The 57671-nt window shown below is 69.6% G+C and carries 46 protein-coding genes and 2 pseudogenes (1 of these 48 running past the window's edge); 24 read left to right on the top strand and 24 right to left on the bottom strand.

The features are described 5' to 3' along the window. The 4 genes from P2Q00_RS48500 to fxsT all read left to right on the top strand — a co-directional run. On the top strand, window positions 1–442 hold the 3' end of the coding sequence (locus tag P2Q00_RS48500) for a tetratricopeptide repeat protein (protein ID WP_275781392.1). Its footprint begins 2894 nt before the window's first position; only the last 442 of its 3336 coding nucleotides appear in the window; the start codon falls outside the window, past its left edge; the stop codon is at window positions 440–442. Then, the gene (locus P2Q00_RS48495; RefSeq protein WP_275781390.1) at window positions 439–591 is read left to right on the top strand and encodes a hypothetical protein; all 153 of its coding nucleotides are present in this window, start codon (window positions 439–441) and stop codon (window positions 589–591) included. Before P2Q00_RS48500 ends, P2Q00_RS48495 begins: the two co-directional genes overlap by 4 nt. Next, on the top strand, window positions 588–1805 hold the full coding sequence (locus P2Q00_RS48490) for an FxsB family cyclophane-forming radical SAM/SPASM peptide maturase (protein ID WP_275781388.1): 1218 nt from the start codon (window positions 588–590) through the stop codon (window positions 1803–1805). Before P2Q00_RS48495 ends, P2Q00_RS48490 begins: the two co-directional genes overlap by 4 nt. 106 nt (window positions 1806–1911) lie before the next feature. Further along, complete coding sequence (gene fxsT, locus P2Q00_RS48485) at window positions 1912–4875, top strand: FxSxx-COOH system tetratricopeptide repeat protein (RefSeq protein ID WP_275781387.1); 2964 nt, start codon at window positions 1912–1914, stop codon at window positions 4873–4875. A 163-nt stretch (window positions 4876–5038) separates the two neighbouring features. On the opposite strand, the gene P2Q00_RS48480 is transcribed toward fxsT, so the two are convergent. The 4 genes from P2Q00_RS48480 to P2Q00_RS48465 all read right to left on the bottom strand — a co-directional run bounded on the left by P2Q00_RS48480 (window position 5039) and on the right by P2Q00_RS48465 (window position 11765). Then, window positions 5039–8824, bottom strand: coding sequence for a multifunctional oxoglutarate decarboxylase/oxoglutarate dehydrogenase thiamine pyrophosphate-binding subunit/dihydrolipoyllysine-residue succinyltransferase subunit (locus P2Q00_RS48480; protein WP_275781386.1), 3786 nt, complete (start codon window positions 8822–8824; stop codon window positions 5039–5041). A gap of 291 nt (window positions 8825–9115) precedes the next feature. Then, window positions 9116–10222, bottom strand: coding sequence for a HAMP domain-containing sensor histidine kinase (locus tag P2Q00_RS48475; protein WP_275781385.1), 1107 nt, complete (start codon window positions 10220–10222; stop codon window positions 9116–9118). Continuing rightward, window positions 10219–10956, bottom strand: a complete 738-nt coding sequence (locus tag P2Q00_RS48470) for a response regulator transcription factor (protein WP_275781383.1) — start codon at window positions 10954–10956, stop codon at window positions 10219–10221. Before P2Q00_RS48470 ends, P2Q00_RS48475 begins: the two co-directional genes overlap by 4 nt. Before the next feature lie 131 nt (window positions 10957–11087). Next, complete coding sequence (locus tag P2Q00_RS48465; RefSeq protein ID WP_275781382.1) at window positions 11088–11765, bottom strand: spermine/spermidine synthase domain-containing protein; 678 nt, start codon at window positions 11763–11765, stop codon at window positions 11088–11090. A gap of 201 nt (window positions 11766–11966) precedes the next feature. Here P2Q00_RS48465 and P2Q00_RS48460 point away from each other — a divergent pair, with 201 nt between their 5' ends. From P2Q00_RS48460 to P2Q00_RS48445, 4 genes are all read left to right on the top strand, one after another. Further along, window positions 11967–15110 carry an ATP-binding protein gene (locus P2Q00_RS48460; RefSeq protein WP_275781381.1) on the top strand — a complete coding sequence of 1048 codons (3144 nt, stop codon included), beginning with the start codon at window positions 11967–11969 and terminating at the stop codon, window positions 15108–15110. Between the two features lie 101 nt (window positions 15111–15211). Next, window positions 15212–15586, top strand: coding sequence for a cupin domain-containing protein (locus tag P2Q00_RS48455; RefSeq protein ID WP_275781380.1), 375 nt, complete (start codon window positions 15212–15214; stop codon window positions 15584–15586). Beyond that, window positions 15583–16005: a hypothetical protein gene (locus P2Q00_RS48450; protein WP_275781379.1), complete on the top strand. Its 423-nt coding sequence runs from the start codon at window positions 15583–15585 to the stop codon at window positions 16003–16005. The genes P2Q00_RS48455 and P2Q00_RS48450 overlap by 4 nt, the downstream gene beginning before the upstream one ends. 146 nt (window positions 16006–16151) lie before the next feature. Beyond that, on the top strand, window positions 16152–16946 hold the full coding sequence (locus P2Q00_RS48445) for a rhomboid-like protein (RefSeq protein WP_275781378.1): 795 nt from the start codon (window positions 16152–16154) through the stop codon (window positions 16944–16946). On the opposite strand, the gene P2Q00_RS48440 is transcribed toward P2Q00_RS48445, so the two are convergent. Both P2Q00_RS48440 and P2Q00_RS48435 read right to left on the bottom strand, forming a co-directional pair. Then, a complete protein-coding gene (locus tag P2Q00_RS48440; RefSeq protein WP_275781400.1) occupies window positions 16943–17347 on the bottom strand; it encodes an alkaline phosphatase family protein in 405 nt (134 codons plus the stop codon). The genes P2Q00_RS48445 and P2Q00_RS48440 overlap by 4 nt on opposite strands. Window positions 17348–17432: 85 nt before the next feature. Then, a pseudogene (locus tag P2Q00_RS48435) lies at window positions 17433–17765 on the bottom strand (sulfatase-like hydrolase/transferase); the annotation flags it as partial. Window positions 17766–18051: 286 nt separating this feature from the next. Here P2Q00_RS48435 and lon point away from each other — a divergent pair. Continuing rightward, window positions 18052–20466 carry an endopeptidase La gene (gene lon, locus P2Q00_RS48430; protein ID WP_275781377.1) on the top strand — a complete coding sequence of 805 codons (2415 nt, stop codon included), beginning with the start codon at window positions 18052–18054 and terminating at the stop codon, window positions 20464–20466. A 188-nt stretch (window positions 20467–20654) separates the two neighbouring features. Here the strand turns inward: lon and P2Q00_RS48425 are convergent, their stop codons facing one another. Then, a complete protein-coding gene (locus tag P2Q00_RS48425; protein ID WP_275781376.1) occupies window positions 20655–21479 on the bottom strand; it encodes a lysozyme in 825 nt (274 codons plus the stop codon). Window positions 21480–21680: 201 nt separating this feature from the next. Here P2Q00_RS48425 and P2Q00_RS48420 point away from each other — a divergent pair, with 201 nt between their 5' ends. After that, entirely contained in the window at window positions 21681–22172 is a 492-nt protein-coding gene (locus tag P2Q00_RS48420; protein ID WP_275781375.1) for a MarR family winged helix-turn-helix transcriptional regulator, read from the top strand. A gap of 17 nt (window positions 22173–22189) precedes the next feature. Here the strand turns inward: P2Q00_RS48420 and P2Q00_RS48415 are convergent, their stop codons facing one another. Beyond that, a complete protein-coding gene (locus P2Q00_RS48415) occupies window positions 22190–22978 on the bottom strand; it encodes a protein phosphatase 2C domain-containing protein (protein WP_275781374.1) in 789 nt (262 codons plus the stop codon). 377 nt (window positions 22979–23355) lie between these two features. Between P2Q00_RS48415 and P2Q00_RS48410 the strand changes: the two genes are divergently transcribed. From P2Q00_RS48410 to P2Q00_RS48390, 5 genes are read left to right on the top strand one after another with little or no spacing between them, the layout of a single operon-like run. Further along, entirely contained in the window at window positions 23356–26127 is a 2772-nt protein-coding gene (locus tag P2Q00_RS48410; RefSeq protein ID WP_275781373.1) for a sensor histidine kinase, read from the top strand. Continuing rightward, window positions 26124–26639, top strand: coding sequence for a roadblock/LC7 domain-containing protein (locus P2Q00_RS48405; protein ID WP_275781372.1), 516 nt, complete (start codon window positions 26124–26126; stop codon window positions 26637–26639). The genes P2Q00_RS48410 and P2Q00_RS48405 overlap by 4 nt, the downstream gene beginning before the upstream one ends. Further along, on the top strand, window positions 26636–27046 hold the full coding sequence (locus P2Q00_RS48400) for a DUF742 domain-containing protein (protein WP_275781371.1): 411 nt from the start codon (window positions 26636–26638) through the stop codon (window positions 27044–27046). The genes P2Q00_RS48405 and P2Q00_RS48400 overlap by 4 nt, the downstream gene beginning before the upstream one ends. Beyond that, the gene (locus P2Q00_RS48395; RefSeq protein ID WP_275781370.1) at window positions 27027–27671 is read left to right on the top strand and encodes a GTP-binding protein; all 645 of its coding nucleotides are present in this window, start codon (window positions 27027–27029) and stop codon (window positions 27669–27671) included. Before P2Q00_RS48400 ends, P2Q00_RS48395 begins: the two co-directional genes overlap by 20 nt. A 25-nt stretch (window positions 27672–27696) precedes the next feature. Next, entirely contained in the window at window positions 27697–28956 is a 1260-nt protein-coding gene (locus P2Q00_RS48390) for a styrene monooxygenase/indole monooxygenase family protein (RefSeq protein ID WP_275781369.1), read from the top strand. Between the two features lie 10 nt (window positions 28957–28966). Here the strand turns inward: P2Q00_RS48390 and P2Q00_RS48385 are convergent, their stop codons facing one another. The 3 genes from P2Q00_RS48385 to P2Q00_RS48375 form a co-directional block, all read right to left on the bottom strand. Further along, window positions 28967–30019, bottom strand: coding sequence for a C40 family peptidase (locus P2Q00_RS48385; RefSeq protein WP_275781368.1), 1053 nt, complete (start codon window positions 30017–30019; stop codon window positions 28967–28969). A gap of 103 nt (window positions 30020–30122) precedes the next feature. Beyond that, complete coding sequence (locus P2Q00_RS48380; protein ID WP_500692242.1) at window positions 30123–30449, bottom strand: DUF8847 domain-containing protein; 327 nt, start codon at window positions 30447–30449, stop codon at window positions 30123–30125. A 10-nt stretch (window positions 30450–30459) separates the two neighbouring features. Further along, a complete protein-coding gene (locus P2Q00_RS48375) occupies window positions 30460–31110 on the bottom strand; it encodes a TetR/AcrR family transcriptional regulator (RefSeq protein WP_275781366.1) in 651 nt (216 codons plus the stop codon). A 391-nt stretch (window positions 31111–31501) separates the two neighbouring features. Between P2Q00_RS48375 and P2Q00_RS48370 the strand changes: the two genes are divergently transcribed. From P2Q00_RS48370 to P2Q00_RS48360, 3 genes are all read left to right on the top strand, one after another. Then, window positions 31502–35527, top strand: a complete 4026-nt coding sequence (locus P2Q00_RS48370; protein ID WP_275781365.1) for an SGNH/GDSL hydrolase family protein — start codon at window positions 31502–31504, stop codon at window positions 35525–35527. 75 nt (window positions 35528–35602) lie between these two features. After that, window positions 35603–36082: a hypothetical protein gene (locus tag P2Q00_RS48365; RefSeq protein WP_275781364.1), complete on the top strand. Its 480-nt coding sequence runs from the start codon at window positions 35603–35605 to the stop codon at window positions 36080–36082. 141 nt (window positions 36083–36223) lie between these two features. Further along, a complete protein-coding gene (locus tag P2Q00_RS48360) occupies window positions 36224–36916 on the top strand; it encodes a peptidase inhibitor family I36 protein (RefSeq protein ID WP_275781363.1) in 693 nt (230 codons plus the stop codon). A gap of 47 nt (window positions 36917–36963) precedes the next feature. Here P2Q00_RS48360 and P2Q00_RS48355 read toward each other — a convergent pair whose 3' ends face one another. Continuing rightward, complete coding sequence (locus P2Q00_RS48355) at window positions 36964–37902, bottom strand: AurF N-oxygenase family protein (RefSeq protein WP_275781362.1); 939 nt, start codon at window positions 37900–37902, stop codon at window positions 36964–36966. Between the two features lie 127 nt (window positions 37903–38029). Here P2Q00_RS48355 and P2Q00_RS48350 point away from each other — a divergent pair, with 127 nt between their 5' ends. Continuing rightward, entirely contained in the window at window positions 38030–39154 is a 1125-nt protein-coding gene (locus P2Q00_RS48350) for a ferritin-like domain-containing protein (RefSeq protein ID WP_275781361.1), read from the top strand. Here P2Q00_RS48350 and P2Q00_RS48345 read toward each other — a convergent pair. Continuing rightward, entirely contained in the window at window positions 39151–39660 is a 510-nt protein-coding gene (locus tag P2Q00_RS48345; RefSeq protein WP_275781360.1) for a DUF3291 domain-containing protein, read from the bottom strand. The two genes, P2Q00_RS48350 and P2Q00_RS48345, sit on opposite strands and share 4 nt — an antisense overlap. A gap of 167 nt (window positions 39661–39827) precedes the next feature. On the opposite strand from P2Q00_RS48345, the gene P2Q00_RS48340 reads away from it, so the two are divergent. Further along, a complete protein-coding gene (locus P2Q00_RS48340) occupies window positions 39828–41864 on the top strand; it encodes a sensor histidine kinase (protein WP_275781359.1) in 2037 nt (678 codons plus the stop codon). A gap of 132 nt (window positions 41865–41996) precedes the next feature. Here the strand turns inward: P2Q00_RS48340 and P2Q00_RS48335 are convergent, their stop codons facing one another. From P2Q00_RS48335 to P2Q00_RS48310, 6 genes are all read right to left on the bottom strand, one after another. Next, window positions 41997–43472, bottom strand: coding sequence for a penicillin-binding transpeptidase domain-containing protein (locus P2Q00_RS48335; RefSeq protein ID WP_275781358.1), 1476 nt, complete (start codon window positions 43470–43472; stop codon window positions 41997–41999). After that, entirely contained in the window at window positions 43472–44842 is a 1371-nt protein-coding gene (locus tag P2Q00_RS48330; protein ID WP_275781357.1) for an FtsW/RodA/SpoVE family cell cycle protein, read from the bottom strand. Before P2Q00_RS48330 ends, P2Q00_RS48335 begins: the two co-directional genes overlap by 1 nt. 43 nt (window positions 44843–44885) lie before the next feature. Beyond that, the gene (locus tag P2Q00_RS48325) at window positions 44886–45275 is read right to left on the bottom strand and encodes an SH3 domain-containing protein (RefSeq protein ID WP_275781356.1); all 390 of its coding nucleotides are present in this window, start codon (window positions 45273–45275) and stop codon (window positions 44886–44888) included. Between the two features lie 378 nt (window positions 45276–45653). Further along, window positions 45654–46901 carry an ATP-binding protein gene (locus P2Q00_RS48320; protein ID WP_275781355.1) on the bottom strand — a complete coding sequence of 416 codons (1248 nt, stop codon included), beginning with the start codon at window positions 46899–46901 and terminating at the stop codon, window positions 45654–45656. Next, complete coding sequence (locus P2Q00_RS48315; RefSeq protein ID WP_275781354.1) at window positions 46898–47647, bottom strand: hypothetical protein; 750 nt, start codon at window positions 47645–47647, stop codon at window positions 46898–46900. The genes P2Q00_RS48320 and P2Q00_RS48315 overlap by 4 nt, the downstream gene beginning before the upstream one ends. Before the next feature lie 112 nt (window positions 47648–47759). Beyond that, window positions 47760–48266, bottom strand: coding sequence for a protein-tyrosine phosphatase family protein (locus P2Q00_RS48310; protein ID WP_275781353.1), 507 nt, complete (start codon window positions 48264–48266; stop codon window positions 47760–47762). Window positions 48267–48366: 100 nt separating this feature from the next. On the opposite strand from P2Q00_RS48310, the gene P2Q00_RS48305 reads away from it, so the two are divergent. Further along, entirely contained in the window at window positions 48367–49170 is an 804-nt protein-coding gene (locus tag P2Q00_RS48305) for a nuclease-related domain-containing protein (RefSeq protein ID WP_275781352.1), read from the top strand. A gap of 239 nt (window positions 49171–49409) precedes the next feature. Here P2Q00_RS48305 and P2Q00_RS48300 read toward each other — a convergent pair whose 3' ends face one another. Both P2Q00_RS48300 and ligD read right to left on the bottom strand, forming a co-directional pair. After that, window positions 49410–50420, bottom strand: coding sequence for a vanadium-dependent haloperoxidase (locus P2Q00_RS48300; protein ID WP_275781351.1), 1011 nt, complete (start codon window positions 50418–50420; stop codon window positions 49410–49412). A 111-nt stretch (window positions 50421–50531) separates the two neighbouring features. Beyond that, window positions 50532–51437, bottom strand: a complete 906-nt coding sequence (ligD, locus tag P2Q00_RS48295) for a non-homologous end-joining DNA ligase (RefSeq protein ID WP_275781350.1) — start codon at window positions 51435–51437, stop codon at window positions 50532–50534. 71 nt (window positions 51438–51508) lie between these two features. Here ligD and ku point away from each other — a divergent pair, with 71 nt between their 5' ends. Together ku and P2Q00_RS48285 are read left to right on the top strand one after the other, a co-directional pair. After that, complete coding sequence (gene ku, locus P2Q00_RS48290; protein WP_486389044.1) at window positions 51509–52507, top strand: non-homologous end joining protein Ku; 999 nt, start codon at window positions 51509–51511, stop codon at window positions 52505–52507. Window positions 52508–53824: 1317 nt separating this feature from the next. Next, the gene (locus P2Q00_RS48285; RefSeq protein WP_275781348.1) at window positions 53825–54247 is read left to right on the top strand and encodes a hypothetical protein; all 423 of its coding nucleotides are present in this window, start codon (window positions 53825–53827) and stop codon (window positions 54245–54247) included. Window positions 54248–54374: 127 nt separating this feature from the next. Here the strand turns inward: P2Q00_RS48285 and P2Q00_RS48280 are convergent, their stop codons facing one another. Both P2Q00_RS48280 and P2Q00_RS48275 read right to left on the bottom strand, forming a co-directional pair. Next, window positions 54375–54887 carry a hypothetical protein gene (locus tag P2Q00_RS48280; protein ID WP_275781347.1) on the bottom strand — a complete coding sequence of 171 codons (513 nt, stop codon included), beginning with the start codon at window positions 54885–54887 and terminating at the stop codon, window positions 54375–54377. 265 nt (window positions 54888–55152) lie between these two features. After that, the gene (locus P2Q00_RS48275; protein ID WP_275781346.1) at window positions 55153–56067 is read right to left on the bottom strand and encodes a pentapeptide repeat-containing protein; all 915 of its coding nucleotides are present in this window, start codon (window positions 56065–56067) and stop codon (window positions 55153–55155) included. A 900-nt stretch (window positions 56068–56967) separates the two neighbouring features. Here P2Q00_RS48275 and P2Q00_RS48270 point away from each other — a divergent pair. Beyond that, window positions 56968–57249 carry a hypothetical protein gene (locus tag P2Q00_RS48270; protein WP_275781344.1) on the top strand — a complete coding sequence of 94 codons (282 nt, stop codon included), beginning with the start codon at window positions 56968–56970 and terminating at the stop codon, window positions 57247–57249. Between the two features lie 324 nt (window positions 57250–57573). Here P2Q00_RS48270 and P2Q00_RS48265 read toward each other — a convergent pair. After that, window positions 57574–57671 (bottom strand): annotated as a pseudogene (locus P2Q00_RS48265) (IS5/IS1182 family transposase); the annotation flags it as partial.

The following is a 57671-nucleotide window of genomic DNA, read 5'->3' as shown; positions in this document are numbered from 1 at the left end:
CGTGAGGCGGCACAACCTGGGGCTCGCCCACTGGGCGCGCTACGAGGACCAGCAGATCCTGTCCGATCTCTACGAGGCGGAATGGATACTCGGCGAGGCCATTCACGGCTCCGAGGAGGAGCCGACCCAGTTCCTCGTACGCTGCTGGCTGGACCGCGGGGGCGTCTGCCTTGACCTGCATGCTCGTACCCGCGAGGTCGCTCAGCTCTACAGCGCGATCAACTATTACGCGCGGGCACTGAACATCGCCCAAGCCCTGGGCTCGGCGGAGCTGATGGCGCAGGCACTGATGAACCGCGGCCGTGGCCTGGAGGCGCTCGGCTCCCTCGGGGAGGCCCGGCACCACTACCGCCAGGCCCTTGAGCTCACCCCGGACACCGACCGCTCCGAGTTCCTCAGGACCGCCCTCGCCCGCCTGGACTCCGGAACGGCCCCCGAGTGACCCATCCACCCGAGGACACCCACACCCCCCTGCCCGAGATCCCACGCCCGCTCCACACCGACCACCCGGTATTGGCGGCGGTGCTGGCCGAACTCCGCGTCAGGGAACGGCAGTCCACGGTCGTCGCCCACTACGAAGACGCGCCATGACGACACACCCGCACCGGCACCCGCACCCCAACTGGCCGCACCGGTCCCTCGACACGACGGCCCACCGCCCCACCCCCTTCCGCCAGTTCGTGCTGAAGATCCACAGCCGGTGCAACCTGGACTGCACCTACTGCTACCTGTACCAAGGCCCCGACCAGGGCTGGCGCGACCGCCCGGCCCGTACGGCCGAGTCGACCATGCGCCGTGCCGCGGCCCGTATCGCCGAGCACGTCCGCGCACACCGCCTCGACCACATCCGCATAGAACTGCACGGCGGCGAACCCCTCCTCGCCGGCCCGGGCCCGGTCCTCGACTACGCCCGGGCCGTACGGGAAGCCGTCCCCGCCGACTGCCGGGTCACCGCCACCGTGCAGACCAACGGCACCCGCCTCACCGCCGCTGTCCTGGAGCGGCTCGCGGCAGCCGGCGTCAGGGTGGGGCTCAGCCTCGACGGCGGCCTCGGTGCGCACAACGCGCGCCGCGTCGACCATGCCGGACGCCCCGCCTGGCCCGCCGCCCGGTCGGCCGCGCTGAGGCTCGCGGCGCACCCGGAGACGTATGCCGGAATCCTCTGCACGATCGACCTCGCCGCGGACCCCCGGGAGGTGTACCGGTCGCTGCTCGAACTGCGGCCGCCCGGTGTGGACTTCCTCCTTCCGCACGCCAACTGGGCCGACCCGCCGCCGGGTACGCGGCCGCTGCTCCCGGGTCGTCACCGTCCCCGCCCCACCCCCTACGGCGACTGGCTCGCCACCGTCTTCGACGCCTGGTGGGACGAGGGCAGGCTGCGCACCCGGGTACGGCTCTTCCAGGAGATCGCCGCGCTGCTGCTCGGCGCGCCGAGCGGGGCCGAGGCGGTGGGGCTGTCGCCGATGGCCGCCGCCGTCGTCGAGACCGACGGGGCCATCGAGCAGGTCGACTCGCTGCGGTCCGCGTACGAGGGTGCGTCGGAGACGGGGCTCGATGTCTTCCGGCACTCCTTCGACCGGGCGCTGCGCCATCCCGGTGTCGCCGCACGGCAGTTGGGCGAGCGGGCGCTGGCGGACGAGTGCCGTGACTGCCCTGTGGGCAAGGTGTGCGGTGGCGGGAACTATGTGCACCGTTACGCACCCCGCAGCGGGTTTCTGCACCCCAGCGTGTACTGCGCCGACCTCGAACGGCTCATCCGCCATGTCGCGCACCGGCTGAACCAGACCGTCCACGAGTCCACCTGAGGCAGGACAGACCCAAACCCAACTCTTCAGCGGAGAAACCTTTTTGACGCACAATCGAATAGCCTGTGCACAGTTGTGGCCAGGATCGGTCGAGGGGAACTGAGAGATGGCGGCAGAACTCGGACACGTCACGGTGGTCTTCGCCGGGCAGAGCGAGTCCTGGGCCAAGTGGATCGACCACCAGATCCGCTCGGCCGGGCGGGCCACGACACTGCTGCGCTGGAATCCGCTGCGCCGTCCGCCGACCCCCGAGGCACTGACCGACCTGCTGAGCGCGCCCGGCCGTATCCTCCTCGTCATCGACGACTGGTACGAGCGCCTCGGCCATGGCCGGTTCGAGGCCTGGGCCGATGTGCTGCGGCAGGTGCTGCCGGCGCACGGGGACCGGATCGCCGCCGTGAGCATCACCGCGCAGCCCATGCCCGACGCGGTCATCGCCCTGGCCCCCGTCGAACTGCGCGGCCTCAGGCCGGAGGTGGCTCGCAGCCGCGTACTGGAGTGCGCCGGCATCCCGGCGCCCGGCACCCTCGTCGCCCTCGCCCGCGGCCCCCGCTTCCCCGACGACCCGCCCGAGGTGATGGGGCAGGTGCCGCGCCGCAACCGCCGGTTCATCGGGCGCACCGAGCTCCTGGAGAAGGTCTACATGTCTTTCTCCGCGGCCGGCCGGGACGGCGCCGCCGTGGCGCTGCTCGGCCCCGGCGGCTTCGGCAAGACACAGCTGGCGCTGGAGTACGTCCACCGTTTCGCCGGCGACTACGACATCGTCTGGTGGGTCAACGCCGCCCAACGCGTCACCTCACGCCAGCAGTTCGCCGACCTCGCGCACCCGCTCGGTGTGCCGGAGGCCGGGGACCTGTCGGCGACGATCAAGGCCGTACGGCGCGAGCTCGACCGCACCGCACGCCCTTGGCTGCTGGTCCTGGACGGGGCGGCCGGCGACCCCGAGCGGCTGCTCGACATCGTGCCCGAGGGACGGGGCCATGTCCTGGTCACCACCCACAAGAGCGAGTGGGGCGCGCACGCGGAGACGATCACCGTGCCGGCCTTCGAGCGCCGCGAGAGCGTCACCTTCGTACGGCGCCGCGCCGAGCGGCTGACCGAGGAGCAGGCGGAGCGGCTGGCCGACGCCGTCGAGGACATGCCGCTGCTGCTCGACCAGATGGCCGGGTGGCTGGAGCAGAGCCCGACCGCGTCCGTGGACGACTACATACGGGATGTCGGCGAGGGCCGGCCGGACCGCTTCGGAGTGCTGCCCTCCGGCCCGCACCCGCGTTTCGAGGTCGCGTGGGCGAAGCTCGTCAACACGCTGCGGGAGAGCTACGAGCCTGCCTGGCAGCTGCTCAACCTGCTGGTGTGCTTCTCGCCCGACGTGGTGCCGGTAAGGCTGCTCCAGACGTCCCGACGCGGCGATCTGCCGCCCGTGCTGGCCGAGCTGGTCGCCGAGCCCAGCAGCTGGAACAGCGCGCTGCGCAAGCTGTCGGAGATCACCTCCATGCGCATCGAGTACGAGCAGAGCCCCCGTCTGGACACCCAGACCGTCGGCACGCTCCGTATGCACCGGCTGTTCCACCGCTTCGTACGGTCCATCCAGTCACCCACCGATGCCGCCGCCTACGCGAAGGCCGCACGCAGGGTCCTGGTCTCCGCGGACCCCCGTGACTCCTCCTCGGCGGGCAACTGGGCCAGGTACGCCGAACTCATCCCGCACCTGGGGCCGTCCGGGGCCCTTGAGGCACCCGAGGACGATGTGCGTGAACTCGTCCTCAACTGCGTCGAATACCTCCGGATGCGCGGCGAGTACGAGGACGGCTGGTGGCTGAGCCGGCAGGTCGTGGAGCACTGGCGCGCGGCGTACGGCGACACCGACCGGTCGGTGCTCGTCGCCGTCCACCAGCTGGCCAACATGCTGCGCAGGCTGGGCCGTTACGCCGAGGCCGAGGAGGTCGGCCGCGAGATCCTGGGGCGCCTCGGCCGCGCCGGGGACATCCGGCCCATCGAGCTCATCCGCGCCAAGGACGGCCTCGGCGGCACCCTGATGGCGCTCGGTCGGTATGCGGAGGCGCGCGCCCTGTTCGAGGAGGCCGCCACGAGCGCCGCCGCCGAACTAGGCGGCGAGAAGGTTCCGCGCACCCTCACCATCCGCAGCAACCTCGCCGTCGCCATCGGCCTGCAGGGCCACTACGCCGAATCGCTGGCCCGGCACCGCAGGATCTTCGAGGCCCGGCTCGAACTGCTCGGCGGCAAGGACGCGGCCACGCTCAACTCGGCGCTGAACTGCGCCTGGATGCTGCGGCTGCTCGGCCAGTACCGCGAGGCGCTGGCCATCCAGGGCCACAACTCCCGGGTGCACAGCCAGGTCCTGGACCGCAACCACAGCCAGACCGTGCACGCCGAGCACAACCTCGCGCTGTGCGCCCGCCGCGTCGGGGACGTGCAGTTCGCGCACGCCATGATGCGCGGAGTCCGGGAGAAGCTGCTGCGCAGGCGGGGCCCGCTGCACCCGGAGACGCTCATGGTCTCCTGCGACTACGCGATGCTGCTGCGTGACCTGGAGTGCACCGAGGAGGCCCGCGACCTGGCCGAGGCCACCGCCCTCCACTACGCCGCCCAGCTCGGCGAACGCCACCCGTACGCGATCGGCGCGCGGGACAACGTGGCGACCATCATGCGGGACCTGGGCGAGCACCGGGTGGCGCTGGAGATGTCCCGGCAGGCGGCGCGTCAGATGCGGCGGGCCGTCGGCAAGGACCATCCGTGGGCCATCGGCTGCGCCAAGAACGAGGTCGCCGCGCTGGCCGCCGCAGGAGAGACCGATGAGGCGGCCGCGCTGGGCCGGGCGGCCGCGGACCGCTCCGCGCGCGTACTGGGCGACGCCCACGTACTCACCATCAGCCTGCGTACCGGCCTGGCACTGGACCTGGCCGAACTGGGCCAGCGGGAGGAGTCCGAGGCCCTCCACCAGGACGCGGTGACCCGCCTCACCTCCCTCCTCGGCCCCGACCACCCCCACACCCACCACATCCTCGAACGCCACCGCCCGTACTGGGACTTCGAGCCTCAGCCGATCTAACTCCCGGTGCAGCAAGTGCCTTTAAGGGGCGCGGGGAACTGCGCGAGCAACCACGACGGACTCGCAGTCGCGCACGATCCCAACCACCCCCCACTCGTGGGCGAAAAAGGGCCCGGCCCCGAGTCACCAAGAACTCGGGGCCGGGCCCACTGAACCGCCGAGGCTACGCCTCGAATACCTCACGCACCAGCTGCTCCTGCTCGGCCTGGTGCCGCTTCGCGGAACCGACGGCCGGAGAAGAACCGTGCGGGCGCGAAATCCTCCGCAGCCGCTCGCCGTGCGGAATGTCCGCGCCGACCGCGAGGTCCAGGTGGTCGATCAGGTTGAGGGCGATGAACGGCCAGGGACCCTGGTTCGCCGGCTCCTCCTGGGCCCACAGGTACTTCTCGACGTTCGGGTACTTGGCGATCTCCGCCTGGAGCTCGGCGCCCGGCAGCGGGTAGAGCCGCTCGACGCGGACGAACGCGATGTCCGTGGCGCCGCGCTTGGTGCGCTCGGCCTCCAGGTCGTAGTACAGCTTGCCCGACACGAAGACGACCTTGCGGACCGCGGCCGGGTCGACCGTGGAGTCGCCGATGACCGGGCGGAACTGACCCGACGTGAACTCCTCCGTCTTCGACGCGGCGGCCTTCAGGCGCAGCATCGACTTCGGGGTGAAGACCACCAGCGGCTTGTGGTGCGGGTTGTGCACCTGCCACCGCAGGAGGTGGAAGTAGTTCGACGGCAGGGTCGGCATCGCGACCGTCATGTTGTTCTGGGCGCAGAGCTGCAGGAAACGCTCCACACGGGCCGAGGAGTGGTCCGGGCCCTGGCCCTCGTAGCCGTGCGGGAGCAGGAGCGTGACGCCGGACGTCTGGCCCCACTTCTGCTCCGCCGCCGAGATGTACTCGTCAACCACCGTCTGCGCGCCGTTGACGAAGTCGCCGAACTGCGCCTCCCACATCACGAGCGCATCGGGGCGGGCCAGCGAGTAGCCGTACTCGAAGCCCATGACCGCGTACTCGGAAAGCAGCGAGTTGTAGACGTTGTAGCGGGCCTGCTGGGCCTGCTCCTCGGCGAGGTACTGGAGCGGGGTGTGCTCCTCGCCCGTCTCGCGGTCGATGAGGACCGCGTGGCGCTGGCCGAAGGTGCCGCGCTGGGAGTCCTGGCCGGACAGACGGACCGGGGTGCCCTCCAGCAGGAGGGAGCCGACCGCGAGGGTCTCGCCCATGCCCCAGTCGATGGTGCCGTCCTCGACCATCGTCGCCCGGCGCTGCAGCTGCGGCAGCAGACGCGGGTGTACGTGGAAGGAGTCCGGGATGTTGACCTGGGACTCGGCGATCCGCTTCACGACCTCCGAGGAGATCGCGGTGTTCACGGCGACCGGGAACTCGGCCTGCGGGTCCGACACCGGGGCGACGCCCGGCTGGGACGTGGCCTCGCGGACCTCCGTGAAGACCTTCTCCAGCTGGCCCTGGTAGTCCTGCAGCGCCTGCTCGGCCTCTTCCAGGGTGATGTCGCCGCGACCGATGAGGGACTCGGTGTAGAGCTTGCGCACCGAGCGCTTCTTGTCGATCAGGTCGTACATCAGCGGCTGGGTGAAGGCCGGGTTGTCCGACTCGTTGTGACCGCGGCGGCGGTAGCAGATGAGGTCGATCACCACGTCCTTGTTGAACGCCTGGCGGAACTCGAAGGCCAGGCGGGCAACGCGGACGACCGCCTCGGGGTCGTCGCCGTTCACGTGGAAGATCGGGGCCTCGATCATGCGGGCCACGTCGGTGGCGTACATCGAGGAACGCGACGACTCGGGCGCCGCCGTGAAGCCGACCTGGTTGTTGATGACGATGTGGACCGTGCCGCCGGTGCGGTAGCCGCGCAGCTGCGACATGTTGAGCGTCTCGGCCACCACGCCCTGGCCCGCGAAGGCCGCGTCACCGTGCAGGGCGACCGGCAGGACCGTGAAGTCCGTGCCGCCCTTGTTGATGATGTCCTGCTTGGCGCGGACGATGCCCTCGATGACCGGGTCGACCGTCTCCAGGTGGGACGGGTTGGCGGCCAGCGAGACCTTGATCTGCTCGCCGTCCAGGCCGGTGAAGGTGCCCTGCGCGCCCAGGTGGTACTTCACGTCGCCGGAGCCGTGCATCGACTTCGGGTCGAGGTTGCCCTCGAACTCGCGGAAGATCTGGGCGTACGACTTGCCGACGATGTTGGCGAGGACGTTCAGCCGGCCGCGGTGGGCCATGCCGATGACGACCTCGTCCAGGCGGGACTCGGCGGCGGAGTCGATGACCGCGTCGAGCAGCGGGATGACGGACTCGCCGCCCTCCAGGGAGAAGCGCTTCTGGCCGACGTACTTCGTCTGCAGGAAGGTCTCGAAGGCCTCCGCCGCGTTCAGCCGGCGCAGGATGCGCAGCTGCTCCTCGCGCTCCGGCTTGGTGTGCGGGCGCTCGATGCGGTCCTGGATCCACTTGCGCTGCTTGGGGTCCTGGATGTGCATGAACTCGATGCCGGTGGTGCGGCAGTACGAGTCGCGCAGCACGCCGAGGATGTCGCGCAGCTTCATCAGGGACTTGCCGGAGAAGCCGCCGACGGCGAACTCGCGCTCCAGGTCCCACAGGGTGAGGCCGTGTTCGGTGATGTCCAGGTCGGGGTGCTTGCGCTGGCGGTACTCCAGCGGGTCGGTGTCGGCCATGACATGGCCGCGGACCCGGTAGGAGTGGATCAGCTCGAAGACGCGCGCGGCCTTGGTGACGTCGTCGTCGTGCGAGGCGTCGATGTCCTTGAGCCAGCGGACCGGCTCGTAGGGGATGCGCAGGGACTCGAAGACCTCGTCGTAGAAGCCGGTCTCACCGAGCAGGAGGTTCGCGACGATCCGCAGGAACTCGCCGGAGGCGGCGCCCTGGATGACCCGGTGGTCGTAGGTCGACGTGAGCGTCATGACCTTCGAGATGCCGAGCTTGTTCAGGGTGTCCTGGGAGGTGCCCTGGAACTCCGCCGGGTAGTCCATGGAGCCGACGCCCATGATGACCGACTGGCCGGGCATCAGACGCGGCACCGAGTGGACGGTGCCGAGGCCGCCGGGGTTGGTCAGGGAGACCGTGACGCCGGTGAAGTCGTCCATCGTCAGCTTGCCGTCGCGGGCGCGGCGGACGATGTCCTCGTAGGCCTGCCAGAACTCGAAGAAGTTCAGCGTCTCGGCCTTCTTGATGCCGGCCACGACGAGCTGGCGGTCGCCGTTGGGCTTCACCAGGTCGATGGCCAGGCCGAAGTTGACGTGCGGCGGCTTGACGAGGGTGGGCTTCCCGTCCTTCTCCGCGTAGTGCCAGTTCATCGACGGCATCGTCTTGATGGCCTGCACCATCGCGTAGCCGATCAGGTGCGTGAAGGAGATCTTCCCGCCCCGGGCGCGCTTGAGGTGGTTGTTGATGACGATGCGGTTGTCGAAGAGCAGCTTCACCGGGACCGCGCGCACGGACGTGGCCGTGGGCAGCTCCAGCGAGGCGTTCATGTTCTTCGCGACGGCGGCGGCGGGACCGCGCAGGGTCACCAGCTCCGGGCCGTCGGCGGCCGCGGTCGCGGGCGCTGCCTTGGCGGCCGGCGCGGCGGCGGCGGGCTTCGCCGGGGCGGGAGCCGGAGCCGCGGCGGCAGGCTTCGCGGGAGCGGGCGCCGGGGCGGCGGCCGCGGGCTTCGGGGCGGCGGGGGCCGGCGCGGGCGCCACGGGGGCGGCCGGGGCCTGCGCAGCCGGGGCTGCGGCCGCAGTACCCGCCGGAGCCGAGGCGACAGCCGCGCCCGGCTTGTAGTCGGCGAAGAAGTCCCACCAGGCTCGGTCTACCGAGTTCGGGTCCTGGAGGTACTGCTGATAGATCTCGTCGACGAGCCACTCGTTGGGGCCGAACGCCGCAGCGGGGTTCTTGCCCGCTCGGTCTGCGTCGGTCGAGATGCTCGAGTTACTGGGGGACTGTGGCGACACGGCGGCAACCGCCCTCTTCCGCTTCACAAGGTGATGGACAGCGGGAATTAAGGCTACGCCTCCAAGACCCAGAAGGTCAGGCCGGGCCGGTTCATCGTCGTGTAAGTCACACCGGAAAGCGTGTTTCGGGCCTGGAAATGGCGGGAAACAAGCGTGGTTCCGCTGCAGGTTGGGGGTGGCGGGAAACGCCGATGCGGGCCCTGCACGCTCAGCGTGCGGGCGCGGGGCTGATCACACGTGTCCGTCAGCGCGGACTCCGGTGGATCTTGAGGCTCCGGTTCGGACTTTACGTCAACTTGGCACGGATGTCTCTCCCGGAAGGGTGACAAGGATCCGGCAACCCCGCTCGGATTCGGCCACGCCGATCCCGCCGCCGTGCAGATCCACCGCCCAGCGGGCGATCGCCAGGCCCAGCCCCGTACCGCCGTCGCTGGCGGGCCCGTTGGATGCGCCCGCGCCGCCCCGGTTGAACCGCTCGAAGACCCGGTGCCACTCCGAGCGCGGAATGCCGGGACCCTCGTCCAGCACCTCCAGCTCCAGCGACTCCGGCTGCTGCCCGCGCCGCGCCTTCACGGTCACGCGGCCGTGCGGCGGGCTGTGCTTGACCGCGTTGTCGATGAGGTTCGCCACCACCTGGTGGATGCGCTCCGGGTCCGCGTGCGCGGTCAGCTCCGGCGGGGACACATCGAGGTGCAGATGGACGTCCGTACGGGTGTGGCTGCCGGAGCCCGAGGCGATGCCCGCGCGCGCGGGCACGGCCATGTTGGCCTCCTTCAGGACGCCCGACAGATACGGCCAGACCTCGAAACGCCGCCGACGCAGGGGTACGACGCCGTTGTCCAGCCGGGACAGGTCCAGCAGCGTCTCGACCAGGCGCCCCAGCCGCTCGGTCTGCTTCAGGGCCGTGCGCATGGTTTCCGGATCGGCGGAGGTGACGCCGTCCACGATGTTCTCCAGCACCGCCCTGAGGCCCGCGATGGGGGTGCGCAGCTCGTGCGAGACGTTCGCCACCAGCTCCTTGCGCTGGCGGTCCTGCGCCTCCAGGTCGTCGGCCATCCGGTTGATCGTCTGCGCCAGGTCGCCCAGCTCGTCACGGCGGTTCTCGCGCACCCTGCGGGTGTAGTCGCCGTGCGAGATGGCCTTGGCGACCGCGTTCATGTCGTCCAGTGGCGCGGTGAGCGAATGGGCCACGAACTGCGTAATGAGCAGTGTGGCGATCATCGAGAAGACCGTGATGAAGCGCAGCTCCGTGGCCGTGCGCATCGCGATCATCATCAGCCCGGTGGTGATGAGGACCGCGATGACGACCAGTGCGCCCAGCTTGGTCTTGATCGAGAACGGGCTCACGCCGCCCCAGGGCTCCCCGGGGCTTCTCCGGCCGGCCGGGTCGCCGCTCATGGCGTCGGGGTCTCCAGCGCGTAGCCCACGCCGTGCACCGTGCGGATCCGCTCGGCGCCGATCTTCCGGCGCAGGGCCTTGATGTGGCTGTCGACGGTCCGGGTGCCGGAGGCGTCCGCCCAGTCCCAGACCTCGGCCAGCAGCTGCTCACGGGAGAGCACCGCGCGCGGGGTGTTCGCCAGGCACACCAGCAGGTCGAACTCGGTGGGCGTGAGATGCACGTCCTCGGAGTGCACGCGCACCCGTCGCTGGGCGTGGTCGATCTCCAGCTCGCCGAGCCGCAGGATGCCGCTTCTGGGCGTCGTGGCGGCCAGTGCGGCCCGCTCCACCCGGCGCAGCAGCACATGCACGCGTGCGGCCAGCTCCCGCATGGAGAAGGGCTTGGTCATGTAGTCGTCGGCGCCGACACCGAGCCCGACCAGCATGTCGGTCTCGTCGTCGCGCGCGGTCAGCATCAGCACCGGCACCGGGCGCTGGGCCTGCACACGGCGGCAGACCTCCAGGCCGTCGAAGCCGGGCAGCATGATGTCGAGGATCAGCAGGTCGGGCTGCCAGGCCTCGGCGGTGTCGACGGCGGCCGGGCCGTCACCCGCGGTCTGCACGAGGAAACCCTCGGCACGCAGGCGGGCCGCGATGGCGTCGACGATGGTCGGGTCGTCCTCGACCACCAGGACCCTGCGCTGCGCGCCCGGGGTCGCCGTCGTGCCGTTGTGGGATGTGTGGGTCTGCTCCATCGCCCGCCCCTGAGTTGCTTTCCGGAATCCGTGGGGTGATCCGTTGCCTTCACATGCCTGCGCATGCTTGCGATTGACGCTTGAATGATCTGCGCCAGAGAAGCAGAGTACGGGGAGTCACCGTCGCTCGGCTATCCAGGTCGGACGGCGATGTGCACGACGTCGGGAACGCCACGGGCAACCGGGATCTCTTCGGTACGCACCTGTTGGAACCCGGCATTCCGCAAGGTTTCTTCGAAATCCGGAGAGGGCTGTGCGGACCATACGACCAGCACCCCGCCCGGCTTCAACACCCTTGCGCAGCTTGTCAGTCCGGCAGATGAATAGAGATCGTCGTTGCCCTCGGTGACGGTCCAGTCGGGGCCGTTGTCGATGTCCAGGCACAGGGCGTCATAAGTGGCGCATGTCTCATGCAGGTGGGCGATCAGATCCGTCTCCACGATCTTGGTACGCGGATCGGCGACGGCATGGGCCGACTGAGCGGCGAGGGGCCCGTCGAGGTGCCAGTCGATGATGGCGCGCTCGCGTTCCACGACCGTGATCGCACCCCAGCGCGGGTCGGCCGCCGCATGTGCGAGCGAGAAGCCCACGCCCAGGCCGCCGATCAGCACGTTCGGCTCCGTGCGGTTGCCCAGCGCATTGAGCGCGGCGTCCACGAGGAGGCGCTCCGAGCGGCCGTCCGAGGTGTCCATGAGGAAGGTGCCGTTGGCGATGATCTGCAGCAGTTCGCCGTGGCGGCGCAGTACGACCTCGCCGTACGGGCCCTCGCGTCGGTCCAGGACCACAGGGGTGTCGTAGGTGGCGGTCATGGCTCCATCCTGCATGAACTTGGCTTTACGGCCGGGGGAATTACCGGTTGTCGATCGTCTGCGGGTCTGTTGTGGCTGGTCGCGCAGTTCCCCGCGCCCCTTTGGGGGTGCTGCCGATCCGTCAGCGGATTTCGCCCCGCCTGCTTACCCTCGAAGCAGTGCGAGAGCCGCGGGGTCTGCGAGAAGTGCGTGGTGGCTGCCATGGCCGCGAATTACCCGTTCGTGGGGCGTGAGGGTGTGCTGGGCGAGCTCCGGGCCGCTCTGGAGCGCGCCGCGTCCGGCAGGGGCGGGCTCGTCACCCTCACCGGGCCCGCCGGCGCTGGCAAGACCCGTACCGCAGAGGAGGCCGCCGCGCATGCCGGCGCCTTCCGCACGCTGTGGACCTGGTGCCCGCCTCAGACCGCCGGGCGCGCCTTTCGCCCCTGGTCACGGCTGCTGCGGGACCTGGTCGCGGACGACGTGGCCTGTGGCCGGCTGGTGGCCGTTTCACCGCCGCTACGGGCGCTGGTCTCCGGTGCGGCCGGCGGCGCCCTGCACGGGGCCGACCCGGAGACGGCACGGCTACGGCTCACCGGCGATGTCTCCGAACTCCTGGCCACGGCTGCCCGCCGCCGCCCCCTGCTCCTGGTGCTGGACGACGTACATGCCGCCGACGCCTCGTCGCTACGGCTGCTGCTGGAGGCCGCGGACGCGGCCCGCAGCTGCGCGGTGCTGCTGCTGGTGACGGCTCGGGACGAGGATGCGGCCTGGAGGGACGATGGGTGGGCGCGTGCTCAACTGCTGCGCCGGGGGCGGGCGTTGCCGCTCGGGCCGTTGGCCGAGAGGGACGTGGCGGTGTTGGTCGAGGCGGTGACGGGGGATGCTCCGGAGGCGGATGAACTGCGTTCGCTGGTACGGCGGACGGGCGGTGACGCGTTCTTCGTCACCGAGCTGCTGCGGGCCGGGAGCTGGAGCGCCGCGGCGCCCGGGAACTCCTCGGTCGCCGTCCGGGCCGCCGTACAGGATCGGCTGGCGGATCTGACCCCGCGGGCCGCGCGCGTTCTGGACGTGGCCGCCGTCCTCGGCACCCGGTTCCGGCTCGATGTGCTCGCGGAGGCCGCGGAAGTGCCGCTGGGCGAGGTGCGCACGCTGCTGGGCGAGGCCGCCGGGGCCGGACTGCTGGCCGAGGCCGGGGCCGACCGGGGTGCCTTCCGGCACGATCTGCTCCGGGACGGGGTGTACGACACCCTCGCCCCGGCGGAACGCGCCGCCCTCCACCACACCGCCGCCGAGGTCCTCGCCGGCTATGCCCGCCGGGGCCGCGACACGGGCCCGGCGGAAGTTGCCCACCACTTGCTGTTGTCCGGCCCCGAGCATGCGGGAGAGGCCGCGAGGTACGCGCGCGAGGCGGCGGTACGGGCGGAAGGGCTGTTCGCGTTCGAGGACGCGGCCCGGTGGTACGAGCGGGCGGTGGAGGCGCGGGGCTTCCCGGCGGCCGGACACGCCGAGCCCGTAGAAGTCGTAGAACTCCTGGAACGCGCAGAACTCCTTGAACTCATTGAGGTGTTGCTCGGGCTCGGTTCCGCGCGGCTCGGGGCCGGGGAACCGGGTGCCGCGCGGGCGGCGCTGCTCAGGGCCGCCCGGCTGGCGCGGGAGGCCGGGCGGGCCGATCTGCTGGCGCGGGCCGCGCTGGGGCTCGGCACCGGGCCCGTCGGGTTCGAGGTCGACCTGGAGGACCGTGAGCAGCTGGACCTGCTGACCGAGGCGCGCGCCGCGCTCGCCGCCGAACCCGCGTACGCCGCCCTGCGCGCCGCCGTCACCGCACGGCTCTCGCTCGCCGCCGGGCTCGTCGAACCGGAGAAGCACCGCATCGCCCTTGCCGAGGAGGCCGTCCGCACCGCCCGCGAGGCCGGCGATCCGGCCACCCTCGGCCCGGCCCTCGCCGCGCTGTGCGACGCCCGGCCCGGCCCCGACCACTGCCGTGACCGGCTCGCCTGGTCCACGCAGATCGTGACGACCGCCCGCGACCTGCGCGATCCCGTGCTCGAACTCCTCGGCCGGCGGCTGCGGTTGGTCGCACTGATGGAGACGGGCGAGTTCGCCGGGGCCGACGCGGAGGCGCTGGCGTACGAGACGGCCGTACGACCGCTGCGGCGCCCCTTGTACGCCTGGTACGTGCCGCTGTGGCGAGGGGCGCGGGCCCTGATGGAGGGCAGGTACGACGACTGCGCCGCCGCGCTCGACGAGGTCGAGGAGCTGGGCCGCAGGGCCGGCAGCGCGAACGCCGCCATGCTCGCCGTCACCCAGCGCTGGTGCCTGTACGCCGAGACGGGCGACACGGCCGGACTGGAGCGGGTGCGGGCGGAGGCGACCATGCTGGAACGCTCCCCGATGCTCTGGCCGCGTGTCTCACTGGCGCTCGTGGCGGCACAGTTCGGCCGCCTCGACGAGGCCGCGCGCCGCCTGTCGGCCGTCGCGCCCCGGCTCGGCGGTGCGCCCCGGGACAGCGAATGGCTGCCGATGCTGGCGCAGGCCGCGGAGACGGTCGCCGCCGTGGGCTCCCACCCGTCCGCGCCCGTCCTCTACGACCTCCTTGCCCCGTACGCCGACCTGTTCGCGGTGGAGGGCATCGGCGCGGCGGTGCGCGGCCCGGTCGACCGCCATCTGGCGCTGCTGGCGGCGGCCATGGGCGACACGGACCGCGCCCGCGAGCACCGCGAGAGAGCACTGCGGGCCGCCGGGGCGGCGGGCGCGGTGGCGCTGGCGGAGCGCATCGGGGCCGAAACGGCGTACATCTCACCCGAGTCGCCCGAGTCACCTGAGCCCCTTCCCGACACCCCTCTCTTCCAGCGCGAAGGCCCCCTCTGGCATCTCCGTTACGCCGGCCGTGACATCCGGATCCCCGACAGCAAGGGGCTGCGGGACATCGCCGTACTGCTCGCCCGGCCGGGTACACCCGTGCCGGCCGTCGAGCTGGCCGCGCCGGGCACCGCCGTCCCCCAGGGCGACACCGGCGAGGTCGTCGACGCAGTCGCGCGCGCCGCCTACCGGCGCAGACTGCGGGAGCTGGAGGAGGAGGCGCAGGACGCCGACGACGCCGGGGATTCCGTCCGCTCCGCGCGGATCGCCGTCGAGCGGGACGCCCTGGTCGGGCAGCTCGCGGCCGCGTACGGCATCGGGGGACGGGTGCGCCGTACCGGTTCGGACGCCGAGCGCGCCCGTACCGCCGTCACCGCCCGGATCCACGCCGCCGTACGCCGTGTCGCCGACGCCCACCCCGAACTCGGCCGCCACCTGGAGACCGCCCTGCGCACCGGCACCCTCTGCGTCTACCAGCCGGAACAGCCCCCGCCCTGGCGGCTGTGAGGTCCCGCCGCACACCGTGCCGCCAGACCTCACGCCTCCTTCGTAGAGCGACCGGAATCCGACCGGAAGCCGACCGGAAGCAACGAAGGAAGGCAGTCACCATGCCACGCACAGCCAAGGCCGAAGCCGAACTCAAGGTCGACGAGCCCGTCATCGAGGGACGCTACGCCGAGCTCGGCCCGTACACCGTCGGCTACGAGACCATGAAGGCCGACATGGACCCCGCCCCGCTCTTCCGGGGCCTGCCCGACGACCGCTGCCAGTGCCCGCACTGGGGCCAGGTCGTCTCCGGGAAGATCGTGTTCCGGTACGCCGACCACGACGAGGTCTTCCACGCCGGCGACGCCTACTACGGCGCCCCCGGCCACCTCCCTCTGATCTTCGCCGGCACCGAGATCGTCGAGTTCAGCCCCACCGCGGAGCTGAACCGCACGATGGAGGTCATCGGCCGCAACCTCGCCGGGGCGTCATCATGACCACCGACACAGACACCGGCACCCGGGTGAAGGAACTGGCCGATCTCTTCGTACGGTTCCTGGAGACCAACACCGCTCCGGACGGGCTGTTCACGGACGACGTCTTCCTCGACCTAACCGTTCCCCAGTGGCGGCTGCAGGCCGCCGGCCGCGACGAGCTCGTCGCCGTACGCCGCCGCGGCCACCCCTTCCTCGGCACCGTGCCGCGCCACCGCGTCGACGCCACGCCGACCGGCCTGGTCCTGGAGTTCGAGGAGGAGTGGGAGGACGAGCAGGGCGGCACCTGGTACTGCAGGGAACTGATGCGCGCCGACATCCGCGACGGCGCCATCAGCGAGGCGTCCGTCTACTGCACCGGCGACTGGGACCCGGCGACCCGGGCGGCGCACGCGAAGGAGGTCGACCTTCTGAGGCCGTGAGCAATCCCGTTCAGGAGGCGGGGGTTGCCCTCTGACGCAGAAAAAGCATGAGAGGTTGCTGTGAATCGCCTCTCGCGTGGCGTCGGTCACAGACAGAGACCCCTGTGGTTGCGAAAGGTGGGGCGCAACGGAAGGAGCGCCGCATCTTGGAACCCATCGCGACGGCCGACAACGAGTCCTCGGTCGCGCCCCTTCCCGACGTGTCCGAACTCCTGGACGGCATGCCGCGTCAGCGCGGCGGGGCGAGCATCGCCCAGCCCATGCCGGTCCAGCCCACGGTGGCTGAGACCACGGTGGAGGTGCTCGCCCCCGCGGCCCGCACTCTCCGCCCCTGGCGCCTCCTGCCGACCCCCACGGGCACGCCGTTCACCTTCGCCTACGCGGCGGTCCTGGCCTTCACCACACTGATCACCACGTACGCCGCCCCGTCCCTCGTCGAAACCCTGCTCCAGGGCTCCAGCACGGACGTCGCACACCTCGTGCAGACGCCCGTGCTGGTGCTGCTCGCCAGCGCGCTGTGGATCGCGGGCGGCATCGCATCGCCGTACGTCGTCTGCTTCCTTCTCGTCCTGACGGCGCTGGAGCGGCGGATAGGCGGGGCGCGCACCGCCGTCGTCTTCCTGCTCGGGCATGTCCTGGCCACGCTCGCGACCGAGGTCCCCGTGGGGCTGGCCGTGCTCGTCGGCCACCTCCCCGACAGTTCCCTGCACCGACTCGACTACGGCATCAGCTTCGGCGTCGCCGCCAGCGTGGGCGCCCTGGCCGGGCTGCTGGCACCGTGGCTGCGCTGGCCGGTGCTGGTCCTGTTCGGCTCCATGCTGGTCGAGGACCTGATCGAGTTCACGGACCCGCTGAGCAACTGGGGCCATCTGATCTCGCTGGCGATAGGCATCGCGACCTGGCCGATGATCCGCCGCTGGTACCGGACGGCGACGGCCTAAGCGCTGTTGTCCGCCCGCCGGGCGGTCGCCAGCTGCTCGGCCGGCCTCGCCACCCCGAGCCTGCGCTCCTGCTCCCGGCTCGCCCCGTGCAGCCGGTTGCTGAGCTGGTAGGGGTCCTTCGCGAGGTCGTAGTACTCCCGGAAGACCACCTCACCACTGCCCTTCGGGCGGCCGTCGTGCGGGGTGTCCGGGGTGAGGCCGGCCGCGGCCAGGAAGGTGGGCGCGATGTCGATGTGGCCGGTGAGCCGGTCGTCGCCGCTGCCCGAGCCGAAGCCGCCGTCCGGCCAGGACAGTTGGAAGGGCACCTCCAGGCTCGGTCGGTACGGCACAAAGACGGACGGTTGCCCCGCCCAGACGGGCACGCGCGCGTACCGCTGCTCCGGGACGTTCAGTTCGTGCAAGCAGCCATTCGTCGAAGTGCGGCGGGTTGTCGCCGGTGCGCCAGAAGTTGAGGTACTTGCCGAACAGGCCCGTGCGGTAGCCGGCCTCGTGCAACCGGCGCTGCACGGTGGTGCGTTGGTCCAGGTGGTACGGGTGCCGGGTGTCCAGGACGCCGTGGTTGTGGGCGTAGCGGCCCGACATGATCGAGGCCCTGGAGGGTGCGCAGAGCGGGGTGTCGGAGTGGGCGCGGCCGAAGGTGACGCCGTTCCCGCCGAGCCAGTCGAGGGTTCGGGGGAGCGCCCAGTCCGTCTCCTTCGGCTGGTCGTCGGTGAGGACGAAGAGGATGTTGGGCCGGTGGTCGGAGCTGGCCCGGCGACTCGGGGTCGGGGTCGGGGACGGGGTCGGTGCGGGGTTCGCGCCGCCCGCCGCCCGCGCCACGAGGGGCACGGCAGCCCCTGCTGCCACCACGGCGGCCCCCGCGATCCTGAACGAGCTTGAAGTCTGCGGCCCGTTCCTGTGAACGGCGTTGCGGATGCATTTCAGCCCGTCCGGCGTTTGAGGACGAGGCCCCTCAAGGGCCGAAAGCGGGGGTCCGGGGGCGGCAGCCCCCGGCAAACGCCCACGTCACCGCCCGATCGCTGACAGCGAACGTCACCCCGGGAACATTCGCGGAGCGCCGTGCATTGAGTCGGCATAACTCAACTTGACTGCCGGAGGGTAGATCATGGCTTCGACGTCCACACCGCTCACCCTGCCCGTGCTGCCGCTCGACGACGAGGTCGTGCTGCCCGGAATGGTGGTTCCGCTGGACCTCAACGACACCGATGTACGCGCCGCGGTGGAGGCCGCCCAGGCCGCCGCCCGGTCCGAGCCGGGAAGGCCGAAGGTCCTGCTGGTGCCACGCATCGACGGCACATACCCGGGCACGGGTGTGCTCGGCACCGTGGAGCAGGTCGGCCGGCTCGCCGACGGTGACCCGGGCGCCCTCATCCGCGCCCGCGGCCGGGTGCGGATCGGCGCCGGCACCACCGGCCCGGGCGCGGCGCTGTGGGTCGAGGGGACGAGGATCGACGAGAGCGTGCCCGAGCCGCTGCCCGGTCACGTCTCCGAACTTGTCAAGGAGTACAAGGCCCTCGCCACCGCCTGGCTGCGCAAGCGCGGCGCCTGGCAGGTGGTCGACCGGGTGCAGGCCATCGACGATGTCTCAGCCCTGGCCGACAACTCCGGTTACTCGCCCTTCCTGACCACCGACCAGAAGATCGAACTGCTGGAGACCGTCGACCCGGTCGCCCGCCTCAAGCTCGCCACCCAGCTTCTGCGCGACCACCTCGCCGAGCAGGATGTCGCCGAGACCATCGCCAAGGACGTCCAGGAGGGCGTCGACAAGCAGCAGCGCGAGTTCCTGCTCCGCCGCCAGCTGGAGGCCGTACGCAAGGAACTGCGCGAGCTGAACGGCGAGCAGGACGGCGAGGAGTCCGACGACTACCGCGCCCGCGTGGAGGCGGCCGACCTGCCGGAGAAGGTACGGGAAGCGGCGCTGAAGGAGGTCGACAAGCTGGAGCGGTCCTCCGACCAGTCGCCCGAGGGCTCCTGGATCCGCACCTGGCTGGACACCGTCCTCGAACTCCCCTGGAACGAGCGCACCGAGGACGCCTACGACATCCAGGGCGCCAAGGCGATCCTCGACGCCGAGCACGCCGGTCTGGAGGACGTGAAGGAGCGCATCACCGAGTACCTGGCTGTGCGCAAGCGCCGCACGGACCGTGGGCTGGGCGTCATCGGCGGCCGGCGCGGAGGTGCCGTACTCGCCCTCGTCGGCCCGCCCGGCGTCGGCAAGACCTCGCTCGGCGAGTCCGTCGCGCACGCCATGGGCCGCAAGTTCGTCCGCGTCGCCCTCGGTGGCGTGCGGGACGAGGCGGAGATCCGCGGGCACCGGCGTACGTATGTGGGTGCGCTGCCCGGCCGTGTCGTCCGGGCGATCAAGGAAGCCGGGTCCATGAACCCGGTGGTCCTGCTGGACGAGATCGACAAGGTGGGCTCGGACTTCCGCGGCGACCCCGCGGCGGCCCTCCTGGAGGTCCTGGACCCGGCGCAGAACCACACCTTCCGTGACCACTACCTGGAGGTCGAACTCGACCTGAGCGACGTGGTGTTCCTCGCCACGGCCAACGTCCTGGAGGCCATCCCGGAGGCCCTGCTCGACCGTATGGAGCTGGTCCGCCTGGACGGCTACACCGAGGACGAGAAGGTCGTCATCGCCCGCGACCACCTGCTCCCGCGCCAGCTGGAGCGGGCGGGCCTGGACAAGGACGAGGTGACGCTGGACGAGAGCGCCCTGCGCAAGCTGGCCGGTGAGTACACGCGCGAGGCCGGCGTCCGCACCCTGGAGCGCTCCATCGCCCGTCTGCTCCGCAAGGTCGCGGCCCAGCACGAACTGGGCGACCGGGAGCTGCCGTTCACCATCACGGACGCCGACCTGCGGGCCCTGATCGGCCGCCCGCACCACGTGCCCGAGTCCGCCCAGGACCCGGCGGAGCGCCGCACGGCGGTCCCGGGCGTGGCGACGGGCCTCGCGGTCACGGGAGCGGGCGGAGACGTCCTCTTCGTGGAGGCGTCCCTCGCCGATCCGGAGACGGGCGCGGCGGGCCTGACGCTGACGGGCCAGCTGGGCGACGTGATGAAGGAGAGCGCGCAGATCGCCCTGTCCTTCCTCCGCTCGCACGGCGCGGAGCTGGAGCTCCCCGTCGCCGACCTGAAGGACCGTGGAGTGCACATCCACTTCCCGGCGGGCGCGGTCCCGAAGGACGGCCCGAGCGCGGGCGTCACGATGACGACGGCACTGGCGTCACTGCTCTCCGGCCGGCTGGTCCGTACGGACGTGGCGATGACCGGCGAGGTCTCGCTGACCGGCCGCGTCCTGCCCATCGGCGGCGTGAAGCAGAAGCTGCTCGCCGCACACCGGGCGGGCGTCACCACGGTGATCATCCCGAAGCGCAATGAGGCCGACCTGGACGACGTCCCCACGGAGGTGCTGGACAAGCTCGACGTCCACGCCGTCACGGACGTCCGCCAGGTCCTGGAGCTGGCACTCGCGCCCGCCACGAGCGACGCGAGGCCGGAGGTTCCGGTGGCGGCGTGACGGACGCCATCGGATAGGAGAAGGCCCGGGTTTTCGTGAGGGAGACCCGGGCCTTCGCCGTACGTGGGGAGGTCAGCCGTTGGCGAGGGCGACGACCCGGTCCAGCGCCCCATTGCTGCATTTCCCGGGGGCTGTGACATCTGCGGCTCCGCCGCGGGCCCCCGGACCCCCAGCCGGGGGGCGTTGTCCTAGCCGTTGGCCAGTGCCTGCACCCGGTCCAGCGCCCCATTGAACTTGTCGTGGTCGCCGACGGTCGGACCGGACGAGGTGTACTGCCACATGGTCTGGTAGGACCACCCCGCCGGCAGCGTCCCCACGTCCGACGCGTACCGCGCGATCCACAGTGGGTCGGCCGAGGCGAAGCCCGCGTAGTTCCCCGTGCAGTCGGTCCACCAGCTGGTGGCCGTGTAGATCACGGCATCCCGTCCCGTACGTGCTTTGTACGTGCTCAGGAAGTCGGAGATCCAGCCGACCATCGCACTGGCCGACTTGCCGTAGCACTCGGCGCCGTACGGATTCCATTCGATGTCGAGAGTGCCCGGCAGCGTCTTTCCGTCCTTGGACCAGCCGCCGCCGTGGTCGACGAAGTAGTTGGCCTGGGTGGCGCCGCTGGTGGTGTCGGGGGTGGCGAAGTGGTAGGCGCCGCGGATCATGCCGACGTTGTAGGAGCCGTTGTACTGCTGGGCGAAGTAGGGGTTCGTGTAGTACGTGCCTTCCGTCGCCTTGGTGTAGGCCCACTTGACCCCGCTGCTCCATAGGGTCGACCAGTCGACATTGCCCTGGTAGCCGGAGACGTCCACGCCCTCGGTCTGGGTGGCGGCGGTGGGGGCGGGGGTGCCGTGCCGGCCGTCGTGGGCGAGGACGCCCATGCCCATGTGGGCGGAGCCGCGGGGCGGGTGGGTGGCGGCGGAGGCCGGGGCGGCGAACGGCAGGGCGAGGGAGAGGGCGGCGAGCAGGAGCCCGGCGAGAGTGCGGTGCCGGGGGCGTACCGATCCGGGTCTGTGCACGGGCATGGCGTGCCTCCGAAGGCTCGGTGATGCCGGCGTGGGCATGCCGGCAAATCCCTGGTAAGGAAGCTACGCACGTAGAAGAGCCGGTGGGAAGAGGGGCCGGAGGCTGCCGTTGGTCTAGCCCTGCGAAATACTGGCGGAGCTGCGGCGACGGCGGCGTTTGGCGGAAACTTTCAGGAACGGGAAACCGAGGCAGGGGCTGACGTGCACGAAGGCGGAAACGGGGACGAGCGCCGACTCCCGTCGGGGACGGCGCCGAGTGGTGCGGATCCGGAGTACCTGTCCCTGGAGCGCGAACTGACGGTCCTGCTGCGGCGCGCCCGGGCCAGCCAGGGCGAGATGGCCCGCGAGGTCCACCCCGACCTGGAGTCCGCCGCGTACGGCCTCCTCGTGCGCCTCGACGAGTGCGGTCGCCAGCGGGCCACGGAGCTCGCCGCCTACATCGGTGTCGGCAAGGCCACCATGTCCCGCCAGCTGCGCGCCCTGGAGGATCTGGGCCTGGTCGCGCGCGAGCCCGACCCGGCGGACGGCCGGGCCTGGCTGGTCCATCTCACCGATGAGGGCCACAACCGTGTCGGCAAGGTGCGCGAGGCGCGACGGGGGCGGTATGTCAGCCAGCTGGCCCATTGGGACCGGCGTGAGGTGGCTGAACTTGCCCGGTTGCTGGGGCAGTTGAACCGGGGGATGGAGAGGTAGGACGCGGGGCGCGGGCGTCACAGCTCCACGTACACCACCGACGCGTCGTCGTGCGTCTTGCTCCGCCGCAGGTACGTCCGTGCCTCGCTGTCGGCCCGTTCCAGCGCCCGCACCCGCTCCACGAGCGCCCCGGCCCCCTCCTTCCGTACCAGCCGGAAGCAGTCCTCCCAGCTCCCTTCCCGGAACTTCTCCACCCAGCGGGTGGCCCCATCCGTCAGCGCGGCCAGCGCACGCACCTCCGCACGAGGCAGCACCCCCGTCACCGCCCGCTCCGCCACCGACGGATCCGCGGCCGCCGTGAAGAAGCCGCCCTCCTTGTTGCGGACGGTGGAGTCCACCAGGGCGTCGGTCGCCAGGGCGGACCGCGGCAGCCGGGACAGGCGGTCGTCCAGGAGGGCCGTGACCGTGCCCTCCTGCGAGTCCACCAGCAGGGCCGAGTCCGACAGGACCAGGTATTCGACCCTCTCCAGGCCCCACCGCGCCACGACCGCCGTTGCCTGTGGGGTGCGTGGGTGAGAAAGGTCACAGGTCTCGGCATGGGCCTCGGCCGTACGCGCGATGGCTCGTGCGAGGGCCTCCTGCAGCGGAACATCCGGGAGGGAAACGGTCAGTTCGGTCAGGGTGCCGCCCAGGCGGGCCGTGTACCAGGGGACCGAATGCAGACAGCCGGTCCCGCCGCGCGGTGGCGTCACTCCGTCCAGGACGACCAGTGCGCCGCCCTGACCGGAAGCGGGCAGGGCCGCCGCGGCGAAGTCCTCGTTGGGGCGGGTGGGATCGCCGGGCTCCGAAACAAGTTCCGTACGCATTCGGCCAGTCTGCACGACGTCTTCACAAGGTTCGCCAAAGGCTGGCATTGGTCGCCGAATTGACGCACCCGCGCAGGTCAGACGCCTGGTTTGGGGTGGAATCCATGCTTCCGGGAAGGCGTGTCGGCGAATACTGCCACCGCCCGGCGCGGACGTCCAACCGGCCCGCCGCACAAGGTCGCTGAACGCCCCCGAGGAACTTGCCCGCCAACTCTCCTCCGGGGTTCACTCCTTCGGGTGGCGGGTCAGGTGATGCTCGTCCACTGCCCACCGGCACTGGGAGGGTCGGCACCGTACTCGGAGTACGCACGGTCGACGTCAGTTGACGGAGCGTCACCCGGGCCCATGAGTATCACGAGTCAGGAATGCGAGCACCGGTGCAGAAGACGCGGCCTCGTCGCACAGGCAAGCAGACGGATCCCGCAGCGGGCGCGGAGCGCACGCCCGGCAGCACCGGCATCACCACCGGCAAGGGCCGGCCCACCCACGTCCGCAACCGGCTCGTCGTCGCCGTGGCCGTGGTGGCCGCCGCCATAGCCGGGGCCGGCGTCCCCTCCGTCCTCACCGCCTCCGGGCAGCTCAACGACTCCCAGAACCTGGTGACGCTCGCCGGGCAGACCCAGGACGCCCTGGCCCTGGCTCATTCGCTCGCCGACGAGCGGGACGAGGTGACGTCCTACATCGCCGCCGGTCGGCCCAAGTCCAAGGCGCCCGCCGAGCAGTCCAGTGCCCGCGTCGACCGGCAGGTCGAGGCGCTGCGGGAGAACACCGACACGCCCGCCGCCCTGCGCGGCGATCTCGACGGCATCGCCGCGCTGCGCCGCTCCGCGCTCACCGGCAAGAGCGACGCCCTGCAGGCGCACGACGCCTACTCCGCCGCCATCACCGAACTGCACGGTCTCGCCGAGCAGCTGGCGCAGCAGATGCCGCCCCGGGCCGGATCGGGCGCGTACGCCCTCGCCGAGCTGGACTCCGCCGTGCAGCAGTCCGCCGCCGCCCGCGGCCTGCTCCTGGCGGCCCTCAACGTACCGGCGTCGACCCAGACGGTCATCAGCCCCGTCACCGGCCTGCCGACCACGGCCACCACCTCCTCGGCCGCCGACACCAAGCAGCGGGACACACTGACCGCCGCCGCCCAGCAGGCCCGGCTGCGCTCGGATGCGGCCCTGGCCGACTTCCACGACACGGCGACCGAGGCCGCCCGCACGTCGTACGACTCCACGGTCACCGGCTCCGAGGTCAACTCCGCCGAGAAGTACCTCGCCGCGCTCACCGACCAGCCGACGTTCTCCGCCTCCGAACTCGGCACCAGCGCCTCGAAGCTCGACGCCGCGCTCTCCGCCCGTATCGACGCGATGCGCGGCGCGGAGTCCGCCCTGTACGACCGCCGCACCAAGGACCTCGCCCGGCTGCGCGACGACGACGTCAGCGCGCTGGAGCTGCGTATCGCCGTCCTCGGCGCGCTGATGCTGCTCGCCGTCGGTATCGCCACGGCGATGGCCCGCACCCTCACCCGCCCGCTCTCCGTGCTGCGCCGGGGTTCGGCCCGCCTTGCCGAGGCGGCGGACCCGGCCGCCGAGGAACCGGTCACCTTCACCGGTCGCAACGACGAGTTCGCGCAGGTCGTCCGCTCCGTCAACGCCCTGCATGCACACGCTGCCGCTCTGGGCGAGCGCATCGTCACCCTGGAGGCCGACCGCAAACACCTGGTCGGCCAGCGCCAGAAGATGGCCGACGCCCGCGAGCAGCTGCGCACCGAACTCGCCGAGTCCGCCGCCCAGTTGGAGCGGCTGCGCGAGAGCATCGGCGGCACGTTCGTGAACCTCTCGCTGCGCACCCTCGGTCTGGTCGAGCGCCAACTCGCCGTCATCGAGAGCCTGGAGGAGCGCGAGCAGGACCCCGACCGCCTCGCCACCCTCTTCAAGCTCGACCACTTCGCGACGGTCATGCGCCGCCACAGCGAGAACCTCCTGGTCCTGGCCGGCACGGAGCACGTCCAGCAGCACGCGGGGCCCGTCCCGCTCGTCGACGTCGTCCGCGCCGCGGTCAGCGAGATCGAGCGCTACGAGCGCGTCCGCATCGCCGTGCTGCCGCCGCACGCGCATGTCGCGGGCTTCGCCGCGGACGACCTCTCCCACCTGCTGGCCGAACTGATGGAGAACGCCACCTCGTTCTCCCCGCCGGACCTGCCGGTCGAGGTCTCCGGCTGGCTCCTGGAGAACGGCGAGGTCATGCTCTCCGTCCAGGACGAGGGCATCGGCATGACCGCCGAGCGCATGACCCGCCTCAACACCCGCCTGGCCGAGTTCGACCCCGAGTCCCCCTACGACCAGGAGGGCGAGGAGGGCCTGGGCCTCGGCCTCTACGTCGTCGCCCGCCTCGCCCACCGCCACGGCGTCCGCGTCCAGCTGCGCGAACAGAAGCAGGGCGGCGTCGCAGCGGTGGTGGTCCTCCCGAACGCCCTGCTGGCGGCGGCCCCGTCCGCCGCGGTCCCGTCGTCGTCCGCACCGGCGACCGGCGGAACGCTCACGTTCTCCCTCCCGGGAGCCGACGCCGAGGCCAACTCCAACGAGCTGCACGGCCGCCTGAAGACGGCCGATCCGCTGGTGGCCCTGGCGGAGAAGGCGGTACGTCACTCCGCGGAGGCCGAGCACGAGGCGGCTCCGGCGGAGACCACGATGGAGCTCCTGGTACCGCACCAGGCGACGGACCGGGACCCGCTCCAGGCGACGGCCCCAGAGCCGTCCCACCCCCAGCCCGCAGCCGCCGACGGCGAGGAAGCCCCACAGGGGCCACCCGCACCCGACGACGATGGGGAAACGGGTGGTGCGGGTGGGACCACATCCGTCGAAGGCGAAGCCGAGACGGAACACGAACGCGCCGAGGACGAGCAACTCACCACCAAGGGCCTCCCCAAGCGCACCCCCAAGCTCACCGAACAAACCCAGGCCGCACCCCAGCGCCCCCGCACCGTAGACGCAGAAGCACTCCGCCGACGCCTCGGCGGCTTCCGCAGCGGCGCCCAGGCCGGCTACCGCGCCGTAGAGGCGGAGATCGCCGAACAGACGGCCCAGAACGAGGTGCCGGCCACCGAACCGGCCGTATCCGAAGAAATCACGGGGGGCACTGTCGAGGAGGCAAGCAGTTGACCGCGCCCAGTACCTTCGGACTGAGCAGTGAAGCCCGCAACCTGCACTGGCTGCTGACGAACCTGGTCGAGGAGGTGCCGGGCATCCAGTCAGTGGCGGTGGTCTCCTCCGACGGCCTGCTACTGCTCTCCTCCGACCCCGGCCGAAACGCAGAAGCCAAGGACAAGGCCAATCAGAAGCGGACCGGCCCCCGAGGCTCCTCCGCCGACCTCGCCACCATCGTCTCCGGCATCGGCAGCCTCACCATCGGCGCGGCCAGGCTGATGGACCGCGGCAGAGTGAAACACACGATGGTCGCCATGGACGAGGGCAGCCTGTTCGTGATGTCGATCAGCGACGGCTCGCTGCTCGGCGTGCACGGCGCCGCGGACTGCGACATGAGCGTGGTGGCCTATCACATGGCACTGTTCGTCGGCCGCGCCGGCCATGTCCTGACCCCCGAACTCCGCAGCGAGCTACGGAAGTCCCTGGAGTCGGAGCCGAAGTCGGAATCCGCAGGGAGCACCCGATGAGCAGTACGCCCGAGAAGCTCCCCGTCCGCGGCGGCGACCGCAAGCCGGCCCGTGTCCGCCCCTACTCGCTCACCGGCGGCCGTACCCGCTTCGGCCACGTCCTCCTGGTGGAGACGTTCGTGGCCGCGCTGGAAGCCCCCGAGGAGCGTAAAGAGCTGACGAATGGTTCCCTCAGCACCCGGGTCATGCCCGAGATGCTGGCCATCGTCGAACTGTGCCGCCGTATGCGCACGGTGGCCGAGATAGCAGCACTGCTGAAGATGCCGCTCGGCGTGGTCCGCGTGCTGCTCAGCGACCTCGCGGACCAGGGCAGGATCCGCGTGTACGGAACAGGTACCGGTCACGGCACGGGCCGTCCGGACCGCGCTCTGCTGGAAAGGGTGCTGAGTGGACTCCGTCGTCTCTGACGCCGCCTCCTCTTTTGGCGTCACCCCGCTCCTCGACGAAGAGGGGCCCGTGCAACCCTGGCAGACGGACCGGACCCGCGCCCCGATAGCCACGAAGATAGTGGTGGCGGGCGGTTTCGGCGTCGGCAAGACGACCCTGGTCACCGCCGTCTCGGAGATCACGCCCCTGCAGACCGAGGCGCTGATGACCGAGGCGAGCGAGGAGACCGACGACCTCACCGCCACGCCCGGCAAGCTGACCACCACGGTGGCCATGGACTTCGGCCGTCTCACGCTCGACGAAGACCTGGTGCTCTACCTGTTCGGCACGCCGGGCCAGCAGCGGTTCTGGTTCATGTGGGACGACCTGGTGCGCGGCGCGATAGGCGCGGTCGTCATGGCCGACACCCGCCGTCTGAAGGACTGCTTCCCCGCACTGGACTACTTCGAGAGCTGCGGACTGCCGTATGTCGTCGCGGTCAACCACTTCGACGGCAGCGAGCGCTTCGAACCCGAGGACGTGCGGGAGGCGTTGACGATCCCCGCGCACATACCTGTAATGATCATGGATGCGCGCCGCCGGATCTCGGTCATCGAAACCCTTCTGTCCCTCGTGGGCCACGCGCTCGACGAAACCCCCGAGTAGTCGCGACTTAGGAGTCACCACCCGTATGCGGAAGATACTCGTCGTAGGAGCCGGCCAGTCCGGTCTCCAGATCGCCCTCGGACTCCAGTCGCACGGGTACGAGGTCACCCTGATGTCGAACCGGACGGCGGACGAGATCCGCTCCGGCCGGGTCATGTCGACGCAGTGCATGTTCCACACGGCACTGCAGCACGAGCGCGATCTCCAGCTGAACTTCTGGGAGTCCCAGGCCCCGAAGATCGAAGGACTCGGCGTCTCGGTCGCGGCCCCCGGCTCGCACGACCCGGGCCCGACGCAGCGGGCGATCGACTGGGTGGGCCGGCTCGACGGGTATGCGCAGTCGGTCGACCAGCGGGTGAAGATGGCCGGCTGGATGGAGACGTTCGCGCAGCGCGGTGGCCAGCTGGTCATCCACGGGGCGGCGGTCTCCGACCTCGACTACTTCTCCCGTACGTACGACCTGGTGCTGGTGTCGGCGGGCAAGGGCGAGCTGGTCTCCATGTTCGGCCGGGACGCGTCGCGCTCTCCGTACAGTGAGCCGCAGCGCGCCCTCGCCGTCTCCTACGTCCACGGTCTCGGCCCCCGCCCCGAGCACCCGGAGTTCGAGGCGGTCCGCTGCAACCTGGTCCCGGGCGTGGGCGAGCTGTTCATCATGCCGACGCTCACCACCTCCGGCCGCGCGGACATCCTCTTCTGGGAGGGCATACCCGGCGGCCCGCTGGACGTCTTCAACGGCGTCAAGGACCCGGCGGAGCACCTCTCCCTGACCCTGGAACTCATGGAGAAGTTCACGCCGTGGGAGTTCGCGCGGGCCTCCAAGGTCGAACTGACCGACGCGGGCGGCGTGTTGGCCGGCCGCTACGCCCCCACCGTCCGCAACCCCATCGGCCGTCTCCCCGGTGGCGGACTGGTCCTCGGCGTCGCCGACGTGGTGGTGGCCAACGACCCGATCACTGGCCAGGGCTCCAACTCGGCCTCCAAGTGCGCGGCTTCGTATCTTGCGTCGATCCTTGAGAACGGCGAGAAGGAGTTCGACGAGACCTGGATGCAGTCGACGTTCGACCGCTACTGGGACACCGCCCAGCACGTCACCAAGTGGACGAACGCGATGCTGTCGCCGCCGCCGGAGCACATCCTCAACCTCATCGGCGCGGCGGGCCAATTGCAGCCGGTGGCCGACCGCTTCGCCAACGGGTTCAACGACCCGGCCGACTACGAGAACTTCTTCTACGAGCCCGAGAAGACGGCCGCCTACCTGGCGGAAGTGACCGGCTCCGCCTCCTGAGAGCCTTTGCTCACAGGCGCCGAGGGCGCTGGTCCGGACGCACGGCTCCCAGGATCGGGTAGGACGCGACCGGGGCGACCTCGACGTTCTCGCCGGTCCTCGGCGCCTGGATCATCAGGCCCTTGCCCAGGTACATCGCCACATGCGTGGCTTCCGGGAAGTAGATCACCAGGTCACCGGGGCGCAGCTTCTTCAGCGGGATGTGCGGCAGCTGCGCCCACTGCTCCTGGCTGGTGCGGGGGATCGGCGTACCGGCCCGGCCCCAGGCCTGGGAGGTCAGGCCCGAGCAGTCGTACGACTTCGGGCCCTCGGCACCCCACTTGTACGGCTTCCCGATCTGCCGCACGGCGTACCGGATGGCCCGGTTGCCCTTCCGTGACGGCTTGCGTCTGCCGCTCAGCACGCCGGACGCCATGAGCCGCCGCTGCGCCTTGTCGGTCCCGTCCTTCTCCAACTCGGCGAGCGCGGCCAGCTGTTCGGGGGTCAGGGAGACGAGGAGTTGCTCGACGTCCTGCACCCGCGCCTGTACGTCATCGCGGTCCTTCTTCTGCCGTTCGGCGAGGGAGAGCTGTCCGTCGAGGGCCTTGCGGGCCGCGCGGGCGAGTGCGTCGGCCTTCTTCTCGCTGTCGGTCAGCCGGCCGACCGTCTCGGCCCGCTCCCGCGCCAACTGGCCGATCACATGGCCCTCATCGAGCGCCTGCTGGGGGTTGCGGGCGAGCAGCAGGCGTACGTACGCGGAGAGCTCGGTGGTGCCCTGGTACTGCTGCCTGGCCAGGCGTCCCGCGGCGACCCGGCTGTCGTCCAGCGAGCGGCGGGCCCCGGCCAGTTCGCGGTCGAGGCGGGCGACCTCCGCGCGCTGCTTCGTCAGCCTCTCCGCGGTGGCGTTGTAGGTCTCGGTGGCCTTCTCGGCCTCCCGGTACAGCCGCTGAAGGTCCGTCAGCCGACCGGCGACGGTACGCCCGCCGGGCTTCGGCCCGGGCGCGGCCGCGGCGGGCGGCGGCACAAGGAGGGCCCCGGCGGCCACCGCCACCGTACAGACCAGACGCAGAAGCCTTCCTGACACATCATCACCTCCGGTGCGGGGCAGCCCTTCTGCTCCGCACGGTGAGATGTTGACGTTCCCGCCGCGAACGCGCGCCGCATGTACGCGGTTCGGCGCAACCTCGTCACCCGTCGGTGTCGTCCGCCTTGCGGTCCGGCGTGGCGTCTGGCGTGGAGTCCGCAGTGGCGTCCGGCTTGGACCACGGCCACTTCAGCTTCCCGCTGCCCTTGTCCTCAGGGGCGTACTCGTATTTCCACCCCTGCGGGATGCCGAGCCGCTTGCTGTGCCCGCGCGGCACGCGTCGGTAGACGAGCACGGTGGGCGGGCCGCCGCCCGCGTCCGGTACGGGGATGCGGTACGTCTTGGGCGGCTGTCCGGTGGGGCCGAGGAGGACGGACAGCACCCGACCGTCCATCGGTCCGCCCTCGAACGGTGTCTCTTCGCTCTTCACGGCACCAGTGTCAGACATCCTCCGCCAGCGCCTGCACCAGCGCGGCGGTCTGCGGGTCCCGGGCCGCCGTCACCGAGAGCACGGCCACGAACTGCTCCACCAGCCAGTCCCGGAGCTCGTCGACCGGCGGCTGCTTGTCCTCGTCGAGCCAGATCAGGGAGGCAGCCTCGACCGCGGTGATCCACATCCGCACGGTCATGCGCAGCAGCAGCCCGGCGTCCGTGACCCCCAGATGGCTCAGGATGTGCTCGGCGGCGGCACGGCGCACACCGTCCACGATGGCGGTGGTCCGGGACGTCTCGACCACACTGCCGCCCTGCAGCAGCGCACTGAACCCGGCGTCGTGCTGGTCGACGAAGGCGAGATACCGGTCGAGGGCACGGGCGAGCCGGGGGAGAAGCGGCCCGACGCGCGCCTCGTCGAAGCACTGCTGCAACTCGTCCGCAGCGGACCTCAGGGCGGCCTCGTACAGCTGCTGCTTGCCACCCGGAAAGTACCGGTACACCAGGGGCCGGGAGACTCCGGCGGCCTCCGCCACGTCGTCGAGGGAGACCTCCTCGGGCGCACGATGCGCGAAGAGCGACAGAGCGGCTTCAAGCAGCTGACTGCGCCGCTCCTCGACGCTCAGTCGGCGGTAGGCGGGGGTGGGGGCCGGGGTCATGACAGGCAGCCTAATCGGCGTGGGGGTGCAGGGGGTGCAGGCGCCCGTCGGCCCAGGTCGAAGGCACACCGGATCCCCACAGCAGGCGATCTTGGTCATCGAAAACAAGCCAAGCTGCGCGAGTCGCCCGCGCGGGTCGCGCCGGTTGCGTGCCGTAGGAACTTTATTGAAACACCGGTGAGTTGATCATCTCTCGACGGCCATGTCGGATGTGTGTTCCGGTGGGCGCTTTCGCGCCACCTCCCTGTGAAGATTGCGTGACGTGTGCATGCTGTTCCCGGGCCACTCGAGGGGGAAAGGCCAGGTGCGTCGTCCGCCTGGGGGTGGCGATCGAGCCCTGCCCTGACCAGGCATGGGACACCACGTAACGAGAAAACGGGGAATCTCACTCTTGAGACTCAGAAAACGATCACACGCGGCCTGGGCCGCCGTGGTGGCCTGTGCCGCCATGACCGGCGGCCTGGTGCAGGCGGTGCCCGCCGCTGCCGTACCGACGCCCGGCTCCGCCACCGAGGTCCACGCCAGGCCTGCACCTCCTGCCGGGGTCGCCCATCCGGGCAAGAGGCTCGGCGCCGGCTGGCACACCTCCACCGACCGTGCCGTCACCGGGGCGGCCGACACCGGCGGATTCGACATCCTCGCCGCGGACAGCAGTCAGGCGTACGCGTGGAGGACCGCCGCCGTCCTGGCCGAGCCGGGCATGCCGGCGGACTCGTGGATCGGCAACCAGTGCGTCATCGACCACGACCACGTGGCGGCCGTCTACGCGCCCCGCACGTTCACCAACAAGCCGGACCTGATGCAGGGCGGTGCCTTCGCCGCCATCGTCAACCTCAAGAACGGTGCGGTGACCAAGCTGCCGTTCACCGCCTCGCTCGCCTATTTCGACCCGACCTGCAACACCCGGACGCGCACTGCCGCGTTCACCGCCTTCCGGGACATGAACGACCCGGTGAAGACGGAGACGCGCCTGCTGACCGTGGACACCAGCGGCCGGATCGCGGGCAAGGTGACGGTGAAGGGCGAGGCCACCAGCGCCGTCCCGGTCAAGGACGGCGTCCTGGCCGCGCTCGGCCGCAACCTCGTCCACATCGACCGCTCCGGCAAGGTCGGCAGCCTGGTCACGGCGGACAGCGTCCCGTACGACATCCGTCCGGCGGCGGGCGACCGGGTCGCCTTCGTCGACCGACGGAACATCCACACGGCCGACGCCAAGGTCTGGCGCGACCATGGCAAGCCGGCTCTGGTCGCCTCGGGCAGGCTCGGCGACCTGGAGCTGCACCAGGGCGCGGAGGGCCGGGTGTTCCTCACCGGCCATCCCGTCGGTACCCCCCGGACGAAGGGGACCGGCGTCACCCGCGTCAACGCCCCCGCCGACGCGGAGGTCTCCACCCTGGGCCGTCTCGCCGTCGACCCCGTCCTCACCCCGGGCATCCGTACCGGCCTGGACCGGATCGGCAATGGGGGCCGCGGCTTCACCAGGACCGAGCCCTCCTCGCCGCACCCGTCCCGGCAGGCCCCCGAGACCATGGCGACGGACACACCGACGACCGTGACGTCCACCGCCACCACCACGGGCGAGCGGATCAGCCAAGCCGTACAGGTGTCGGCAGCGGCCGCCGGAGGGAAGAGCACCTTCTCGCCCGCGCTCGTCTCCGCCGGCGTCGCCCCCGGCAAGCACCCGAAGCTCGCCCGGACCGGTTCGGCGGTCGTGTCCCACGACCCCACGGACCCCGACCGCTGGTGCGCGGTTTCCCGTAACGACGTCGACGCGCAGGCGCTCCAGCCGACTCCGAACCAGGTGGAGTGGGCCGTCGACATGGCCGTACGCGGCAAGCTGCGCTCCGGACTGATCCGGCAGGGCGGATACCGCAACCAGACGGGCATGGGCACGATCGACCCCCAGGGCCTGTTCCCGAGGCCCACCCTGACCGGCCCGGCGGACGCGCGTATCCCAGCCAACGTGATGCTCGGCATCATGGCGCAGGAGTCCAACCTGTGGCAGGCCGAGTCCGGCTCCATCCCCGGCCAGATGGGCAACCCGCTCGCGGCCGTGGACGGCTACTACGGTCACGAGAGGGACCCGGCCAGCCCGGACGCCTACTGGAACATCAACTGGGACAAGTCCGACTGCGGTTACGGCGTCGGCCAGGTCACCGACGGCATGCGTCTCAAGGGCCACGAGAAGCCCCACGAGACCAGCCTCGCCCCGGCGGTGCAGAAGGCCGTGGCGGTCGACTACGCCACCAACATCGCCGCCTCCCTGAAGATCCTCGCCGACAAGTGGAATGAGGTCCACAAGACCGGCCAGACGATCACCGTCAACAACGACGACCCCGCCCGCCCCGAGAACTGGTTCACCGCGGTGTGGAACTACAACCTCGGCTTCAACCCGCCCTCGGAGGCGTCAAAGCACAACGGGCACTGGGGCCTCGGCTGGTACAACAACCCGGCCAACCCGCTCTACAAGAACAGCTGGAACCACCCGTTCATGGACACCTCCGTGGACGGACCCGAAGCCAACCGCGACGCCGCGCATCCGCAGGACTGGCCCTACGAGGAGAAGGTGATGGGCTGGGCCGCCTGGTCCATCGACACCGGCTTCTCCTACGGCACCTCCGGCCGCCAGGACTGGCCCGGCGAATCGGGCTTCTCCTCGGCCGGTTTCCGGCCCGCCTGGTGGTCCAACAACCCGCAGCGCAGCGCCGTCTCGCCGCCGTTGACCACCTTCTGCAACAGCAGCAACAACTGCAATCCGCAGCAGCCCCCGAACTGCGGCACGGAGGAGTGCTACGCGCAGTTCTGGTGGAACAAGCCCAAGACCGGCTGGAAGCCCGACTGCGACACCAGCTGCGGCCACGAGAGCATCAAGTACGAGACGGAGACCACCCCCGAACCGGGCCGTGGCACCCGGCTCCAGACCGGTGCACCGCTCTGCGCCGGGCAGCCCAACGGGTCCCTGGTGGTCACCTCGGTGCCGAACAAGACCGAGACCTGGAGCGACTGCGGACAGGCCACCTCGGCGGGCAGCTTTCAGTTCGCGTTCAACCCGGACACGATGGGAACGCACTACGAGGCGAAGGCGGACCTGCACCAGGTCGGCGGAGGCTTCGGCGGCCACTTCTGGTACAGCCACACCCGCAGCCCCGACCGTCTCGGCGGTGACAACGGCGCGATGACCGTCAACGGGACCTGGACGCTCGGACAGAATCTGAACTGGGCCCGGGTGCTGGTGCACCTGCCCGACACCGGCGCCCAGACCCGGCAGGCCACCTACGACGTGCGCGGCACCGACGACACCGGCAGCGCCGGCGGCACCAAGCGGGTCGTGCTCCAGACCGCGGGCGGATGGGCGAGCCTGGGAGTGTTCCACTTCACGGGCACCCCGCAGGTCTCGCTGTCGAACACCACGGCGGACGGAACGGCCGACGAGGACGTCGCCTGGGGCGCCGTCGCCTTCCAGCCCCTGACGGCCAAGCCGAAGGACATGGTCGTCGCCCTGGGTGACTCCTACTCCTCGGGCGAGGGCGTCAGCGCGCCCGGCGGCAAGGACTTCTTCTCGGAGACGGACCACCCCGACAAGAACGACGAGCTGGTCGACAAGTGCCACCGCTCCAAGCTGGCCTGGTCGCGGCAGGCGACACTGCCGGGCTCCGCCAAGTCGATCGGTGCCCTGGCCGACGGTTTCGACGCGCAGCTGGACTACCACTTCGTCGCCTGCTCGGGTGCCCGCACCTACAACATCCTCACGGACGGGCAGTCCCACGAGGTACCGCAGATCGACGCCGGCTACCTCGACCACAACACCACCCTGGTCACCCTGTCGGTCGGCGGCAACGACGCCCGGTTCACCGACGTGTTCAAGCAGTGCGTGTACAAGGCCGTGGCCGACCTGTGCCAGGACACGTCGATGGGGAACATCGACCCGGACGACGGCAGCCCCAAGGACGGAGACACCGGTCCGCTGAAGGACTGGGCTCCGAAGTGGCTGCACGACGCCGTCCGGCCGCACATCGAGACCGTCCTGAAGCAGATCCGGACGCGGGCGCCGAACGCGAAGATCGTCCTCATGGGCTACCCGCGCCTGCTGTCGGCGAACGGGCAGTGCATCCCGGGGATCGGCACCGAGGAGGGGCCGTGGCTGAACTCGGTGGCGGACACCCTGAACGAGGAGATGAAGGGCGCGGCGTCCGACGTCGCGGCACAGACCGGTTCGAAGGTGGTCTTCGCCGACCCGCGCGCCGAGTTCGACGGCAAGACGGTGTGCGGTGACCCGGAAGATGTGAACGGCATCGTCCTCACCGGACTGTCCAAGGCGGACAACACGGGGACGGGAGCGATCGGCATGGCGTCCTTCCACCCGAAGATCGCGGGATCCCGCCTCTACGCGAACACGCTGGAAAAGGCGCTGAAGTAGAAGATCCGCACAGGGCCGGGGGCCTGAGTACGCGTACTCAGGCCCCCGGCCGCCCTGAAGAGAAACGATGCTGTCATGAACGCTACTTCTGCGCAGCGCCACGACGAGCGTGCTGTGCCTTCCGGTAGGGGACTGGCCACGCGCGTCCTGGGTGCTGCTGGAACCGGTGCCGCTCTCACCTACCTGTCGCTCGGACTGGTGGACTCGGCGAACCGCTACGACGACCGCACCTGCGCCAACGCACCGGACTTCTGCATGACGGTGTGGCCGGTCGTCTCGCTTCCCGCCGCGTTCGCCCTCGCGCTCGTCGGGCTGCTCGTGGCGTATCGGCTGCTGGGCATCCACCCCCGGCTGGCGGTGATCCCGCCGACACTCCTGCTGGCACCGTTCCCGCTGAACGCCGCGGAGTCGGTGGCCGGTTTGTGGCCGGCCACCGTCGCAGGAGCGGTGTGGGCCGCCGCGCTGGCGCTGACGGTATGGCGCCCCTACCGGATCCTGGGACTGTCTGCGGCGGCCGCGGTGTTCCTCGGCTCCTTCATCGTCCTGTACGGGTAGGGGCCCAATTTCGACCGACTACGGCCGACGGCAAATGTTTTGCGGCCGGTTGACACACTCAGGTCCGGCTCCGCGGCGGCTTCGACGGCTTCGCCAGGGCAGTGACCACCACTACGACACCACTGTGGAGAAAACCTCTTGATGCGCAGATCTCTCACCTCAGCTCTCCTGGCCACAGCCTCTGCGGGAGCCCTCCTGCTGGGCGCGGGCCCGGTGGCACACGCGGAGGGACCCACTGCGGAGCCGTCGGCCACGACCACCCAGGAACCTACTGCAGAGCCGACGGCAGGCTCGTCGACGACGGATCCGCTGCAGCCGGTGATCGCCGAGTACGACGGGCGGAAGATCAACCTCGCCAAGTCCTGGGAAGGCGCCGACATCTGCACGGAACTGCCCGGCGGACAGTTCCACTGCTACGACACCGACGCCGAGGCCCTGGCGGACCCCGCGCTGCCCGCCAAGGTCCGCAAGGACACCCTCAAGGCGGCCAGGCTCGCTGCGGCCTCCGACCCCCGCGACAACTGCACCTCCGACTACTGGTGCCTGTACGCGGACGCCAACTTCAAGGGCCGGCGCCTGCAGTTCACCAGCGACGGCAAGAAGAACCTCGGCGACTACGGCTTCCGCGACGAGCTCAGCTCGGTCTACTACTGGGTGGCCCGGTGGCCGCTCAACTACGGCACCGCGAGGCTCTGGGACTCCCGTTCGTGGCCGCTGCACGACCGGCAGCGTGACCTCATCCCCCCGGGCGGCTGGGCGAACCTCCGGAACCTGGACTACCCCGGCGGCGGCGACTGGAACGACAAGGTCGACGTCTTCGAGGTCCAGCGCTGACGCACGGGCGATGAGCCTGTCTGAGGCGGGCCAAGGGGTCGGGGCCGCTATGCCAGCAGCCCCGACGCCCGCCACAGCCGCCGCCCCACACCCCTGAGCACCCCGATGTCGTCCAGGAACTCGGTCAGCCGCCGCGCGCCCGTCTGCATGACCTCCCGCCGATGGGCGCTGGCCTTCACCTGTGCCATCGCCTCCCGCTTGTCGAGGCCGACGTTGGTATACACCTCGGGGTTCACGAAGGCGACCGAGAAGACGCGGGCGAACTCTCCGGACGTCACCCGGGTGAACTCCTGCGACCACCGCGGGGCGGTCACCATCTGCCGCCGCAGCTCCTCCCGCGCGTACCGCACATGACGAGCCTCCTCCACCACATGGATCCGCGTGACCCCGCGTATCAGCGGCTGCACCCGCTCGTCCGGGAACGTCAGCCGCTGCATCCAGTCCAGGACCTCCTCACCGAGCAGCGTGGCCGTGAAGGACCCCGGAGTCGTCGAGATCGTCTTGAACAGCCGCCCCAGGTTCTGATGGACCCGCGCCACCGGGTACCAGGGCGCGTCCCCGCGCGAGATCAGCCGCGCGAACATCTTCGAGTGCCGGCACTCGTCCTCGATCTCGGTGAGTGCGTACCGCACGTGCGCGCTCGTGGCCGCCTTGTCGTAGATGTGCCGGACGAGCAGCTGCATGAGGATGAGCTCGAACCAGATGCCGAGCGAGGCGAGCGCCGCCGACTCGTGCTGGGAGAGGAGGATCCGCTGCTCCTCGCTCATCCGCTTCCACATCGGGGTGTCGTAGAGCGACACCAGCTCCGGCGGCCAGAACCACTTGCCCTCCTCGAAGGGTGCGTCCCAGTCGAGCTCCTTGTCCGGGTCGAAGGAGTGCTTGGCGGAGGAGGCCAGGAGCCGTTCGGCCACCTGTTCGCGGTCCTTGAGCAGCCCGAGCGCGTCGCGCAGACCCTCCAGCGCGTCGGCTTCCGTCAGGGTTGTCATGGTTCTCCCACCTCTGTTACCCGGGGTCACATCCTCCATCGCTTATGAGACTGCTTGTCAGCAAGCTCGTCAATCCCCTGCGCGCGACTTGTTGACCCCGCGTCTACCACGTGTGAGCCTGCGAGGCATGCCGACTTACGACCTGTACGCCAAGGACTCGGGAGACCCTCTCTGGCAGGTGCCGGCGACCGGCGCTGCCCGCTTCAGCTGGGAGTACGACGACGGTCGCGACCGCCTGCTCGCCCTGTACCAGAAGGGCAAGGACAAGCAGTGGGACGGCCAGAAGCGCATCGACTGGGAGCTCGAAGTCGATCCGTACGACCCCCTCGGCACCCCCGACGAGTCCATGTCCCTGTACGGCACCAAGTACTGGGCGAAGATGACGGACAAGGAAAAGGGCGAGCTGCGCAAGCACTACGCCTCCTGGCAGTTCAGCCAGTTCCTGCACGGCGAGCAGGGCGCGATGATCTGCGCGGCGAGGATCGTCGAGTCCGTCCCCGACCTGGACGCGAAGTTCTACTCGGCGACCCAGACCATGGACGAGGCGCGGCACGCGGAGATCTACGGCCGTTTCCTGCACGAGAAGATCGGGATGCTCTACCCGATCAACGACAACCTCCAGTCCCTCCTCGGCGACACGCTCCGCGACAGCCGCTGGGACATGCCCTACCTCGGTATGCAGGTCCTGATCGAGGGCCTGGCCCTCGCCGCCTTCGGCATGATCCGCGACACCACCGACAAGCCCCTCCCCAAGCAGATCCTCGCCTACGTCATGCAGGACGAGGCCCGGCACGTGGCCTTCGGCCGCATGGCGCTGCGCGACTATTACAAGCAGCTCACCGACGCCGAACTGCGCGAACGCGAGGAGTTCGTCATCGAAGGCTGCTATCTGATGCGGGACCGGCTGCGCGGGGTCGAGGTCCTGGAGAACTTCGGCATCCCGACCGCCGAGGCGGAGGAGTACAGCGAACAGTCCGAATTCCTGGCCCTGTTCCGGCAGTTGCTGTTCTCCCGCATCGTCCCGTGCGTCAAGGACATCGGCCTGTGGGGCAAGCGGCTGCAGCAGGCCTACGTCGACATGGGCGTCTTCGAGATGGGCGACTCGAACCTGGACCTGCTGATGGCCCAGGACGAGGAGATCGCGGAGCAGCTCGACGCGGAACGGTTCGCCGCGGAGGAGCAGGAGCGGGTGGCCGAGGTGACGGAGGCGATCGAGGCAGGTGCAGGGGAGAGCCAGGCAGGGGAGGGCTAGACCGAGCAGCCCAGGTCGTCCGGCACCTCCAACGGCACCGGCCGCGCCCCCTGTGCCGGGAACGACGTCCGCAGGGTGAAGGCGTACGGCGTGGGCCCGTTCGCCCGCAGGTGCAGCAGCCGCTGCTCCGCCTCCGCGACCGTCGGACGGTGCCCCGCGGGCACCCACCACAGCGCCGCCATGACGTCCTGCACCCGCTCGAAGAACTCCCGGCGGCGGGCCAGCATCTCGCGGTGGCGGCCCTGGTACATGTACGCGGTCAGGGCGTTGCTGTCCCGCCACACCGACATGTTGATGATCAGCCATTCGTCGCCGAAGACGGGTACGTCCGTGGCGTTGCCCGAGTCGCTCTCCAGCCGCCAGACGAAACCGTCCGCGGCGTCGGCGTCGGCATTCACGGGGTCGAGGTTGTCGACGAAGTCCTTCAACTGCAGCGAGTCCAGCGGGGCTTTGAGGCGGCCGATGTTCACCTGGGCGAGTTCGTACGAGGCTTCGGGTGTCGTCATGGACCGAACGATAGGTCGGGAGGGTCCACAGATCACACCCCCTGTCTCAGCACGTGAGCATTGTCCGGCTCTCACCGCACGCACACCGTCCGGGTGAGACCTTGTGTACCGCCGCCTTACGACGGAGAAACCGCCCTCTGACCACGTCGCCCGTAATCTCGCCGGGCATGACGGGGAACGTATCGACCACCCTCCGACCGGCCTGGCTGCGGCTGCCCACCCTGCCCGGCTGGAACTCCATCCGCGGCCGTATGGCCATCGTCCTGGCCGTGCCGACCTGCCTGCTGCTCGCCCTGACCGGGCTGGGCGTCGCCGGCCGGGCCTCCGACTGGTCCGCCGCCCGGGCGACCGAGGCGCATGTGGGCGTCCTGCTGCGGGTGCAGGACGTCGTACGGGAGGTGCAGCGCGAACGCGGCCTCACCAACGGGCTGCTGGGCGGCGCCGAGGAGTACCGGGACGACGTACGGCAGCAGCGGGAGCGGACCGACGCGGCGGAGGCGAGGCTGACGGCGGCGCTCGACGACGAGCGCGGCGATCTGCCCCGCGCCGCCGTCTCCGCCCTGGACGCCGCCGGACTACCCCTCGCCGCCCTGACCTCCGTCCGCACGGGTGTGGACGCCGGCACCGCCGACCGCACCGCCACCCTGAACACCTACACCAAGGCCGTCACCGCCCTCATCGACGCCGAGTCCGCCGGGGCGCCGGGCGGCGACAACCGGATCGCCCGGGGTGTCCAGTCGCTCCAGGCGCTCGCCCGGGCCACCGAGGCCGTCGCCCTCGAACGCGGCTCCCTCAACGGCGTGTTCGCCGCGAAACACTTCCGCTTCGGCGAGTACCTCGGCTTCACCGAGGTCCGGGCGACCCGTGTCGCCGCCGTCGGGCAGTTCCGCGCGCTCGCCGGCCGGGCACAGGAGTCCGCGCTCGACAAGGCCTTCGCGAGCGCTGCCGCCCGCCGCGTCGCCGGGTACGAGAAGCAGGCCGAGTCCGGCGCCGACGGCTCCGCGCTCCATGTGGCCCCCGCCCGCTGGTGGGCCGACATGACCACCCTCGTCGACGACCTGCACGGCGTGCAGAAACAGGTGGGCGACGACGTACGGGTGCAGGCCGCGGACACCGGCGACTCCGCCACCCGCCAACTCGTCGGCTATCTCGCCCTCGGCGCGCTGATCCTCGCCGTGGCCACCGCCCTCGCCGTGTTCTCGGCCCGCTCCATCACCCGCCCCCTCGGCGCCCTCGCGGACGAGGCGGACGCCGTCGCCGGTAACCGGCTGCCCGATGCGGTCCGGCGCATCCAGCAGGCCGACCCCGACACCCCCCTGCCCCCGGAGGGAGGAAGCAATCAACTCCCGGGCAGCGCACGGGAGATCACCCGCCTCGCCGCCGCCCTGCGCAATGTGGAGCGCACCGCCGTCGACCTCGCCGCCGAACAGGCGGTGCTACGACGCAACAGCACCGAATCCCTGGCCAGCCTCGGCCGCCGCAACCAGACCCTCCTCAACCGCCAGCTCGGCCTGATCACCACCCTGGAGAGCCAGGAACTCGACCCGGACGCCCTCGGGGAGCTGTTCGAGCTCGACCATCTCGCCACCCGGATGCGCCGCAACGCCGAGTCGCTGCTGGTGCTGGCCGGCGAGGAGTCCCCGGCCCGCTCCTGGTCCGGCACCATCGCCGTCGCCGATGTGGTGCGGTCGGCCGTCGCGGAGGTCGAACAGTACCAGCGGGTCGCCGCCGTCGACATCGAACAGTGCCGTATCCGCGGTCATGCCGTCGCCGAACTCTCCCATCTGCTCGCCGAGTTGGTGGAGAACGCGCTCATGTTCAGCCCGCCCAAACAGCCCATCGAGGTCTACGGCTGGCGGGACGGCGCCGAGTACTGCCTCGCCGTCGTCGACCGCGGGATCGGCATGACCCCGGAGCGCATGGACCAGGCCAACTCCCTGCTGGCCGGACGGGGCGGCGCGCTCCTCGCCGCGCCCACCCGCTTCCTCGGCCACCATGTCGTCGGCGCCCTCGCGGCCCGCCTGGGCGCGCACGTCGAACTGCGCCCCACCCAGGGCACGGGCGTCACGGCGTACGTCGCCCTGCCGGCCAAGCTCGTCCAGGAGCAGCCCATAGGGCCTGTTCTGAGTTCCCCGCCTGCGCCCCGACGCCCGGCACGCACGCTCGCCGCACGGCGCCACAGGACAGGTGGCTCCGCCACATGACCTGCGACACCGCACGCCGATCGCACGCTCCCCCACCCTCGAACCGCGCTTCGCACGGCTCGGGCGGGAGGTACCCCCACTCCGCCGCTGCGCCCGCGCTCCGCGCGGACGACGGGGAACTCAGAACAGGCCCTAACTGCCGCCGTCGGGTGAGGACTTCAGCACCGACTGCATCACATCCCGGGCGATCGGCGCGGCCACCCCGCCTCCGGTGATGTCCGCCCGGTCCGCCGACGCGTCCTCCACCACCACGGCGACCGCGACCCTCGGCAGCACATCGCGGTCGCCGCGCGCCCAGGACACGAACCAGGCGTAGGGCAGACCGGCGTTGTCCAGGCCGTGCTGGGCGGTGCCGGTCTTGCCGCCGACGACGGCGCCGGGGATCGCGGCGTTCGTGCCGGTGCCCTCCGTCACGACGCCCTCCATCAGCTCCTTCATGACATCGGCGGTCTCCGGGCGCATCGCCTGGCGCACGGGACGCGAGCCCGCCGTGGTCATCGTGGCGCCGTTGCGCGTGGTCGTCCGCTCCACCAGGTACGGCGAGCGCACCTGCCCGCCGTTCGCCACGGCCGCGGCGACCATCGCCATCTGCAGGGGCGTGGCCCGCGTGTTGTACTGCCCGATCGACGACAGCGCGAGCTGCGCCCGGTCGACGGAGGTGTCGAAGCTGCTCGGTGCCACGGAGAAGGGGATCCGCAGCCGTGTGTCGTTGAAGCCGAAGGCCTTGGCCGCGGCCGACATGCGTTTCACGCCCAGGTCCACGCCGAGCTTCGCGAACACCGTGTTGCAGGACCACTCGAAGGCGTCCCGCAGCGGGGCGTCCTCGCACCCGTCGCCCTCGTTCATCAGCATGGTCGTCGTACCCGGCAGCCGGTACGGGTCCGGCGAGTCGGTCGTCCGGTCGACGTCCCTGACGACACCGGCATCCAGCGCGGCCGCCGCGGTCACCACCTTGAACGTCGAACCCGGCGGATATGTCTGCCGCACCGCCCGGTTGAGCATCGGCTTGTCCGGATCGTCGTTCAGCCGGACCCAGGACCGCTCCGTCGCCGCGGCGTTCCCGGACAGCACCGCGGGGTCGTACGAAGGACTCGACACCAGCGCCAGCACCCGGCCCGTCGCCGGCTCGATCGCCGCCACCGCGCCCCTGCGCCCGCCGAGCCCGTCGTACGCCGCCCGCTGCGCCGCCCGGTTGAGGGTCGTCACGACGTTGCCGCCCCGGCCCTGGGCGCGGGTCAGGTCGGTCACCAGGGGGAACGGCGCGAGCATCGGGTCGGTGCCGGACAGGACGGCGTCCCCGGTGTGCTCCAGCAGCGTGGTGCCGTACACCTGCGAGGCGAAGCCGGTGACGGGGGCGTACAACGGGCCGTCCGTGTACGTCCGTTCGTAGCGGAGCTGCTCGCCGGAGTCCCGGGAGCCGGTGACGCTCTCGCCGCCGACCAGGATGTTGCCGCGCGGCCGGTCGTAACGGGCGATGGTGGCACGGCGGTTGGCGGGATTGTCGTCGAAGGACTTGGCCCGGAAGATCTGGATGCGGGCGGCGTTGACGAGAAGCGCGACGAGGAGGAGGGCACAGAAGAAGGCGGCGTGCCGGATGTGTCTCGCCATCAGGGCGCCACCTCCCCGTCGTACTGACGCCGCGCCGAATGACTCACCCGGATCAGCAGCGCCACGATCGCCCAGTTGGTGACCAGCGACGATCCGCCCTGCGCGAGGAACGGCATCGCCATGCCGGTCAGCGGGATCAGCCCGGTCACGCCGCCCGCGATCACGAAGACCTGTAGCGCCACGATCGAGGCCAGCCCGACCGCCAGCAGCCGGCCGAAGGGGTCGCGCAGGGCGAGGCCGGCCCGGTAGCCGCGCTCCACCAGGAGGCCGTAGAGGAGGAAGAGCGCGGACAGGCCCGCCAGGCCCAGTTCCTCCCCGGCCGTCGCGAGAATGAAGTCGGACTTCGTCGCGAAGCCGATGAGGATCGCATGGCCGCTGCCCAGGCCCGTGCCGAGGATGCCGCCCGCCGCGAAGGCGAACAGGGACTGGGCGACCTGGCCCGGGCCCTGTCCCGCCTCGATCGTCGCGAAGGGGTGCAGCCAGTCCTGGACCCGGCTGTTGACATGCGGCTCCAGACAGCCGACGGCCATCGCGCCCGCAGCGGCCAGCACCAGGCCGACGGCGATCCAGCCGGTGCGGCCGGTGGCGACGTACAGCAGGACCACGAACAGACCGAAGAACAGCAGCGAGGTGCCGAGGTCGCGCTCCAGCACCAGCACGCCCACGCTCAGCACCCAGATGGCGAGAATCGGACCCAGCACCCGCCCGGTGGGCAGCTGGATCCTCCTGAACCGCCAGACCTGACGGCCCGCGTACGCAAGCGCATTGCGGTTCGCCGCCAGATACGCGGCGAAGAAGACCGCCAGCAGCACTTTCGCGAACTCGCCCGGCTGGATGGAGAACCCGGCGATCCGCACCCAGATGCGGGCGCCGTTCACGGCCGGGAAGAGGATCGGGAGCGCAAGGAGGAAGAGCGCGGCGACGACGCACACATACGCGTACCGCTGGAGCACCCGGTAGTCGCGGAGCATCAGGACGACCGCGGTGAACAGGGCCACGCCCAGCGTGGACCAGACGAGTTGGGCGGGGGCGGCGAGGTCGTGCGGGGTCTCCAGGTCGAGCCGGTGGATCAGGACCAGACCGATCCCGTTGAGCAGCACACCGATCGGCAGCAGGAGCGGATCGGCGTACGGGGCCCGCAGCCGCACCGCGCAGTGGGCGAGGAGCGCGAGCACTCCGAGCCCGGCGCCGTAACCGACGGCGCCGGGCGGGACGGTGCCGTTCTTGGCGAGGCCCACGGCGCAGTAGCCGTACACACAGAGCAGTACGGCGACGACGATGAGGGCGAGTTCGATGCCACGGCGCCGGGGCAGACGGGCCACGGGAGAGGGGGTGTCCGCCTGTGCCACGGTGGGTCCGGCGTTGGTCATGTCCGGAACCTACCCAAATAGTGCGTCTTGTGATCTCCGGGTCTCAGCACCAGCGCGGTGCCCTCCCGATGACTTCGATGTACCGGGCCGCCCCCCAAGCCCAGGTGCCGTCCGGGAGGAGGTACCAGAGGGGGTCGCCCTGGACGCTCTGGCCCCGGGTCTTGCAGAAGATCGAGACGCGGTCACCCTCGTGGACGACCCGGATCACCTGGCTGCCGCGGTTCGGCGCACTGCGCAGAAACAGCGTCTCCGCGGTGACTTCGCCCCGCGCGAGCCGGTCGTTGTGATGGCCACCTTCCTGACCGAAGCCGGGGTCACCGCCATCGTCACCCCACCCGTCGTCCGCAAGGGCGGGCCCGGCAGCCGCGGACGTGACGAGAACACCGACAGCGGCGGCGGTGGCCAGGCGTATGAGGCTGGAACGCAGGGACATGGGGGGTACCTCCGTGAACGGGGGCGAAGCTGACTATTCGCCACATAGTCGCCACACTAGGAGGAGCGACGGGGGCTCGCCCGTCACGCTGGTCCATAGGAGCGCCCCCTTACTTCTTGGGGCGGGCAACTGCTTTCTTGGGGGCGCGGGGAACGGCGCGTTCTTTTGGGGGGTGCAGGGAACGGCGCGTTCTTTTGGGGGGCGCGGGGAACTGCGCGTTTCTTGGGGGGTGCGGGGAACGGCGCGTTTTTTTGGGGGTGCGGCGAACTGCACGTTTTCTAAGGCCGCGGGGTACTGCACGCTTCTTAGGGGCGCGGGGAACTGCGCGATCAACCCCCACCGACCCGCACCCAACGAACAACCCGCAGCCCCGAGCTCTCAGTCCCCCAGACCAAGCGTCAGAATCGCCACCGCCCCACCATCCACCGCATTCGCGAACTCGAGCCGCGCCCCCAACACCTCCGCCTGCCCGACCGCAATGGTCAACCCAAGCCCATGCCCCTTGGCCCCACCCTCCGTCCGGAACCGCTGCGGCCCATGCTCCACGAGATAGTCCGGGTACCCGTCCCCGTGATCCCGCACGGCCACCACCGCCCCGTCCACGGTGAGCGACACCGGCCCCCGCCCGTGCTTGTGCGCATTGGCGACAAGATTGCCCAGCACCCGCTCCAGCCGCCGCCGGTCCGTCTCCACCCGTGCGTCCCGCAGGACGACGACCGACGTGTCGGTGCCCGACGCCCGCACCACCCGCGTCGCCAACGCGCCCAGTTCCTCCGCGTCGAGTTCCAGCCGCTCCCGCCCGGTGTCCAGCCGGGAGATCTCCAGCAGATCCTCGGTGAGCGTGCGCAGCGCGGCCACCCGGTCCCGCACCAGCTCCGTCGGCCGCCCGGGCGGCAGCAGCTCGGCCGCCGCGTGCAGCCCGGTCAGCGGGGTGCGCAGCTCGTGCGCGACGTCCGCCGTGAACCGCTGCTCGCTCAGCAGCTTGCCCTGCAGCGAGGCCGCCATGGAGTCCAGCGCGGCGGCCACGGCGGCCACCTCGTCCTGGGGGTGCGTCGGATCCGTCGTACGGGGGTCGTCGACGCGCGCGTCCAGGTCGCCCCCGCTGATCCGCCGGGCCACCTGTGCCGTGGCGTGCAGCCGCCGCGTCACCCGGGTCACCGCGAACGCGCCCACCAGCAGCGTCACCCCGATCGCCAGCCCCGAGGACCACAGGATCGCCCCGTCGAGGCCGGCGATCGTGCGGGACTGCTGGGAGTAGTCGACCTCGACGGCGAGCGCCCTGTTCCGGTCCGCGGGACCGGCCGCCCACATCGTGGGACGCCCGTTCTGGTCGGAGACCATCGTGCCGCGATCCCCGTCCGACGCCAGCTCCCGCAGGGCCTTCGGCAGCCCCGGAGGGTCGACGCCCGCGCCCGGCAGCAGCGAGTCCCCGGCCTCGTACGCCTTCGTCGCGTCCGTCAGACGGGACAGCGCGAGGTCGCGGGCCTGGCCGACGGTCTGGTTCGTCACCGACACATGCACGAGCACGCCGAGCAGCGCGGCGAGGGCGCAGCACATCACGGCGATGAAGACGGCGGCCTTCAGGGCGAGCGTGCCCGTCCACCGGGGGAGCGCGAGCCTCGTCATGCGGTCGCCGAGGGGGATGCGGAAGGAGACACGGAAGGAGACGCAGAAGGGGAGGCGGAGGGGCTCGACGGGTGCTCACGCTTGCCGATGTGCAGCATCTCGTCGTGGGTCAGCAGCATGACCCGCTGGTTCGGGTCCCAGGTCCACTGGAAGCGGTACTCGTAGTCCGCGAGATCGGACGGCGCATGGATGATCACGGACCGGCCGGCCAGCTCGACCCCGCTCACGGCGTCATTGTTGGACATGACCTGGACCACCCGGCCCCCCTCGACGGTGTAGACGCGCACGGCCGTCTGGTTGCCGGGCAGCAGCCGGAACCCCAGCGTCAGGTCGGCGTGCCCGTCGCCGGTGATGTCGCGGTAGTACGCCTTGAGCAGCGGGCACTTCGGGTTCGACGGCGTCTTGCCGCAATAGGCCATCCGGCGGGCCGTCTCGCGGTACGGCGCCTTGGAGCCGGAGTAGTCGTCCGGGTGCTGGAACATCTCGGCCTTGACGACGGCCACCGGATCCACCTTGGTGATGTCGTCGCCCGGAGCGGTGATCCCCTTCATAGCCTCGGACTCGCCGTTGTCGTAGTTCCAGGCGGGACTGGCCGCGGGGCTCAGGCTCGGCCACAGCTTGGCCGGGCTGGTCGCGGTCGGGGTCGACCCCGCGCCCTGCAGTCCGCCCGCGTCACCGCAGCCCGCCACCAGCAGGGCGAGAACGGCAGTGACGAGCGCTGTGCAGGCGGCGCGAGTGCGGAGCACTGTACTCCTGTGGCTGAGAACGATCGGTACCCGGTACACCCTATTCGTCCGGCGAAACGATTACCTCGCTACTCGGCTGCCTGACTACTCGGCTCCTGGCCCGGCCGGCCGGCTACTCGGCCAGCTCCTCCAGCAACCGGGCCGTGGACAGCCCCGCCCGCAGATAGTCGACGAACAGTTCGTTGTGCAGCGCCCACGGCGAGCGGCGCGACCGTATCAGCCGTATCGCCTCCTCGGTGGAGTGCCCCCGACGGACCAGGGTGTGCGCGACGACCAGCCCCGAGCGGTTGTACCCGTGGTAACAGCGGACGAGGACCTTGCGGCCCTCGTCCAGTGCCTCGCCCGCGGCCTGCGCCAGCCGCATCACGCCCGTGAGCTGGGTGCCGTCCAGCGGCCCGTCCGGTATCGCCCACACATGGTGCTCGACACCGGGGTCGGGCCCGTGTCCCGGCAGTCTCAGCAGGGTCTGTACGAGATCGAACTCGTCCCGCACGACAGCGAACTCCAGTTGCCCGGTGTGACCCCTGAACTCGTGCCCGCCCATCCACAGTCCGGGCACGATCTCACTCCATGGACTGCCCGGAGCCGGTACGTCGGGCTGCTTCCTGCGGGTACGCAAACATGCCTCCCCAAGTCCCCCTCCCAACTCCTCTCAAAGGTAACCGGGTTCTTGCCCGGGGAGCACCCCGCCTGTTCCCATGGTCAAGGGGTGATGGTGCATGACCGGACTGCGTGTCGTACCGTCCTGGCGGCACGGCCAGGAGCGGCTCTACGTATGCCTCACGGACGGGCGGAACATCGCCTGGTACGACAGGGAGGCCGCCAGGGTCAACCTGCTCAGCGAGGACGAGCGGGAGGGTGTCCTGCAGGCGCTGGGCCCCTTCCTCACCGGCCCGGTGACCGTCGGCCCGCCGCCGGTCCCGACCCCGGCCGAGCTGGCCCGGCTCTCCCTCCACCCGGACGACGACCTGGCGCCCAACCGCCCCGGCGAGGCGCTGCTGGTCGCCCTGGACCGGGACCCGGGTCCGGCCCACCGTCTCCGCGCCGACCCCCGCCGCCGGGCCCTGGCGGCGGAACAGACGGTCGGCGAGGCCCTGGACAGCCTCGACGGCGCGGGCTGGCACGCCCTGCACTCGATCCCGCTGCCCGGCGGCGACCGCATCCATCACCTGGCGATCGGCCCGGGCGGCCTGTTCGCCGTCCACACGCTGTACGCCCGCAAGCAGCGGGTGACGGTCGCCGACCCCATGGTCACCCTGGGCCGCCGCGAGCCCCACCCCCTGCTGCGCCGCGTCCGCGCCGACGCCGACCGGGCGTCGTACGCGCTGACGGCCGAGGTCCACCCGGTCCTCGCCCTTGCGGAGCCCGCGGACGTGGCGATCCCGGCCCTGCTCCGCGAGGTCCGCGTCCTGAAGGACACGGACCTCGAGGGCCTGGCCCGCCTCGGCGGCATCCTCAAACCGGCCGACGTGGAGGCGCTCCACGCGATGGCACGGGACCGGGGGACGTGGACGCGGGTGTGAGGGGTGCCTCCGGCGGCTGAGCCGATGCGCGGTGCGGGTCGGCCGGGCCGGCCGTCCCTGGGGGCTGCGCCCCCGGACCCCCCTTCGGCCTGAACGGCCTTGTCCTCAAACGCCGGACGGGCTGATCAATGCCGACCGGCGCCGGTTCCCACGAGAGAGCGGCACCCGGCCGACCCGGGCTGCTCGGCCCAGCGAGACTCAGGAAGACAGCCAGGCACGATCGGCCTCGGCCGCGGCAGCTACGCGTTGCCGTCCGTGTCCGTGAGCCGGATGGCGGTGATCGGCCGCCACTGGCCGTACGTCAGCTTGGTGGTCCAGGCGGTGATCTGGGCGTCGGCGGTCGCGGTCCAGGTGGCGGCGGACAGCCGGGCGGCCTCGACGATGTCCAGCCCGTGCCGCTGGGTGTACCCGCGCAGGGCGGCCTGGAACTGCACCGGCAGCACATCGCTGAAGAAGCGCGCGGTGTCGGTCTGCGCGTCGGTCCGCGACGATCCGGTCCTCGCGCCCATCGTCTTCACCTCGTTGAAGTCCTTGGTGTAGGTCTTCGAGGTCAGCTTCGGCGGGGGGCCGGGCCGGAACTGATCCGGTGAGTCGAGCAGCATCGGCCGCACCTTCGCGAGCCACGGGTCGACCATCGGCGCGTTGGCAGGCGGCGTGGGCCGCCAGACGCCGGGTGCGGGCGGCTTGTCGAAGGTGATCGGGGCACCACGCCCGTCGTTCTCACGGAGCTGGACGATCCGCGCGGCCGCCCGCTCCCCGAAGGCGACCCCCTCGTCCTCCGCCTTCCCGTCCGGGATCTTGGCGAGGGAGGCGGTGTAGGCGGCGTCGACGCGGGCCTGTGAGCCCGGGAAATACGTGAGCAGGACGCGATGGGCGGCGGCAGCGGCGGCCGCCTCGGAGGAGGCGTGGCGGGGCCCGCGCACATGCCACTTGTATTCGGCGTACCGCCCCTCGATCCCGACGACCGCGTTGTAGACGGCGGCGCCCATGAAGCCGTACCAGAGGGCCTGCTCGGCCCCGGGCCGCTTGGCGTCCGTCTGGACCACGGCAACGGCGGTCTCGCTCCAGTCGTTGATGACGCCGGCGCCCGGGGCCGGCTTCGCGGCCGGGGCGGAGGTGGCTGATGAGGTGGCTGATGAGGATGCCCACGGCACGGCGCCGAGGGCGAGAACAGTGAGGCCGACGACGAGAGTGCGGCGGACAGTACGGGAGGGTGGTGCTAATGGTGAGCCATGCTGATCCTTTGCCATGGGTGCCCCCTTGGCTGGTTTTGTTGGAGCCAGGGTGCACCCGGGGCAGGGGCGGATTGGGAAATTCCATGAATTGGCCAATCCGCTGAACGCAGGTCGCCAGGGCCGGTGTCAGGGCGGCGATACCGGTAGTGATCCCGGCAGCGATCCCGCGCCGGACGGATCGAGCAGCGGGGCCAGCAGATCGCCGTAGTCCTGCACGCGGGGCGCGATGTCCGTTGCCTGGAAGGTCAGTTGGGCGGGCGCCCCGCACTCCTCGACCTCGCTCCAGGTGACCGGCGCGGAGACGGTGGGCTCGGGTCGCGCACGCAGGGTGTACGGCGTGGCGGTCGTCTTCCGGGCGGCGTTCTGACTCCAGTCGACGAACACCTTCCCGGGCCGCAGACTCCGGGTCATCCGATGCAGCACGAGCCGCGGCATGGCCCGCTCGGCCGCCACGGCGAGCCCCTTGGCGTACTCACTGACCTGGTCGGACGGGGTCGGCCGCACGGCGGCGAGCAGATGCAGCCCCTTGGACCCGGAGGTCTTGGCCCAGGCCTGGATCCCGTCCGCCGCAAGCCGCTCCCGCAGCCACACCGCGACCTCGCAGCACTCGACGACGGTGGCGGGCGCGCCGGGGTCGAGATCGAACACGATCCGGTCGGCGACCCCGGGGTCCTGGACGACCCACTGGGGCGTATGGAACTCGGTGACGAGATTGGCCGCCCACATCAGACTCGCAAGATCCTGTACGAGCACCATCCGCGTCGGCCCCTCCACCCGCTCCACCTCGGCGGTGCCGACCCAGTCGGGCGTACCGGGAGGCACGTTCTTGGCGAAGAAGACCTGCCCGTCCGGCCCGTCGGGATACCGCAGAAAGGAAACGGGCCGATCGCGGAGGTGGGGGAGGAGGTGGTCGGCGATGGTGGCGTAGTAGTGCAGCACCTCGCCCTTGGTGAACCCGGTGGCGGGATACAGCACCTTCTCCAGGTTGCTGAGCGCGAGCCGTCTCCCCTCCACCTCTGTGATCGGAGTCATACGATGAGAATCTCACGCAAACTGTAATGGAACGTAATGATCGGTATAAACCGACCGAAAGGGTGCTGCACGTGCGATCCATATGGAACGGCGCCATCTCGTTCGGCCTGGTCAGCATCCCGATCAAGCTGGTGAACGCCACCGAGAGCCACTCGATCTCCTTCCGCCAGATCCATCTGGAGGACGGCGGCCGCGTCCGCTACCGCAAGGTCTGCGAACTGGACGACAAGGAGGTGAGCGGCTCGGAGATCGGCAAGGGCTACGAGGACGCGGACGGCACGATCATCCCGATCACGGACGAGGACCTGGCCCACCTGCCGCTCCCCACGGCGAAGACGATCGAGATCGTGGCCTTCGTCCCGGCGGACAGCATCGACCCCCTCCAGATGGACGCGTCGTACTACCTCGCCGCAGGAGGCGCCCCGGCCGCCAAGCCGTACGTCCTTCTCCGCGAGGCCCTCAAACGCAGCAACAAGGTGGCGATAGCGAAGTACGCGCTACGGGGCAGGGAACGGCTGGGCATGCTGCGGGTGGTGGAGGACGCCATAGCCATGCACGGCCTCCTGTGGCCGGACGAGGTCCGCGCCCCCGAGGGCGTGGCCCCCGACACAAAGGTCAACGTCAACGACAAGGAACTCGACCTGGCGGACGCCTTGATGGACACACTGGGTGAGATCGCCCTCGACGAACTCCACGACGAATACCGCGAGGCACTCGAGGAGGTAGTAGCAGCAAAGGCAGCCGGCGAAACACCACCGGAAGCCCCGGAACCGGCCACCGGCGGCAAGATCCTCGACCTCATGGCAGCACTGGAGAAGAGCGTGAAAGCCGCCAAGGAATCACGCGGCGAGGAGCCGGCAGAGGTCACGCAACTGCCGGCCCGGAAGTCGGCTCGGACGGCACCGAAGCAGGCGGGCGCAAAGAAGTCGACCTCGACGGCGAAAAAGACGACGGCACCGGCATCGGCATCAGCGAAGAAGACGACGGCGAAGTCGACGCAGGGATCGAAGAAAACCACCGCAAAGAAGACGGCGCAAAAAAAGACGACATCCCGCAAACGCACAGCCTGAACGGCCTGATGCGTGTGCCCAGCGGGCGGGCCTGCGTGAGGAGTTGGAGGGCGACGTCAGCCGATGAAGGCAGTTGACCGCTCCGGGTCCATCGCATGCTCGATTCGAAGCCGCATGGTCGGATGCACATCAAGCTTCGCCACATCCGCCGGGTCGACCCAGCGGACCTGCATCGTCTCGTTGCTGGTACGCAGTTCACCGCCTACCGGCCGCGCCCGTCGGATCGTGCAGGTAGTCGATGCGTCCCATGCTCAAGCTCCCGTTATCTCGTCATCAGGGCGATAGATCGAGTTGTAGAGCACAGAAAGGGCGGGAATCAGTGAGACTGATTCCCGCCCGCTTCTATCGGCATCCGCCTTGGCCAGCGCTTGATTTCCACTGACTCTCGGCGAGTGCCCCCGGCAGGATTCGAACCTGCGCACACGGCTCCGGAGAGCATGCTCATGACGTGTACCTCAAGACCTCTGACCTGCAATGAGGTCGAGTAAGTAGATTCATCGCGTCCGGCTCACACGCTGTTCACACGCGCACGGGCGGGATGAGCGTGAAGTCACCTGCGACTGTGACCCCGCGCCGGGTCGCGGGTGCGATGTCTGGCCAGCTCGATCAAGCTCGCCCCATGCGCTACTACCAGCCGATTGTGCGCTGTTCAAGGCGATTCAGGCGCGACAGAGATTCGGCGACGCGTTCGATGCCGCGTCTGGCTACATCGGCTTGCCTACCTAATTGCTCCCGGTCAGCGGCTTGACGCGACCGTTCCTCGGGGGTCATTTCCTTTCCCGCCAAGCTCATTAGGATTCTGTCTGGGGGCGCGAGAGAAGAGGCTTCGTCCCAGGCATCGGCGACGCGTTGTATGGCGATCTTGAGTCTTTTGTTCCTGCGACGTTCGGCGAGATCACGGAGGCTTTGAGCGGTTCTCTTCCGATCATCGGCCATGAACCATTTCTCCCGTCGTCCGCCGGCGGACGTGATGTCCTGGAAGTGGGCCCGAGCAAGCACCAGTTGCTCGCGGACGACGGTGTCGTCTGGCCCAAGGGCGCGGCGATGGAAACGTGTCAGCCCAGTGCGAGCGAGGGAGTACGTGGTTGCTAGGAAGGCGAGCCAGCCAGGGACGAACTTGGGCCAGTCCTGCCACCAGGGAGAGCTAGGGGGAGCAGTCACAGGCAAGAGTGTGACGTCTCAGAACCGCTGGTGTCTCCCCTTGCGCCGACGGGGCGCGGCACTCGCTAACCACTTGATGCAGCGGCGGGAGAGCCGCGGGCTTTGCCGTGTCTGGATTGTCTGGTGGGAGAGGGCAATAAGTGGTACTCCTGCTTCATGGAGTCGAACGAACGGTTGCTGAGTGTTCTGGTTCACAGAGCGATTGTGCTTCAGCTGTCTAATGCTTCCCCACCCGTAACGGGTGCACCGCCAGTGACTTACGAGCCCGATGATGAACCTGGAGTCGAGTACTTCTTCATCAAGGTGACCAATCTTTCATCTCAAAGGGAAGTTTGGGTTACGCACATTTGGTTCGCGACAGATCCAGAGAAGCACGTATTGAATCCTGAGCGTCCCCTTCCGATACGTCTGCGCTTGGATGAAACCTTCGAGACGTCGATCCCTGTGTCGGAAGTCACTTCTGGAGTGGATTTGGAGCGTCGGGTGCGTGTCGCTCTTTCTAGCGGCGATGTCTTTAATTCCCGCCTAAACGTGAATGTGCCGCCTGTTGGATTCGTTGCAGGGCCGGGAAGTTCTTAACATCGGTGGCGAAGCAAATCTGTCGTGCCTTCAGACGGGATGTGGACGGCATTGAGAGGGTTGTGCGGACGACGGCTCGGCCCCACCTGAAGAAAACCAGCTGTCCCGGCTGTCCAGTTCCGATGGATCAGCGTTTCACTCGGCCACGAACGGCCAGGATGGCGAGGCCGAGCAGGACCGGTTCAGAGAACCGTGACGCCATTTCGATGTATCCGCCCGTGGTTGTTAGATCTTGGCCGCTAGAACGGAACACTACGGAGTTGAGAGTGACGCTTACCGCTTTCTCGAATCTCGTTCCGGTGAAACGGTCGCGGGTTGGGTTCTGCGGACTCTCTGTGTCAATTTCAAAGGTGACCTTACCGCCGTGCGCAGGAACTGTGCCAGTAGCCGTCTGTTTTGGCGATTCAAGGGGGAGACCCAACCCCATCATCAGCAGAATTGTCGTTGTCATTGCCAGGGCCAACCAGCTCAGAGACCGCAGGGCGCGAAGGCCGTAGCCGGACAATGCCCAGTACGCGGCAATGAGCCACCGTTCGACTCTAGAAGTTTCCATCTGGCTATGGCGCCTCATTTCCATTTCGCCGTAGTAGAAATCAGACGCGCCGGGCTCGTTCTTTGCATCTTCAAAAGTTTTGCGCAATTGTCGATAAATGCCAGCTATGACATCAGGTTCGGGCAGTGCGTGCAGAGAATTTGGAACTGCCGGAAAGCCCCAACCGTGCGGGGGAGGCCGGTTTCCGGAGCCTTGTACTCTCAGCAGTTGCTCCTCGGGGAGGGTACGCCGTTTCGTCCACCAATGCGGAATGAACCCGTACTTAAGGGAAACTCCTGAGGGGGTGGAGAGGAAAACACATCGGCCTTCGAGGCGGACTTGGTCTAGATGAAATGCGCCAGAGAACCAGCACTCAGAGAAATCGATGTTGGTGAAAAGTAGTTTGGGCGGCGTCCACGTCTTGGAGGGATGTCACGAATACACTTGATTGATGAACGGGAAATGGTGCCTCGTCCAGCACTTCCGCGGGATTGCCGAAGGGGCCGAAATGGGCAGTCACGGAAACGGGCTGATTGGTCACGGCGCGGCTAAGGTCAAGTCGAGCGTGACGTAAACGCAAGTTCGCTGTCGATCTCCACTGTGTGCGGATGCAGAGAACCTTTTGAGCTGCTGCTTCCAGGGTCAGAGGTTCCTCGAAGATCGCACCGCACAGATCAATGGTCTCGTTGCATATCAGGGGGCCGATGACAGAGTTGATTTTAAATACCGCCTCGGAAAAACTCAACTCTTCAGCAAATCGCGCCCCGAAAAAGTTCACATCATCAGCGAAAAGCGCCTCACTGAATCCTGCACGGTCGGAGAATTCTGCCTTCTCGAACCTGGCTGGTCCGCCGAATGAAACTTGGAGAAAGATCGCAATTTCTTCGAATTGGGCATTACCGAAAAATGCGCCAGCGTCGAACTCTGCCTTGGCGAAGAGGCATGAACCGTTGAATTTCGCTTCAGAGAAGATGGCGTCACCCGTGAAGGCCGACCCTAGGAAAAATGCGGAATCGGCAAATATGGCTTTTTTGAAAATTGCGGCGCCTGTAAATCTGGCTTCCATAAGAAACGCTGCATCCGTGAACAGGGCTTCATCGAATCGGGTAGCGCCGAACGTGGGCCGTCCCGAGGCTGGGTCCTGGAGAGCTTGGAGGAGAGCCTGAAGCAGCGGCGCCGTCAGGGGCGTGCCACGGTGGTCGATGTCAGACCCCGAAGTGAGTCCAGCCAAGTAGGCGTCGCGATCTGGCTCGTTGAGATGCGCGAGACATGTGCTGTAGCCGGACACGTGGATACCACGGCAGCCCACAGGGTCACTGACGGGATCGGCTCCCTGACCGCAGTGTGGCCACGCGGGCGGGATTGTAGGAATCGCTGACACGACGGATAACGATGCCGCACCAACCGGCTCCCCACCAGCTACTTGCCTGGTCTCAGCGGGCTGTAACACCAGGGGGCTGGTGTTACAGCCAAACGCACTGGTCAGACAGGTGGGACGCCGGCGAAAATAGCTGTCCGCGCCGCTACTCGGGTCCGCGGCGAGCGTCTAGGACGATGTTGCGGACGGGCTTGCCCTGGTCGGCCGGGACGTCGATCTCGTCTGCGACGCCAGCCGCGGCTTCGTAGACACGGCGGAAGACAGCGCGCCCGGCGACGCCGTTCGGACTCCAGGCCGATGTTCCCCAGCGCGTCTCTTCGAGGAGCCTGACGAGGTGAGGGCCCTCAAGTTCGACGCGTACGAGCCCATCAACATCCGAGGCACATGCTTCCTGTGGAAAATGCAGCTGGCCGTACCGAGCTGTGCAGCGTTGGCGTACCTCCTCCCAGGTCGCAGGAGCGCACACCAATTTGATCCGGAACTGAGCTGTGAGGGTTCGCCGTTCCCGTTCTGTCGGCGCTGTTTGCGTCCGTGTCTCGCTCGGAACCGAGGCCAGTTCCTTGCGGAAGCCTTCGAACCGCCGATTCCCAGGACGCCGCCGGCGCCTCGGGTGGCTTCCGATGGGCCGTACGGTCTACAGAATTGCGGTCCTGATGAGACGTCTTCGATGATCCGGTCCATAGCAAGGGACCGGCGGCTGAGTGGGTGAATCGCGTCAGCCGCGTGCCCCGTCATCTCGGGCGCTCCCACAATCTGCTGCGAGAGTGGCAGTAGATTCTCAGACGTACATACAAAAGATTGGAGGCGTGAATGCCAGCTCTACTGGTGTACAAGTGGGCATCCGTCTACCGGAAGACGGCGGCCAGCCTGTACATCCACGGGATCGCCGATGACTGGGCTTTGGTTTACAGCGCGGTCGGATGGGGCCAGGAGATCTATCAATTCCCGTCGCCTCCGCAGGTCGATTTCACCCTGTATCAGGGCCGCGTCCTCCGGCATGTAGATGGGACAGTCGCCCGGAAGGTCACAGTGTCGAATGACTCGGACTATCCGGCCGAGATTCACCTGCACGAGTTGTACGCCAAAATCTAGCCAACGGGAGTTCACGTGGCTCAGGTAACTGCTCATATCTGGCACCAGCTGGACGGCAGGATCGTTGCAGTAGGCCAACCGATGGGGGGCGCTCTCGTCACTCCCATCGGAGATGAGAACACATCCGTCATTGAGACGACCATTGAGGAGTCACTCCTCGGTCGACTTCATGAGACGCACGTGGTGAACGTCGAAAGGATGTTGGTTTCAAAGGACGCCTCGCAGTGAGCAGCCGGGCTGGCTGAATGACGGAGAAGCGACGTGTAGCTCTATCCCGACGTATCGTCAGGTTGCTCCTAGAGGTTGTCCCGTATGGGGCGTGAGTTATCCGGTGAGGGCCAGGTTGTGGAGCCGGGCGATGCCGAGCATGGCCTGGTGGACGCCGTTGCCCTTCAGGCGGCAGTCCCGCAGGATCCTCCAGT

The organism is Streptomyces coacervatus, assembly GCF_029223485.1.
In the GTDB taxonomy this organism is placed as follows: Bacteria; Actinomycetota; Actinomycetes; order Streptomycetales; family Streptomycetaceae; genus Streptomyces; species Streptomyces coacervatus.
The sequence above is the reverse complement of the archived record's forward strand: the minus strand, read 5'-3'. Positions and strand labels throughout refer to the sequence as shown.

Excerpts from the sequence above, each read along its gene's own strand:
- P2Q00_RS48360 (WP_275781363.1), top strand. The coding sequence starts at position 36,224 with ATGCGCAGATCTCTCACCTCAGCTCTCCTGGCCACAGCCTCTGCGGGA.
- P2Q00_RS48465 (WP_275781382.1), bottom strand. The coding sequence starts at position 11,765 with ATGACCGCCACCTACGACACCCCTGTGGTCCTGGACCGACGCGAGGGC.
- P2Q00_RS48425 (WP_275781376.1), bottom strand. The coding sequence starts at position 21,479 with ATGCCCGTGCACAGACCCGGATCGGTACGCCCCCGGCACCGCACTCTC.
- P2Q00_RS48355 (WP_275781362.1), bottom strand. The coding sequence starts at position 37,902 with ATGACAACCCTGACGGAAGCCGACGCGCTGGAGGGTCTGCGCGACGCG.
- fxsT (WP_275781387.1), top strand. The coding sequence starts at position 1,912 with ATGGCGGCAGAACTCGGACACGTCACGGTGGTCTTCGCCGGGCAGAGC.
- P2Q00_RS48390 (WP_275781369.1), top strand. The coding sequence starts at position 27,697 with ATGCGGAAGATACTCGTCGTAGGAGCCGGCCAGTCCGGTCTCCAGATC.
- ligD (WP_275781350.1), bottom strand. The coding sequence starts at position 51,437 with ATGACTCCGATCACAGAGGTGGAGGGGAGACGGCTCGCGCTCAGCAAC.
- P2Q00_RS48450 (WP_275781379.1), top strand. The coding sequence starts at position 15,583 with ATGACCACCGACACAGACACCGGCACCCGGGTGAAGGAACTGGCCGAT.
- P2Q00_RS48335 (WP_275781358.1), bottom strand. The coding sequence starts at position 43,472 with ATGGCGAGACACATCCGGCACGCCGCCTTCTTCTGTGCCCTCCTCCTC.
- P2Q00_RS48345 (WP_275781360.1), bottom strand. The coding sequence starts at position 39,660 with ATGACGACACCCGAAGCCTCGTACGAACTCGCCCAGGTGAACATCGGC.
- P2Q00_RS48455 (WP_275781380.1), top strand. The coding sequence starts at position 15,212 with ATGCCACGCACAGCCAAGGCCGAAGCCGAACTCAAGGTCGACGAGCCC.
- P2Q00_RS48365 (WP_275781364.1), top strand. The coding sequence starts at position 35,603 with ATGAACGCTACTTCTGCGCAGCGCCACGACGAGCGTGCTGTGCCTTCC.
- P2Q00_RS48300 (WP_275781351.1), bottom strand. The coding sequence starts at position 50,420 with ATGGCAAAGGATCAGCATGGCTCACCATTAGCACCACCCTCCCGTACT.
- P2Q00_RS48320 (WP_275781355.1), bottom strand. The coding sequence starts at position 46,901 with ATGACGAGGCTCGCGCTCCCCCGGTGGACGGGCACGCTCGCCCTGAAG.
- P2Q00_RS48490 (WP_275781388.1), top strand. The coding sequence starts at position 588 with ATGACGACACACCCGCACCGGCACCCGCACCCCAACTGGCCGCACCGG.
- P2Q00_RS48285 (WP_275781348.1), top strand. The coding sequence starts at position 53,825 with ATGGAGTCGAACGAACGGTTGCTGAGTGTTCTGGTTCACAGAGCGATT.
- P2Q00_RS48305 (WP_275781352.1), top strand. The coding sequence starts at position 48,367 with ATGACCGGACTGCGTGTCGTACCGTCCTGGCGGCACGGCCAGGAGCGG.
- lon (WP_275781377.1), top strand. The coding sequence starts at position 18,052 with ATGGCTTCGACGTCCACACCGCTCACCCTGCCCGTGCTGCCGCTCGAC.
- P2Q00_RS48325 (WP_275781356.1), bottom strand. The coding sequence starts at position 45,275 with ATGTCCCTGCGTTCCAGCCTCATACGCCTGGCCACCGCCGCCGCTGTC.
- P2Q00_RS48475 (WP_275781385.1), bottom strand. The coding sequence starts at position 10,222 with ATGAGCGGCGACCCGGCCGGCCGGAGAAGCCCCGGGGAGCCCTGGGGC.
- P2Q00_RS48470 (WP_275781383.1), bottom strand. The coding sequence starts at position 10,956 with ATGGAGCAGACCCACACATCCCACAACGGCACGACGGCGACCCCGGGC.
- P2Q00_RS48375 (WP_275781366.1), bottom strand. The coding sequence starts at position 31,110 with ATGACCCCGGCCCCCACCCCCGCCTACCGCCGACTGAGCGTCGAGGAG.
- P2Q00_RS48415 (WP_275781374.1), bottom strand. The coding sequence starts at position 22,978 with ATGCGTACGGAACTTGTTTCGGAGCCCGGCGATCCCACCCGCCCCAAC.
- P2Q00_RS48460 (WP_275781381.1), top strand. The coding sequence starts at position 11,967 with ATGGCCGCGAATTACCCGTTCGTGGGGCGTGAGGGTGTGCTGGGCGAG.
- P2Q00_RS48340 (WP_275781359.1), top strand. The coding sequence starts at position 39,828 with ATGACGGGGAACGTATCGACCACCCTCCGACCGGCCTGGCTGCGGCTG.
- P2Q00_RS48330 (WP_275781357.1), bottom strand. The coding sequence starts at position 44,842 with ATGACCAACGCCGGACCCACCGTGGCACAGGCGGACACCCCCTCTCCC.
- P2Q00_RS48350 (WP_275781361.1), top strand. The coding sequence starts at position 38,030 with ATGCCGACTTACGACCTGTACGCCAAGGACTCGGGAGACCCTCTCTGG.
- P2Q00_RS48270 (WP_275781344.1), top strand. The coding sequence starts at position 56,968 with ATGCCAGCTCTACTGGTGTACAAGTGGGCATCCGTCTACCGGAAGACG.
- P2Q00_RS48400 (WP_275781371.1), top strand. The coding sequence starts at position 26,636 with ATGAGCAGTACGCCCGAGAAGCTCCCCGTCCGCGGCGGCGACCGCAAG.